The following is a 57,416-nucleotide window of genomic DNA, read 5'->3' as shown; positions in this document are numbered from 1 at the left end:
GTACCGTCACAAAAAGCTTCGTCCCTGTCGAAAGAGGTTTACAACCCGAAGGCCGTCATCCCCCACGCGGCGTCGCTGCATCAGGCTTGCGCCCATTGTGCAATATTCCCCACTGCTGCCTCCCGTAGGAGTCTGGGCCGTATCTCAGTCCCAATGTGGCCGTCCACCCTCTCAGGCCGGCTACCCGTCGACGCCTTGGTAGGCCATTACCCCACCAACAAGCTGATAGGCCGCGGGCTCATCCTGCACCGAAAAAACTTTCCACCCCCCACACTAAAGGAGGGTCCTATCCGGTATTAGACCCAGTTTCCCAGGCTTATCCCGAAGTGCAGGGCAGATCACCCACGTGTTACTCACCCGTTCGCCACTCGAGTACCCCCAGCAAGCTGAAGGCCTTTCCGTTCGACTTGCATGTGTTAAGCACGCCGCCAGCGTTCGTCCTGAGCCAGGATCAAACTCTCCACAAAAAACTTCTGATAGAAGAAAAAGGCTGTGAAAAGCCCAAACCCAACCAAAAACAAACAACCGACGATTCAAAAATGATTCATCAATTGTCCGAAAAATCACGAACCACCACACCACCCACACCACAAACAGCAGTATGAGCGGATCAGCTGGTGATCCGGCCACCGGTGCCTGTCCCGACGGGGATTAGCAGACACCAGGTGACAAAAAACAGATGAGACCAATGCTGCATCCGCACCCGAAACAGTTCACCACACACAGTGTGGCGCGTTGTTTACAGTGGCACCCGTTCCAAGTGAACATCAGGTACCACCCGGCACGCACCACCCACAACCAGTATCAGACCGGCTACAGGGGGTTGACCAGCACAATCATCATCAAAAAACAAAAGTACATTGGCACACTATTGAGTTCTCACACAACATCCGTACGCTCTCTACGGCACCTTGCGGGCCGTTCGGAGCGACTTGTTTGAACTTACGCTATCCGGTTGAGCGTGTCAACTCGGGGCTGTGAAGTTCTTTGTTTCTTTGCTTTCTCGCAACCTCTCGGCTGCTCGTCGGCAACGTTGAATACTATAAGAAGAACTTCGGTGGAAAGACAAATCCGCCGGTCAGGACGTGTAAACGTCCTGAACGGCGGCGTCGAGAAGCGGTGTCTAGTGGTACGCGGCGATGAGCCCGTTGGGGCCCTCGATGACCTGCACCGGGGTGTTGAAGATGTCGGTGAGGATGTCATCGCGCATGATCTCGTACGGCGTACCGAACTCGACGATCGTGCCGGCCTTCACCGCACAGATGTAGTCGGCGTACTGGGAGGCGAAATTGATGTCGTGGAGCACCACGATGATGGTGCGCCCGAACTCCTTCGCGGCGGACCGCAGGTGCTTCATCATTTCGACGGAGTGGGCGATGTCGAGGTTGTTGAGCGGCTCGTCGAGAAGCACGTAGTCCGTCTCCTGGCACAGGACCATGGCCACGTACGCGCGCTGACGCTGACCGCCGGAGAGCTGGTCGAGGTAGCGGTCCTCCAGGTCGGTGAGATGGAGGAAGTCGATGTAGCGGGAGATGATGTCCTCATCCTCCGCGGTGAGCCGGCCACCCGAGTACGGGAAGCGACCGAAGCCGACGAGCTGGCGCACGGTGAGCTTGGTGATGAAGTGGTTCTCCTGCCGCAGGATGGACAGGATCTTCGCCAGGTCCTTCGACTTGGTGGTGGAGACGTCATACTGCGCCACCTTGATGTCCCCGGTGTCCATGCCGAGGAGGCGGCCGATCATGGTCAGCAGGGTCGACTTGCCCGCACCGTTCGGCCCGACCAGGGCGGTGATGCCGCCGGCCGGGATCTCGAGGTTCACCGGCCCGATGGCCACATCGCTGTTGTACTCCTTGCGGACGTTGGTCAGCGTAATCACAGTCGACCCTTTCTGAGGATGACGAAGAGGAACACGGAGCCACCGACGAGCTCGATGATGATGGAGACCACGCCCTGCGCGTAGAAGATGTGGTTCATGATGAAGTACGCGCCGGCGAGCACCAGGAAGCCGATGCCCGCTGCCATCGGGAACAGATAGCGGTGATCGTAGGTGTCGGCGAACTGGTAGGCAAGGGTGGCGACGAGGAATCCGAGGAAGGTCATCGGGCCGACCAGGGCGGTGGAGACCGCCATGAGCACGGAGATGAGCACCAGGGTGGAGATGGCCAGTGCCTTGTAGTTGAGGCCGAGGTTGGTGGCGGTGTCCCGGCCGAGGGCGATGATGTTGAGCTTGCGGGAGTTGAGGTAGAGCAGCACCGTGGCCACGATCACCAGCGGAATGGCGATCGGGTAATAGGCCGGGTCCGCGTTGTTCACCGACCCGAACAGCCGGGCGGTGAGGATGTCGAACTCGGAGGGGGTGAGCATGCGCTGCATGAACGTCGACACGGAGCCCAGTCCGCCACCGATGACGATGCCCACCAGCAGCATGGCGTGCATGTTGGCGTGCCGGCCGGTGAGCAGCCAGGAGTAGAGGATCAGCGACAGGCCCACCATGAGGGCGAGCTGCACCAGGAAGGTGGTCAGCGTCCGGGCGTTGATGAGACCCACGGCGCCGAAGAAGTAGACCGTGGAGGTGTGGATCGCCGTGTACAGCGATTCGAAACCCATGATCGACGGCGTGATGATGCGGTTGTTGGTCACCGTCTGGAAGGCGACGGTGGCCACCGCCTGGCAGACAGCGACGACGAGCATGGCGATGACGGCGTCGGCACGCCGCTCGGCGATGAGCCAGAAGGTCTCCGATCCGAAGGGCATGGGATTATCCCAGGCCAGCAGACCGAACGCGAAGAGCAGTCCGAAACCACCGACGAGGGCGAGGATGATCCAGTACTTCCGGGCGGCGGCCGCCGACTGGAACGCTCCGGAGCGGCGTTCGGCCGGCGGACGGGTCGCGTGATCCGGCCAGGTCTCCTCCACCCGCTCGAAACGGGCGGCGTCCTCGGACTCCTCCCGGAGGTAGTTCTCCACTCCCCCGGCAGTCGACTCGTCGACCATGTTCTCGACGTAACGGTTCTTATCCACGACGCTGCCTCACGATCAGGGTGACGAAGACGATGGCACCGATGATGCCCAGGATCACGGACACCGGAACCTCGAAGGGCGAGATGATGGTGCGGCCGATGAGGTCACAGACGGTGACGATCCCGATGCCGAGCAGGCCCACCCACGGCAGGTTCGAGCGCAGGTCGTCGCCCCGGAACATGGAGACGATGTTGGGGACGATGAGCCCGAGGAACGGCAGGTTACCCACCACGACGGTGACGATGCCGGTGGCGATGGCGATCAGGCCCGTGCCGATGAGCACCATCCGGTTGTAGTTGAGGCCGACATTGGTGGCCACCTCCTCACCCATGCCGGCGACGGTGAGCCGGTCGGCGAAGAGGAACACCGCGATGACGACGATGACGACGATCCACAGCGCCTCGTACTGGCCGCGGAAGATGTCGGTGAATGAGCCCGCGAACCAGACGCCCAGGCTCTGGAGCATGTCGGTCTGCAGGGCGAAGAAGGTGGAGATGGAGCTGACCACCGCGCCGAGCATGATGCCGATGATCGGCACGATGAGGCTCGAGCGCAGGGACACCCGACGCAGGAACATGAAGAAGACCATCGTGCCGATGAACGCGAAGATCACCGCACCGAACATCCGCTCCAGGATCGTCGCGGCCGGGATGAAGTACATGACGGCCAGCAGGCCCAAACCCGCCCACTCGGTGGTGCCGGTGGTGGTCGGTTCGACGAATCGGTTCTGGGTGAGCAGCTGCATGACCAGCCCGGACATCGCCATCGCGGCACCGGAGAGCACCAGGGCAACGGTCCGGGGGATGCGGGTGGTGGCGAACATCTCCCAGCCGTCGTCGGTGGAGAGGATGTCGTATTCACCCACGGACAACGATGCGGCGAGCAGGCCGAGGACCACCACGAGTCCGAGAAGCAGCTTCCAGTCGAAGAGCTTCTTGCGTGTCCGTGCGTCCCGGCGTGCCGCCGCAGTCGATGTCGTCATTGATTCCTTACCTTATTCCGGGCCTTGTGCGGGCCCGGGGTCTACCTAGTTCTTGGCCTCGAAGGCGTCGGCGAGATCGTTGAGGATCTCGGTGTAGGTGATGATGGATTCGTTGGTGTAGGTGTCCTCCGGTGCGTAGACGACCTTGCCGTCCCGGATGGCGGTGACGTTGCGCAGCGGGTCGGAGTTCTCGATGACCTCGGTGGCGGCGATGTACTCGTCGGTGCCGCGGGTGTTGGTGCCACCGTCACGGTCGAGGACGAGCAGCCAGTCCGGGTTGGCGTCGGCGATGGCCTCGACGGAGATGTCATCACCCTGGTGGTTGCTGGAGGCGTCGGTGACCTCGAGAGCCGGGGTCAGGCCGAGCAGGTCGAAGATCGGGCCGAAGGTGCGGCCGACGCTCGGGGCGATGTAGCCGATGGTGCCGCCGGAGACGTTGACGGCCATGACGTTCTGCTCGGGGTCGTAAGCGGCCTTGGCACGCTCGAGGGCCTCGTCGAAGTCGGCGACGAGCTGCTCGGCCTCGGACTCCTTGCCGAAGATCTTGCCCAGCTCGGTGACCTGGCGCTTGAGCTCGGCGTCGAGCGGCTCGCCCTCACGCGGCTCGAACTCGACGACGGCCGCCTCCGGAGCCAGCTTGACGATGTCGTCGTGGTGCTGTGCGAAGCGCTGACCGTTGACCACCAGGTCGGGCTGGGCCGCGGCGAGTGCCTCGAGGTTCGGCTCGCGGTGCGTGCCCAGATCGATGATGCCCTCGTCGTTCTTGTAGTTCTCGACGGTGAAGGGGACGAGCTGCTTCGGCGCGGCCACCAGCTCGACACCCCAGCTGTCGAGGATCTCGAAGGAGCGGTTGTCGGTGGCGACGACCTTCTCCACGGGGAGGGTGATCTCCTGGGTGCCGTAGTTGTCCTCGACGGTGATCGTCGATTCCGCGGCGGCGGCGTTGCTGGCGGAGGCGTCGGTCGAGGTGTCGTCAGTGGAGCTGCAGGCGGTGAGCAGCAGGCCGGCGGCGGCGACGGCGGCAACGAGGGAGTGGCGGATCTTGGCCATGATGTCCTTTACGGTCGGAACGGAAACTGGCGCCCTGCAAGTTAGGTTAGGGCACCCTAAGACGGAATTATACAAGCCTACCCTTAGTGAGCCAAGCCTATCTTCGGGAAAATCATCCCCTACCACCCCCGCCGCCCCCAAACTGCGAGGTGACGGGCAGTGCCGGAACGCCCACTTCAGGATATTGCTTTGGCTCACCTTACTCAGGAAAGGGTGTCCAATGACACATATTTAGCGGGCCTGACATTCCCCTCACCAGGACAATCCCGGGTGACCAGTGAAATCTCCCCGCATCCCCGAGACATCTCCAGGGGATACCCTCAATGCCCCACCGGCCCCCCCCCCTTTCCCACCCCCGGCACATTCCGAGACGCAGCACGACTCGACCCCGGATCGGCCAGGACATGAGCCCGGCCGTGCCGCATTCCCCGAGCGGCCCACCAGCCCCACCGGCCACCCCACCGGCCAACTCCAGCCCGGCCCGCCCAACACAACGGCCCCGCCCTCCGCGATGGAGGACGGGGCCGGAACGAACGCCCGGAACCGGGTTACTTGTTCTTACCCTGGGCCATCAGCGCGAGACCGATGGCGAGCATGAAGACGTCCTTGGACAGGGACAGGCCCTCCTGGGAGGGGCGGATGCCGTCAGCCTCGGTGTTCTCCGGGTTGCGGAAGTACATGGTGAGCAGGCCACCGGAGAAGGCGGCCAGGCCCGCGCCGGCGAGCTTGCTGGACACGAAGGGGGCCAGCAGGGATGCGCCGATGGCGGTCTCCGCGTAGCCGAGATAGGTGCCGAACTTGTCGGCCGGCAGCTTCGCGGCGGCCGGGATGCCGGAGGCGGCGGCCTGCTGGACGCCGGCGGAGTACTCGGCGGGCATGCCGATCTTGCCGATGCCGGAGTTGGCGATGAAGGCGCCCGGGACGGCACGGAGGATAGCGGTGGACAGCTTGGACATGTGTTTCTCCTCAGAAAGTTGTTGACGTGTACCCATCTACGGGGACCACCGTACTCCCCTCCCCGGAAATCCGCCACCCGTCCCTACATCCAGCATCAACAGCGCCCACCAGTACCCATAACGGAAGCCCTCACAGGGACCACCGACAAATGTTATTCAATGCATATCCCAAGTAGCCACGGTCAGGCATGGAACCGTTTAACGTCGGCATTAACGCCCGAATCGTTGGGGCTACCTGTCCCCGTCGGAAGGAAACGGAATTGGCCACCATCACTCTTGACCATCTGGACAAGCTCTATCCCAATGGCTATCACGCCATCACGGACGTCAACCTGGACATCGAGGACGGGGAGTTCGTCATCCTCGTCGGACCGTCCGGTTGCGGCAAGTCCACCCTCCTCAACATGATCGCCGGACTGGAGGACATCACCGGCGGAGAAATGCGGATCGACGGGAAGGTGGTCAATGACCTGTCCGCCCGGGACCGCGACATCGCCATGGTCTTCCAGTCCTACGCGCTGTACCCGCACATGACGGTGCGGGAGAACATCGCGTTTCCCCTCAAGCTCGCTCATCTGCCGAAGTCGGAGGTCAACGAGAAGATCGCCGAGGTCTCCGCCTCGCTCGGACTGGACGAGTACCTGGACCGGAAGCCTGCCCAGCTCTCGGGCGGCCAGCGACAGCGGGTGGCCATGGGACGCGCCATCGTCCGGCGCCCCAAGGTCTTCCTCATGGATGAGCCGCTGTCCAACCTCGACGCGAAGCTGCGGGTGCAGATGCGCGGCGAGATAGCCCGACTGCAGAAGGATCTCGGCGTCACCACCGTCTACGTCACCCACGACCAGACCGAGGCCATGACTCTCGGCGATCGGGTGGTGGTCATGCGCAAGGGGGTCATCCAGCAGGCCGGCAGCCCCGATGAGCTCTACCGCAACCCGCGGAACCTCTTCGTCGCCGGGTTCATCGGCTCCCCGTCGATGAACTTCGTCCCGGGTCGTCTCATTGACCGGACCACGGTGGCCACCGGTTTCGGCGACATCCGCCTGCCGGAGGAGCTGGCCGCACTGGCGACCCGGGCGACGGGTGAGTCCGTCATCCTGGGCATCCGTCCGGAAGACTTCGACGACGCCTACCTCGTCGACCCGGCCGTCGCCGACCGGGGAACCACCATCGAGGTGACCCTCGACATGGTCGAGTCGACGGGTGCGGACCGCTTCATCCACTTCCGGGCCCCGGAGCGCCACGCCCCGGCCGACCATCTGCGGGAGGCGGCGCAGGACGCCGGGGTCGACGATCTCGGTGGTGAGCTGGTCGCCCGGGTGACCAACGCCAGCCAGGTTCGCCCTGGCATGCAGATGAACCTGTGGTTCGATCCCCGCTCCCTGCACCTGTTCGACGGGGAGAGCGGCGACTCGCTGCGGCAGGAGACGGTGTCATGACGCCCGGATTCGACCGCCGCTCCTTCCTCAAACTCGCCGGGCTCACGGCGGTGACCTCCGGTCTCGCCGCCTGCGGTTCCGCCGGTTCCGGGGCGTCCGGGGCTGCCCCGCTGCTCGGCGGCACCCGTCCGTTGACCATCTGGGCCAGCCAGTACGAGGTTCCCGGCCTGGAGAAGGTGGCGGAGCGGTTCTCGGCGGACACGGGGGTGGACATCCGTGTGATCCAGCGCAACTACAACGGGCAGATGCTCTCGGACTTCCTCACCCAGGTGCCCACCGGCGAGGGACCGGACCTCATCGTCGCCCCGCATGACGTGCTGGGACAGGTGGTCAACAACGGTGCCGTCTCGCCCCTGGACCTCATCAACCCGGAGGAGACGTTCGTCGACATCGCCCTGCAGGCCGTCACCTACGACGGCCGCTACTACGGCGTGCCGTTCATCATCGAGAACGTCGCCCTGCTCCGCAACAACGAGATGACCCGGCACACGCCGACCGATTTCGATGACCTCCTGCGGGAGGGGCACCGGCTGATGGACGAGGGCGTCGCACAGTACCCCTTCACCACCAGCCAGTCGGAGGCCTCGGGCGACCCGTACCACCTCTACCCCATCCAGTCCTCCTTCGGCGCCGAGGTCTTCGAGCGCGACGCCGACGGCGCGTACACCGCGGAACTGGGCATGGGTGGTGAGGAGGGCCGCGCCTTCGCCACCTACCTCGCCGAGCTGGGACGCAACCGGGACCTCATCATCACCATGACCCCGGACATCTCCAAGCAGGCGTTCATCGACGGTGAATCCCCGTACTTCATCGCCGGGCCATGGAACCTGCCGGACATCCAGGCGGCCGGGATGGACATCGAGGTGCTCTCGGTGCCCTCCGCCGGTGGCCAGCCCGCCGTCCCCTTCGTGGGCGTGTCCTCGTTCATGGTCAACGCCAACTCCGCGTCGCCGCTGGCGGCCCGGGACCTGGCACTGAACTACCTGTCCGAACGTGACGTCCAGCTGGAGCTGTTCGCCAACAACCAACGCCCACCCGCCAACACGGAGGCCCTGGCCGGCATGGGGGATCCCGTGCTCGCCGAATACGCCCGCATCGCCCAGGAGGACGGCGCCCCCATGCCGTCCATCCCCGCGATGGGTGCGGTGTGGAACTTCTGGGGCAGCACCCAGAACGGCATCGTCACCGGTGCCGGCGACCCGACCACCCTGTGGGACACCATGATCACCAACATTGAGAGGGCGATCGACGCATGACCGGCGCACTCGATACCCGAACCAGCACCCCCGGCCGGCGCCGCAGCGGCGGTGGCCTGTGGATCAAACTGCTGCTCATGGCGGCAGTCAACGCCTTCGGCTTCTACGGCATCGCCGCCTCCTGGCTGTCGGAGCAGTGGGGAATCCTCGCGTTCCTCGTCGTCGCGCTCATCGCGGCGGACGTCGTCTACTTCTGGGGCGACAAGCGGATGCTGCCGTGGAAGTACCTCTTCCCCGCGGCCGTGATGCTGCTCATCTTCCAGGTGTTCGTGGTCATCTACACCGCGGGCATCGCGTTCACCAACTACGGCGACGGCCACAACTCCTCGAAGGAGGACGCCATCGCCGCCCTCGAGCTCAAGTACGACGAGCCCGTGCCCGGCGCGCCGTCCTGGCCGGTGAGCGTCATCGACGACGGCGACGAACTCGGCCTGGCCGTGGTCACCGACGACGGTGTCCTCGCCGCCCGCAACGGCGAGGACCTCGCCCCCGTGAGCACCGGGGACACCGAGGTGACCGACGGCCGGGTCACCGCGCTCGAAGGCTGGGAGGTCCTCGACCGGCAGGAGGCGATGCAGCGACAGGAGGATGTCCTGGACATCCGTGTCGGCTCCGGCACGGCGGACGGTGACGTGCTGCGGACGAATGACGCGCGGACGTCGACAAGCTATGTCTCCACCATGTCCTACGACGAGGAGAAGGACGCCTTCGTCGCGCAGGACGGTACCGAGTACCGCCCGAACGACACCGGCTCCTTCCAGTCGGACGCCGGCGAGGAACTCATCCCCGGGTGGCGCGTCAACGTCGGCCTGTCCAACTTCACCCAGGTGTTCTCCGACTCGACGTACGCGGGGCCCTTCCTGTCGGTGACGGCGTGGACCTTCGCGTTCGCGTTCCTGTCGGTGGCGCTGACCTTCTTCGCGGGTCTGCTCATGGCCCTGCTGTTCAATGACCCGAACATGCGGCTGCGCGGCTTCTACCGTGCGCTGGTGATCATGCCCTACGCGTTCCCGGCGTTCCTGTCCATCCTCATCTGGGCGGGTCTGCTCAACACGGACTTCGGCTTCTTCAACCAGGTGCTCTTCGGCGGGGCGGACATCAACTGGCTCGGTGATCCCTGGCTGGCACGGCTGTCCACGCTCATTGTCAACCTGTGGCTGGGCTTCCCGTACATGTTCCTCGTGACCACCGGCGCCCTGCAGTCCATCCCGGACGACGTGTACAAGGCCGCGAAGATCGACGGCGCGGGTGCCTGGACCACGTTCCGGAAGATCACCCTCCCGCTGCTCATGATCGCCGTGGGCCCGCTGCTCGTGGCCAGCTTCGCCATGAACTTCAACAACTTCAACGTCATCTACCTGCTCACCGGCGGTGGGCCACGTGACCTCGACTCGCCCACCGGCGTCGGCGCCACCGACATCCTCATCAGCTTCGTGTACAAGATCGCGTTCGCCTCGGGTGAGAACCAGTACGGCGTGGCCTCCGCGATCTCCCTGATGATCTTCATCATGGTGGCCATCGTCTCCGCCGTCACGCTCATCCGCTCCAACTCGCTGAAGGAGATCGACTGATGTCCACCCCCACCAGCGCACCACAGACACCGGGGACGTCACGGGCCTCCGCCGATGACTTCCAACGCAACCGACGCTCCCCGTGGCTGCAGTTCCGCCGCGGCGGCTGGCGGCACATCGTCGCCTGGCTCATCATCATCTACGCCCTGTTCCCCATCCTCTACGTCGTCTCGGCGTCCCTGTCCTCCGAGGGCACTCTGACGGGGTCGAACCAGCTCTTCCAGTCCATCGGGCCGGAGAACTACCAGAACCTGCTCACCGACGAGCAGCACCCGTACATGAAGTGGTTCATCAACTCGATGGTCGTGTCCTCGGTCACGGCGATCGGCACGGTGCTCATGGGCGCGGCCGCCGCCTACGCCTTCTCCCGCTACCGTTTCAAGGCGCGCCGCCCGGGCCTCATCGCCCTGCTCATCATCCAGATGTTCCCGCAGCTGCTGGCCTTCGTGGCCATCTTCCTGCTGCTGTTCTCCATCAAGTCGGTGTACCCGTGGCTGGGGCTGAACTCCCTGCCGGGCCTCATCCTCATCTACCTCGGCGGTTCGCTCGGGTCGAACACGTTCCTCATGTTCGGCTTCTTCAACACCGTCCCCACGGAGATCGACAAGGCCGCCTACATCGACGGCGCCACCCATTCCCAGGTGTACTGGCGGATCATCCTCCCGCTGATCACCCCGTCCCTGGTGGTGGTGGGCATGCTCGCTTTCGTGGCCAGCTTCTCCGACTTCCTCATGGCGCAGATCGTGCTCCAGGACCCGGACAAGTGGACCCTGGCCGTCGGCCTGTACCAGTTCGTGGCCGTCCAATTCGGCGAGAACTGGGGCGTGTTCACCGCCGGCGCGGTCATCGCCGCCGCCCCCGTGGTGCTGCTGTTCATCGTGCTGCAGCGCTACATCGTCTCCGGCATCTCCGGAGCGGTCAAGGGCTGACCTTCCGCGAAATCGACGACGGGCCCCACCTTCTGCCAGGTGGGGGCCCGTTGTGCTTTTCGACGCCGTGCCTACCGCACGTCGCGCGCCACCTCGCCGGTGGTGGCTCCGATGTCCTCGAGGACATGATCGGAGTATTCCGGGAAGATCAGCCGGTAGGTGGCACCGGCGATAGCGGCGCCGAGCAGCGGGGCCAGGAAAAGCCCAGACCAAAACCAGCTAGGGCGTGTCTGACAAAGCCCGGGCCCAAGCGATAGCAGCGTGGATGAGGACAGCGGCACGGTAGAGGATTCAGCCCGCGGTCGATTGGTCGAGTACGTAGATGGTGGTGCCGCCCGCGTCGCGGTAGGTCGCCATGAACCCGTCGGGGATCTCTGCGGGTGCTTGCAGGACTTCGAGCGCCGCCGGTCGGGCGTCATGGAACGTCTGCACGTTGTCCACCACGAGCATCGGCCCTGCGACTGCGGTCGGATCGTTCGAGTCGAGCATGATCTGCACTTCGCTTCCGGGAAGAGTGATGGCGGCGGTGCTGTCGCCTTCGCGCCAGACCTCCTCGAATCCGAGATCGCGATAAGTCGCGAGCGTGGCGTCAAGGTCGGTGGTCGGCAAGAAGAGGAGTTCGAGCTTCATGGGTCCATCACTTTCGAGTCGTAGCGGCTTTTCCTCAGAGCATAATGGCATTATGTGGTTATGCGCGAGTGGATTCCGATCTCAACTTCGCCGAAGGGGCGTCTGGCGCTCGCGGCGGTCAATGAGTTCGGCGCACGCCCCTTTGGCGATGTGACGGTCGGTGAGCTCGCCGCCGCGGCCGACGTGACCACCGGAGCGATCTACCATCACTTCGGCAGCAAGCTCGGCCTGTACGCCTTCGTTCGGCGCGACGTCGAACGAAGGCTGATCGACCGCATGGAAGGCGCTGCCGAGTTCGCGAGGCAGCACGCGGTGCGTGCCGCGCTGCAGGTCGGGTTCGATTTCGCAACCGGGCAAGGATTCCTACACCTGCTCGCCCAGCCGCCTCTCGGCGCTGAAGACGATCTGCTGGTGGAAATGCTCCACCAGCTCCTTGCGCCGCGCAAGGAGCCGGTGGGTCAGGTGCTCGCGGCTGGCTGGCGCGCGGCATTGCTCGCGGTGGCTGGTGGCGTATCCGTGAACGACGCCAGGGATGCGCTGTCGGCGCTGAACTACTAGGGCGCGGCTGACCGAGGGTGCGTCTGCGGACTGAGAGCCTTGAACACGTGTCACGGTTTCAGTCGCTCTCGGATGCTCAATGGTCGTTGATCGAGCCGATGTTGCCGAAGCCGACGGGCAGTCCAGGGCGGAGATTCTCGGATGCAAGGTCGATGGTCGAGGGCATCATCTACCGGCATCGGTGCGGGATCGCGTGGCGAGACTTGCCCGAGGTATTCGGGCCGTGGCAGACGGTGTGGACCTGGCATCACCGCGTCGCTGCGGAGGGAGTCTGGGACACGATCGTGTCCGCGCTGATCGCGCAGGCCGATGCTGAGGGCCTGGTCGATTGGTCGGTATCGGTGGATTCGACAATCGCTCGCGCGCATCAGCACGCGACGAACACCACCCGTCTCACGGGGCTGGATCGAATTACACAATTCCGGCCGTCGAGCCGCCTGATCACGGCATCGGCCGCTCACGAGGAGGCCTGTCCAGGAAGATCCATCAGCTCGTCGATGGCAACGGGCTGCCGCTGGTGACGCTGATCACTCCGGGGCAGGCCGGCGACTCGCCGATGCTGCTTCCCCTGCTCGAGCAGCTACGCGTGAAGCGTGATAATGGCCGGCCAAGCACCCGGCCGGACGCAATTCGCGGCGGTAGAGCATACTCGTCACGCGCGATCCGCTCGCACCTGCGCGGACGCGGCATCAAGGCCGTGATCCCGGAACCGCGCGACCAGCAGGGGCACCGCAGGAGGCGCGGCTCACACGGCGGCAGGCCCGTCGGACTCGACGTCACCGATTGTAGAAACCGCAACGTGATCGAGCGCCGCTTCTGCCATACCAAGCAACGGCGCGGCCTCGCCACCCGCTACGACAAACACGCGATCGTCTACCGCGCCGCCGTCCTCATCCATGCCGCCGTCGCCTGGGCTCGGGCTTTGTCAGACACACCCTAGCAGCATAAGGAAAATCCCCCGACCTGAATCAACAGGTCGGGGGAAAGAGTGGAGCTGCCGGGGCTACACCTATACTCAGCATAACACCATGTAAAAGGGGCCTTCTTGGCCAGTATGACCAACACGTGCCAATAGAATGCCAACCGACCCCGAGTGACCTGGCACTTCCCGCCGGAACGGAACGGTGAAGCTGGTATGTGCGCGCCGGGACAGCCAGCGCGATGAAGCACACGCCGGGATGCGCTCCCTATCTAGCACCGTTAATACCTCCCCTGCCCCAGGGCAGGCCTGACTCGTAGCATTTCCCTCCCCGGGAGATCGCTACGGGCCCCTGCTATGCCCTGTTGCGGGTCAGGTCAGCATATCGGGCGAACAGGATATCTAAGCGCTCCTGGTCATCGCGCAGGAAGTCCGGCGCGCCGAAGGCTTTGTCTATCGCCCTGTCGAGGGAGTAGTGGGCGCGCAGTAGTTCCGGCTCCATGACGAGATGGTTGTAATGGTCAGCAAGGGAGCGTTTGGGGTGACGCATGCGGGCTTCAAGTATAGCTATGAAACCATCCTTGATCGCTTCGCGGTGGTCGTCAGTGAGTGCGGGAACTGGGAATGTATACCAGGTGAGGGTGGAGCCGAATCGAAGGTCGGACTTGATACGTCCGCCGACGGTTTTCTGCCAGGTCATAAACATGGACGAGGACATGAGGCCGAACTGTAGGCCGTCTTCGTCCGGGAGGATGAAGTTGGCGTTGCTAGCAATGGCGTCTGGATACAGACGTTGAACCGGATAGAACCGGCGGTTCTCGCTCACGTGAATTGGGATGCAGAGGTAAGGCACTTTCTGCGCTGCTCGCTGGCGAAATAGGTGAGGGTAGTCGGCGAATTCGCGGGTACTAGCAGCTTTGGACTTGGCTCGGAAGTCGCGGACCGCTTCGACTCGTGTCTTGAGAATGGCAGAGCGGTTGAGGTCAGTGGGGTCCATTCCATCGAGCCAGAGGCAGAACCGTAGTTCGCCATGGAGTAGTTCGCGGGCTCCCACATATTGGCGCAGGTACTTCGCGGCAACGGGGTCCGCCATGACCTCGTTGTACTCATCGGTTTCGACGATGAGGTTGCCGCCGTCGGTCGGCTTAGAACCGTAGAAAGCCGTACGGACCTCTGGGGAGAGGGGCGTGCTGGCTTTGGTGACGAGAATGTTGGGGCCGTCAACAAGGTAGGCGTTGATGCGCCCGGCAACTCGTTGCTCGACTGCTTCGCCCTTTACGTGGGGGTAGCCCCAGAGGCGTGGGCATGTGGCCGCGTCCCTCGTAAATCCGACGATTACGCAGTGCACAGCGGCTTGGCCGGGCGCTTGAGAGTCCCAAGAAAAGGTGCGGTGCGCGAATTTGATGTGCCATCCGGCGGCGAAGATGGGGCCGAAGAGTCGTGGAACCTGGTCGCCCTGGACGATGGAGTTGGTGGTTACGTAGGCGAATTGCCCGGCGCGATCGTGGTAGTAGGCGATGGCCTTGGCATGCCAGCCGGTGACGTAGTCCATGCGAGAGAGCTGGGCGCCTGCTCCCCAGGCGAGTTGGAGATCGTTGAGTTGCTCCTTTTCCTTGGCGTCGCCGCGAAAGGGCGGGTTGCCGAAGATGAAAGTCTGGCCCTTGGGGAGGGGCAGGGCGTCGCGCCAGTCGAAACGGAGGGCGTTGCCGTGGTGAATGTGGGCGGTGATGGTGATGGGCAGCCGTTCTGGGGCTTCGCCAATGGCCTTGGCGAGCTTCTGGTTGGCCTGGTGGTCCACGAGGAACATGGATGTCTCGGCAATCTTGGCCGGCCACCACCCGATTTCGAAACCGTGGAACTGGTCGATGGACAGCTTCTGTTCCGCCTCTATGAACAGTGTCATGGCACCACCGCCGGTCGTCTTAAAGCGTTTTCGTTTCTCGACGATCAAGGCTGTTTCGATCTCGCGTAGGCGAGCGTAGGCGAGATTGAGGAAGTTGCCGGAACCGCAAGCCGGGTCGCAATAGATGTTCGCGGCCATCTCGTCCATGAGGGCGTCGAAGTCCTTGAGGCGGCTGGACTTGTTGCGGATCAGCCTGTCGGCGCGCCCCTGATATTCGTCGAGGAATAGCGGGCCGATGGTTTTGAGGATGTTGGACTCTGAGGTGTAGTGCTCGCCGGCGGCACGGCGGGCTTCCTTGGACTTCACGAGCTGGAACATGGCGCCGAAGACGGAGACGCTGATGCTGGTCCACTGGAAGCGGCAGGCATCAAGAAGGGCCTCACGCGTGTCCGTGGTGAAGTACTCCATGCCGATGTTGTCGGCAAAAACAGCGCCGTTCACGTACGGGAAGCGAGCTATCAGGTCGGGCAGGTACTTGGGTCTTCGGCTGACTGGGGTATTGAGGTGCTCGAAGAGCTGGCCGAGCTGCGCTCCGAGGCTAGCGGCGGTGGTTTCCTGATCGACCCACCGGTAGAACAGGTCCACCTCCCAGAGGCCAGCGTCATCGCCATAAAGAAGGAAGAGCAACCGGGTCATCAACATCGAGGCCGTCGCCTCACGCTCGTCCTCATCCTCGGGGTTGGTTGGTGCGTCTGGGTCGCCTCCGACAGGTTCGTCAGCGTCATCTCCCAGAATCGCGACGTAGAGTTCCGCCATGAGCTGGGCGGCCTTGATGGAGGCAGCTTCTTCTTCCTGGCGAGTCAGAGTGTCGCCGCCGATCAGGAAGACAAGGTCGTCGTAGTGATTGGCGATGTCGGTGATGGAGAAGACCACCGGGTCATCATCGATGTCGAGCTTCTTGATGGACAGCGTGTCGAAATTAGTGAGGATCGCGTACCGGGGGAACTCCGTCTGCTTGATGGTGCCACCGGAGAGGTAGTCGTCGACCTGGGCAGCTGCGGCATTCAGGTCCATGCCGAGAGACTTGGCTTCACCGATGGCAACACCGGGGAAGAAGAAGTCCATCCAACCGTGGTTGCCGGTGGTCGCGCGCTGTGCTTCGCGTTCGAAGAGGCGTTGACGGGCGGCGATGATGCCGAAGCAGTTGAGCAGATCCGCCCAGAACGACTGGGCGTACTTCTTCTCGGTAGCCGTTTCCCCACTCTGGTGCCACGCAGCGGTCTGTTCGGCCCAGTAGTGGCCGAAGGACTGCAGACGAGAGATAGTGGTGGATCGGTCGAGGAACTCTATCGAGGACATACGGGGCGCCGCTTTCAATCAGTTCGAGTATCTCCCCGATCATCTCACGGGTCTCCCGCCGCGCCGGGCAGTAAGGCAAGGCCCACGGTATCCCCCAGTCTCGCACGCATACGCGTGTGGACGCCCGTGGAACGTCCAGAGGCGCTACCTCGTGTTACCGGTTCGGCGAGGGCGGGCTTTGTTGGCCTGGCGTTTTAACTGCCTGTTGGTGAGGCGAGTTCCCTGCCATCCGCTCCCCCATCGTTGGCGGTTGTTAGTTCCTGTGAGGACGGCGTAGACGAGCTCTTCACCGAGCAACGCTCGATGGAACCAGTAACGTGAGGCGCGCGCTACGTGGTCCGGGAAGACACGGAGGACTCCGCGGCGGGCATGGTAGCGGACCATATTGACACTGCACCCGATGGCGTACGCGAATTCATCCGAGTCGAGCCACTCGCCGTCGGTGGAGGGTCCGGGTTCAGTGCGGGGGGTCGTGTCATAAGAGTTGGGGGTGCGTGCAGCCATTAGAACGCACCACCGTGGGAGTTGAGCTGAACGGGGACCGTGCTGGTCCGGAGGGACTTCGCGAACGACCCAATGGCTGCGATCCACTCCACGACCTCCGCGCGGAGGAAGAAAATAGTAAACCTGACGGCCTGCGTCCACTCGATGAACTCCACGCGCAGGAGATCGGCGAACCCGGCCCAGCCGGGTGGCGAGGGGTCGCAGGAGGGATCGAACTGCTTGCTCGGGGTCGGATTCGAGCGGTCGTGCTGCGGGGCATGGACTTGGGGAAGGATTTCGAGCGCGAGTGCCTTCCGGTCGACTTCGGTAGGTGTCTTTCCAGCGGCGGTGGGGACTGTGATCGTCCTGGCGCGGGAAGTGAGGTGATTCACGTAAAGGTCCTTTCAAGGACGTATAGGTCAAGGGTTAAGGACGGGCGCCGGTGCACCGATGCGGACGTAGAGGCCGATAGGAGGCGTTTATCGGGGCCTGTAAGGCCCGCGGGCCCCGTCCAGGTGGTTGCGGCCTTCAGGGGCGTGCTGAGGGGCCCTTTGGGCCCACGCAGGACGATGCCCCCGCGGTCCTCATCTGGATCGCGGGGGCATCAAGGTCGAGAAGTGGAAGAAGTCGTTAGTCGTCCAGCCGGAGGTGGTAAGCGTCAACGATGTTGTTGAGCGGATCACCGTTCGCTGGGTAAGCGTCGTCAGCTTCGACGGCCTTCACGGCGGCGGTAAAGTTTGCCAGCCAGTTGGAGCTGTGGCCGCGGTCGCCGAAGTGAGCTTCGAACTCGTCGAGCATCACGTCGAGATCTCCGTCCTTCGGGCCATGCTTACGCCAGACATTCTCAAGATGGCGGTGACCGGCCGAACTGCGGGCATAGTCTTCGAAGGCGTCATAGTTGCCCGCTAACGGGTCATTCTGAAGGAAATGAGCGACATGTTTTTCTATCAGGGGTTCGGTCGGGGATTCTTTCGGAGGTTCGGGGTAAGCATGCTTACCCCGTGGGGGAAGGATGCTTCCCCTTCGGGAGTAAGCATGCTTACCCCCTCCTGTGTGTCCGCCGCATCGGCGGCAACTTCCTCACCGCCGGATTTTGCAACAGGCGAGCGGGCTGGCAGATAAAGTCGGTAGCGCAATGACTGGGACCTGCCGGGGGGCTGCCGACTGGTGATGTAACCAAGCTCTCTGGCCTTGTTCATCGCCGTCTTCACAGTGGGGACCGATGTGTCGTTGACGGCAGCAAGCGTCGGCTGTGAAGGCCATGCCTCGCCGGTCTTCTGGTTGAGATAAAAGGCCAGCGCCAACACGACGAGCCGCCCTACCCCGGTTAGGCCGCTTTCGGCGTGGACCGCGCGCTGCCATGCCTCAATGTCACGCCGATACGCCGCCGGATCATTCCGATACATGACCCGAATCGGGACGCCGGACTGGGGCGTCATGCCAGGTCCACGAGCAGTTTCCACTGTATGTACGCTACCGGGTCGGCGATGTAGTCTTCGTAGCGGGCTCGGGCATAGTCGAGGACTGTAGGGTCGCCGAAGGTGAGCCCTCGGTATCGGGCCCATGCCTTTGCGGCATTGCATGCGCGACAGGTTCTGCGTCGGTTGCGGAAATGGCTGGGTTCAAGGTTGCCATAGCGCAAAGTGTGCCCCCGCGGGCAGTGGATGGACTGCTGCGCAGGGTGAGTATGGTGATCGAACTTATCCAGCTCATTTTCACTGTGCGTTCCCCAGGTCAGGTTGGGGAGGGCGTTGTTCGCCGGATCACCGTCGAGGTGTCGAGTCTCGTACCCCTCTGGGGCGGGACCGACGAATGCCGCGAGGACCAGGCGGTGTACCGGAGGATGGGCACCCCGCCCACCCCGGGATAGATGGACCGACAGATACCCGCCGGCATTGACCTGAGGGGTGAGTAGTCGACCCTGGAGCGTTCGGCGTACTCCCCGGGAGTCGACGATCCTGCGGTCAACACTGCGGACGTGACCCTGGTCACTGACCTCGTACGCCCCCTCATACCCGGGTACTGCAGACCATTGTTCTACGGAGTGACTTGAGGTAAAATGAATCGAATTCGTGGTGGCGGCGCGGTCTTCTTGGCGGGAGGCGCGCCGCTTTTCGTTGTGGTCCATCCTTATGCGACCCGGGCGTCCAGGCCGAAGAGGGCGTCGAGCTCCGCTTCGCTTACCCGGACAACTCTGCGGTTCAAACGATATAGGCGAATCTCCCCCGCCTTAGCGGCCCGTTCGAGGGTGCGCCGGCTGATGCTGTACATCTCGGCAGCGTCAGTGAGAGTGAGGAGTTTGCGGTTGGTGGCCTTGTTAGCCATAGGTGTGCTGATGTCCTTTCGTAGACATGCGAAGTAGCACCCTGGCCATCATGTAGAGGCGGGGCGCTGGCGAGTAGGGGTTGGGAGCCTTGGACCTGGGCCGCGCGGGATGGGGCCCGAAGTCTAGACATAGAAAAAGCCCCTGACCTGCGTCTAGCAGATCAAGGGCTCAAGCTCCTGTGGGCACATCTCTCCCACAATCGACATTGTGGCAGATGTCGTTGCGACTGTCAACCCCCTAGGCCGACATACTTCGACTCTCCCGGAGAATCAGTGCGCATCCATGGTGGCGGCCACCCGGCGCATCAGATCGGCCGGACGGCCCCCGCGGACCTTCATGTAGATCCCGACGACAGTTGAGATATCGCGTTGCCCGAGTACTTGGCCGATTTCGGCTGGCGTGGATCCTTGCTCGGCGAGCATCACGGTCAACCAGTTGCGACCATAGTGTGGGGTGATGTCGTCACGTACCCCGCCGCGCTCCCGGGCCCTGTTCCATATAGAGCGGAAGGACGTGTCCATGATGGGCTGGCCGGTACGTGTCGTCGAGATGAGGAAGTCTTCGCGGCGGGACCGAACGGCGCGGGCATCCTCATTGGGCTTCGCTTCGTCGTGGGCGCGGGCACGGGCCTGGACAACGGCGTGGCGGAGGAGATCGACGTATTGGGGCAGGGCTGGGACGTCGCGTTCGCCGGCGCTGGTCTTGGCGTCTTGGCGGACCATCTTGACGTGGCCATCGGTATCCTTGATGCGCTGAAAATTGCCGCGGACGCGAACGCATGCGCCGCCGTCCCCGTCGAAGATGACGTCCTGAATGCGGACGGCCAGGGCCTCACCCACACGAAGTCCATGAAACGCGCACAAGACTGCCACCACCTTGTGGGTGACCGGGACATTGTCGACGATCGCCTTCAGTTCCGAGGTCGTCGGCAGCTGCTTGTCGTAACTCTTGGACTTCTTGCTGGCGGCCTTGACAGCGACGGGGTTGATTTCGATGTAGCTGCGCTCGACGGCATCGGCCATCGCGGCCTTGAGGCGCACGTAGCCCTTCCGGTTTGTTTCAGGAGTGTCGGCGTGATCGACGCCCATCTGGTCCCACCACCGGTAGCAATCCATTGTGGTCAGCTGAGTGATGCGGATGTCGGCGATGCTGTAGGGCTTGATGCGGTTGTTGGTGGTGTTGCGATACGTCTGCACGGTGGAGGCGCGGATCTCGCCGGAGATCTGCTTCCTGTCGTGATAGAGGTCGACGTATTCAGCCACAGTGACGGCGTCCGCTTTAGAGCGGCGATCCTGTTCCTCGGGCGGCATCCAGTCGCCGCGGTCGATCATTCGCTCCTGTCCTTTGAGCCAGGCGATGGCCGCGTCCTGATCCTCGAAAGTGCCAGGTGCCCTGTAGGAGACGGCAGGGCTGTTCGGGGCCGGGGCGTGCGAGTAACGGGCCTGCACACGGCCTGAAGGAAGCGTGCGAAGACTGCCGAACCGTCGGCGGGTGCGTTGAGTATTCTTCGGTGCCATCGGCTGTTGTCCTTCGTGCCATTTTCATGCCACAGGAGTGGCATGTTATGTCGGTTTGAGTCGTCAACTCGATTTAAGCACATGGCACAAATATGCAGTACAGAAAGGAAAATCCCAGCTCCCCGAGTTGGGGAGCTGGGACCTTGGTGGAGCTGCCGGGAATTGAACCCGGGTCCTCCGTCACCTCGCCAGGGCTTCTCCGTGCGCAGTTCGCACATGATCTCTGCTCGGCCCTCCGGCTCGGACGAACACGTCCCGGATGATGGGCCCAGTCAGCGGTGTGGAGTCCCGTTCAGCCCCGCTGACGCGGCTGAACGGCAAGCCTCTTAGTCGATGCCAGGGTCCGGATCAGAGGCAAATCCGGTCTGACAGACACGCGGTCGCTGGTATTAGGCAGCGAGGGCGTAGTCGCGCTGAGAGTTCTCGGCGCTTTTAGGTTTGCTGCGACGCTTGCGGTGGTCCTCAGCCTGCACCGGCACGCTTCCCCTGGCTCAATGTACGAAGTCGAAACCAAATCAGCCCCGCATCCTGCGGCGGGAGTGTGCACTCTTCCGCAGGAGGGTTCACTTTACCTCCGTCTCCGGGGAGAATGCAAGACCTTACAGTCCACTGGGCCTGACGGAGATCTCCTGGACCACGGCGTCATCGGTCGCGTCGACGGCGAGGCGGACGGCGGCGGCGATGGACTCGGTGCGGACGTAGCGGGAGCCGTCGTAGTCGTGGTTGCCCATGTCGGCCTGCAGGGCGACCTGCATGTCGGTGTCCACGCGGCCGGGGTGGACGGAGGTGACGCGCAGGCGGCCCTGTTCCTCGGCGCGCAGGGCGTCGGTGAAGGCGCGGAGGGCGAACTTGGTGCCGGAGTAGATGGCGTTGTTGGCGCCGGAGTGGTGTCCGGTGCCGGAGTTGATGGCCACGACCGTGCCGTGAGCGGTCCGCAGGGCGGGCAGGAGCAGGCGGGTGAGTTCGGCGACGGCGAAGACGTTGAGGTCGAAGGCCTCCCGCCACTGCTGCGGGGTGGATTTCTCGACGGGCGTGTAGGGGGCGATGCCGGCGGAGTGGACGAGGACGTCGAGGGAGTCGAGGCCCGTGACTGCCTCAGCGAGCGCGGCCGGGTCGGTGAGGTCGACGACGAAGGGTTCGGCGTCGGGTAGCTCGTCGACGATCGCCTGCGCCCCGGCCTCGGTGGTGGCGCCGACGAGGACGTGGTGGTCGCGTCCGAGGTCGCGGGCGATGGCGGCGCCGATGCCGCGGCTGGCTCCGGTGATCAGTGCGGTTTCCACTTCTGCTCCTTCATCCATGCGGCGAGCACCACCGCGTGGTTGTGCTCGCGGTCGTGTGCGGCGTACATCAGGGTGACGTCCCCGAGCTCCAGGAGCGTGTCGACGTCCCCGTTCCCCGCCCCGTACGCCTCATCCAGCTCCGCGCGGTAGCGCCGGGTGAACTCGTCGAACTTCGCCGGGTCGTGGTCGAACCACCGACGCAGCTCCGGTGAAGGGGCGACGTCCTTGAGCCAGAGGTCGTGGTGGAGGTCCTTCTTGGCCACGCCTCTCGGCCACAGGCGGTCGACGAGGACGGCCGTGCCCTCTGACTCGGCTTCCCCGTGGAGCAGGTCGTGGACCTTGACGCAGCTGACCTTCATCAGGCGTGGATGCCCTTGACGCGGCGGCCCAGTTCGCGGACGACCTCGCGCTCCTCGGTGCGGCGCTTGATGTCCTGGCGCTTGTCGTAGTCCTGCTTGCCCTGTGCCAGGCCCAGCTCCAGTTTGACGCGGCCGTCCTTGAGGTAGAGCTGCAGCGGGATGAGGGTGCGGTTGCCGTCGCGGACCTTGCCCATGAGGGAGTCGATCTCCCGGCGGTGCAGCAGCAGTTTGCGGGTGCGCTTCGGCGAGTGGTTGGTCCATGAACCCATGGAGTATTCGGGGATGTGGAGGTTGCGCAGCCACACCTCGCCCTCGTCGACGGTGGCGAAGGAATCGGCGATGGACACCTTGCCCTCGCGCAGTGACTTGATCTCGGTGCCCAGGAGCACGACGCCGCACTCGTAGGTCTCGAGGATGGTGAAGTCGTGGCGGGCCCGCCGGTTGGTCGCCAGAACGCTGCGGTCCTGTGGTTTCTTCTTCTTGCCCATGATTTTTCCATGGTACAGACCCCGGCGCAGGCCCGGTCAAGCAAGGAAGATCACGAGGAGGACCACCGTGGCGACGATGACGACGCCCATCCGCAGCTGCCACACCCGCGCGGGTGAGTCGGTCAGCGACGACCCCAGGCGGGGCGTGGACATCACCGAGGTGGCGGGGGTGTCCAGGGCGAGCGCCGCGAAGGCGGGTCGTTCGACGATCTGGGGTGCGTAGTCGCGGGCTGCGACGTGGTAGCGGTCGCGGACCTCGGGGTGGCCGGTGAGGAACACCCGGGTCCGGGCGGGGTCGTCGGCGACGAGGCGGGCGAGGGTTCCGGCCTCGAAGGGCGTGCTGCGCAGGCGTCGACCGGTGAGCAGGTCCCGGTCGGCGTCGATGAGCAGGGCCCTGGTGGCCACCGAGGATTCGAGGACGTCGATGTCGCTGCGCATCTCCACGGTGTCGGCGTCGATGCCGGCGGCCGTGAGTTCGCCGATGTGGCGTCCGAGTTCCTGAACGGGGATGCCGGTGGGGTGGACCAGGACCACCCTGGTCGGCAGGTCTTCCGGGGCAGCGTTGAACGCGGAGGTCACGGCCCGGGCGATGGTGGGGAACATGCCGATGAGGTGGGTGCCCTCCCCCGCCAGGGAGACGGCCACACCGAACCCACCGGGGCCGGCGGACAGTCCCAGTTCCCACTCCATGGCGGACCCTAGAGCAGGACGGCGACGGCCACGACGACCGCGACAGCGATCAGAAGGATGAGCAGGATCGTCGAGGTCGACCGGGTGGCCGCGGGTGCGGTCGGGGTCGCTGTCGAGGCCGCGGCCTCCTCCGGCTGCTCCGCTCCCGGTTCCGGCGGGGAGATCAGGGACAGGTCGCTGGGGTGCTCCAGCGCCAGCAGGGCGATCTGCGGCCAGTCGAGGATGGTCGGGGTGAGGGAGTCGTACTCGGGATCGAGTTTCTCCCGCTCCTCAGGGTGCCCGGTGAGCACCACGGTGGTGGGGCTCTCGGCGGCGAGTTCGGTGGCGCGGGACGGTGCGGCAGGTTCGCGGCCGGAGGGGGTGACCATGATGTCCCGGTCGGCGTCGATAAGCAGGATGCGCGAGTCCGTGGCGGTGGTGAGGATCTCGTAGTCGGCGCGGACCTGGACCTGCTGGGCGGGGATGCCCGCGATGACCAGCTCGCCGAGGAACCACTTGAGGTCGTATTCGGTGATGCCCGCGGGGATGATCATCACGGCGCGGGACGGGGTACGGCTCCCGCCTTCGTCGGCGGCGAAGCGCACCGCGCGGGCGACATCGGGGAAGTAGCCAACGGTCCGGGGTGCGGCGTCGGGGGTGTCCACGGCGGCACCGACGCCGTTTGCGGTGGCGGTCAGCGCCAGGGTCCAGGTCATGGCTCTACTTTCTCACATAGCTGCGCAGCGCGATCTGCGCGGTCAGCCCGGAGAAGATGACGCCGACGATGGCGACGATCGGGGCGACCAGCCAGATGTCGTTGGTGGTCACCGGGGCGATGAGCTGCGAGTCGTAGAGGCCACGCAGAGCCTTGTCGATGACGAACTCCTTGCCCAGGAACAGCCCGGCCGTGGCCAGGACCGCGCCGATGAGGGTGGCGAAGATCGCCTCGAGCACGAACGGGGCCTGCGTGTACCAGCGGGACGCGCCGACCATGCGCATGATGGCCATCTCCTCCCGGCGGCTGAAGGCGGCGATCTGCACCATGTTGGCGATGAGGAAGATCGCGGCGATGGCCTGGACGGCGGCGACGAGGAAGGTGGCGTTGCGGACGGCGTCGAGGTTGTCGGTCGCCCCCCGCAGGTCATCGACCTGGTCGACGACGGTGTCCACCTGCGGCAGGTCACGCACCGGGTCGAGCGGGGCCTGGTCGAGCGGATCGCTCAGGCGCACATGGAGGGCGGCGGGCAGGGCGTCCGGGGAGGTCTCCGTCGCCAGCTGCGGATCGGTGTCCTGGAATACCTCGAGGAAACGCTCGTGGGACTGCTCGCGGGACCGGTAGATGACGGAATCCACCCCGTCGGCGCCCTCTACGAGGTTGCGGACCTCGAGGCAGGCCTCGGAGGAGCAGTCCGGGTCGTTCGCGGAGACCTCCTCGTCGAACTGGATCATCACCTCGACGCGGTCGAGGTAGATGTCCTTGGTGTCCTCGGTCATCTGGGTGACCAGGAAGCCGGTGGCCAACAGTGCCAGGGAGATGGCCGTGGTGATGACCAGGGCGATGGTCATGGTGATGTTGCGGCCCAGGCCGCGCAGCGCCTCGCGGAAGACGAATCCCAGTTTCATGTCTGTCCTTTACTCCTATCGCGATTCGCCGTAGACACCGTGGGTGTCGTCGCGGACGAGGGTGCCCAGGTGCAGTTCGATGACGCGGCGACGCATGTCGTCGACGGCGCGGGCGTTGTGGGTGGACATGACCACGGTGGTCCCGCCCCGGTTGATCTGGGACAGCAGGGTCATGATGCCGTCGGCGGTCTCCGGGTCGAGGTTGCCGGTCGGCTCATCGGCCAGGAGCAGCAGCGGCCGGTTGATCACCGCGCGGGCGACGGCGACGCGCTGCTGCTCACCACCCGAGAGCTCATTGGGCATGCGGTTGGCCTTCGCCGCCAGGCCGACCATCTCCAGCGCCTCGGGCACGGCCTTGTCGATCTGCTTGCGGCTCTTGCCGATCACCTCGAGCGCGAACGCCACGTTGTCGTGCACGTTGAGCTTCGGCAGCAACCGGAAGTCCTGGAACACGTAGCCGATCCGCTGGCGCAGCTGGTTGATCTGGCGGCCCTTGAGCTGGTTGACGTGGAAGTCCGCGAAGTGGATGTCACCGGAGGTGAGGTTCTCCTCGCGGACGAGCAGATTGAGGAACGTCGATTTACCCGAACCGGACGGGCCGATGAGGAACACGAACTCACCCTTGTCGATGCTCAGGGTGATGTTGTCCAGGGCTGGCCGCGTCGAGGTCCGGTAGAGCTTGGACACGGAATCGAAGGTGATCACGCCTTCACTGTAGCCAAACCGCTGGGCCAGGAGAAACGGATGTGGCTTACTGGGAGAGCTGGGATTTCGCTGAACGCGGTGCATCGGGATCGGGGGCTGGGTCGGGAACAGTGCCAGGCCGGGGACCGGGACCAGCACCGGCCCCACCGGGGACACCCTTTGAGGCCGACACACCCACGAATCACCCCGTTCAATGTGTGTCCACCTGTGAATGTCGTTAGTGTCGAGCCGTTATGACTGAATCGACGACGACATCCCCGCCGCCCGAGACAACCACAACCAGGCCCGACGAGCCCGACAAGAAGGACACCGGTCGATCTACCGGAGGATTCCTCGGGGCGATCGAGAAGATCGGCAACAAGCTCCCCGACCCGTTCTGGCTCTTCGTCATCCTCGCCGGCCTCGTGGCCGTCGCCAGCTGGATCGGCTCGATGATCGGGATGAGCGCCGAGCAGCCCGACTCCGGGGAGACCATCGAGGTCACCAGCCTGCTCACCCCGGAGGGGCTGCAGCGGATGATCACGGAGGCGGTGTCCAACTTCACCGACTTCCCGCCGCTGGGTGTCATCCTCACCGTCATGCTGGGTGTCGCCGTCGCCGAGTACTCCGGGCTGCTCTCCGCCCTGGTGCGGGCGATGGTGGCCAGGGTCGGCCCCCGCACCCTCACCTTCGCCGTCGCCCTGGCGGGTGTCACCGGTTCGGTCGCCTCCGACGCGGTCTACGTCATCCTCATCCCGCTCGGTGCCATGGCCTTCCACGCCGTGGGCCGCTCCCCCATCGTCGGCGCGATGGTCGCGTTCGCCGCCTCCTCCGCCGGCTTCAACGCCTCCCTCGTCCTCAACATCACCGACCTCCTCCTCGCGGGTATCTCCACCTCGGCCGCCCAGATCATCGACGCCGAGTACGTCGTCTCCCCGCTGGCCAACATCTTCTTCGTCATCGCCTCCGCGATCGTCCTGTCGCTGATCATCACCGTCGTCACCGAGCTGTTCGTGGACAAGAAGGCCCACCAGCTCGTCGACCACGACAAGATCAACTACGACGAGGTCAGCTTCGACAAGAACGCCGGCGCCGAGGGTGAGCAGGGCGGGTCCACCGCCGCTTCCGTCCTCCCCGACCCGGACGCCGACGGCGACGACGACAACTCAGACGACTCCACCGCCGATGCGCTCAAGCTCTCCCGCAAGGAGTCCCGCGCCCTCGCGCTGACGGGTGTGGCCCTGGTGGTCTACCTGGCGATCTTCTTCGCCCTGCTGTTCATCCCCGGTTCCCCGCTCGCCGGCCCGGAGGGCTCCGCCATGGAGAGTCCGCTGATCAGCTCGGTGGCCATCCCGATCGCCCTGGCGTTCTTCGTCCTCGGCCTGGTCTACGGTGTCTTCGCCGGCACGATCCGCTCCGCCTCCGATGTCCCGGACTTCATGGCCCGCGGCCTGAAGACGATGCTGCCGATGATCGTCCTGTTCTTCGCCGTCGCCCAGTTCCTCGCCTGGTTCGAGTGGTCGAACCTGGGTGTGTGGACCGCCATCAAGGGCTCCGAACTTCTCCAGGCGTGGGATCTGCCTCCGCTGGTGATGTTCGCCGGCCTGGTCCTCATGGTCGCGCTGCTCAACCTGCTCATCACCTCCGGTTCGGCGCAGTGGGCGCTCATGGCCCCGATCATCGTGCCGATGATGATGCTGGTGGGCACCTCCCCGGAGGTCTCCCAGATGCTCTTCCGCATCGGTGACTCCCCGACCAACATCATCACGCCGATGAGCCCTTACTTCGCCCTCGCGCTGACGTTCCTGCAGCGCTACTACAAGCCGGCCGGCGTGGGCACACTCATGTCCCTGGCCCTGCCGTTCGCCATCTCCATGCTGGTGGGCTGGTTCCTCTTCTTCGCCCTGTGGTACACCCTGGGCATCCCGATCGGCCCGGGCACCCCGATGGAGTACCCGGCCTAAGCCGCTTATCGACGCCGCCCCGTCCCCCACCCTGCAGGTGGGGAGACGGGGCGGAGTGCGTCGTGCCGGGCCCTGGGGCCCTGGGGTTATGCCTCGGCCTGCTGCTCGGCCATCCGCCAACGGATGCCGGCCTCGAGGAAGCCGTCGATCTCACCGTCGAGCACCTTCGTCGGGTCGTTGACCTCGAAGTTGGTCCGCAGGTCCTTGACCATCTGATACGGGTGCAGGACGTAGGAACGCATCTGGTTGCCCCAGGAGGCGTTGCCGCCGGCGCCGAGGGCGTCCATCTCGGCGCGCTCCTCCTGGCGCTTCTTCTCCAGCAGCTTCGCCTGGAGCACCCGCATGGCGGAGGCCTTGTTCTGGATCTGGGACTTCTCGTTCTGACACGTCACCACGATGCCGGTGGGGATGTGGGTCAGGCGGACCGCGGAGTCGGTGGTGTTGACCGACTGGCCGCCGGGGCCGGAGGAACGGTAGACGTCGACGCGGACGTCGTTGTCGGGGATCTCGATGGAGTCGGTCTGCTCCACCACCGGCAGGACCTCCACCTCGGCGAAGGAGGTCTGGCGGCGGCCCTGGTTGTCGAAGGGGCTGATCCGCACCAGGCGGTGCGCGCCCTGCTCGACGGACAGCGTGCCGTACATGTAGTCACCGTGGACGACGAAGGTCGCGGACTTGATGCCCGCCTCCTCCGCATAGGAGATGTCGTAGACGTCGACCTTGTGGTCGTTCTTCTCCGCCCAGCGGGTGTACATGCGCATGAGCATCTCGGCCCAGTCGGCGGCGTCGACACCACCGGCACCGGAGCGGATGTTGATCACGGCCTCACGCTGGTCGTAGTCGCCCGAGAGCATGGTGGTCACCTCGAGGGAGGCGATCTGCTCGCGCAGCTCCTCGAGTTCCTCGGTGGCCAGTTCCTCGCCGTCGCCCTCCTCCTCGGCGAGCTGGTACATGATCGGCAGGTCCGTCAGGCGCTGGCGCAGGTCGCTGATCTTGCGGAGCTTGCCCTGCACGGTGGACAGTTCCGAGGTCACCGTCTGGGCGTGGTCCGGGTTGTCCCACAGGGAGGGATCGGAGGCCTGCTGCTCCAGTTCACGGACCCGGGCGGACATCTCCTCGGGGTCCATCACCTTCTCGATGGTGGTGAGGGTGGTGTCCAGGGAGTCGAGCTCTGCAGAAATTTCCGGTCGCATAACCCTGCAGTCTACGTGGCCCGGCGACCGCCCCGGGCCACGAGCACTCCCCACCGGGGCCCGGCTGAGGCTGAAGCCCGGCCCGGCACAGGGCACAATGGACGCCATGACTCATCCCGCTGCCTCGCTGACCGACATGATCGCCGCCATCACCAAGACCTTCGCCGTCGCCCATGAACAGGATTCAGATGAGGCGCTCGCCCAGGCCCTGGTGTTCAACGCGGGGCGGCTGGCGTGGCGGATGCGGGAGCAGGGCCTGGAGACCGAGTTCAAGACCTCCGTGTCCGACGTGGTCACCGCCGCCGACCGGGCGGCGGAGGACTTCGTCGCCGGAGCCCTGGAGCTCCTGCGGCCCGAGGACGGCATCCTCGGTGAGGAAGGTGCGGCCCGCGAATCCGCCAGTGGCCGGACCTGGGTCGTCGACCCGGTCGACGGCACCTACAACTTCACCTCCGGCTCCGACTACTGGTGCTCCGCCCTCGCCCTGGTCGAGGGCGACCCGTCCGACCCTGACCGGCTCATCCTCGGGGCGGTGCACCGCCCGGCGATGGGTTACACGTGGTTCGGTGGGCCGGGGATCCCCACGACGCGGGACGGGGAGGGTGTCGCAAAGCTGGGGGAGAAACCCGCTGCCACGGTGAGCCTGGCCACCTACCTGCACCCCACCTCCATGGCGGAGCCGCTGCGCCGGAGGGTGTGGGTGCAGGCGGCAACCGAATTCGCCACCCTGCGCATGTTCGGCGCCGGCTCCGTCGACCTGGCGTCGGTGGCCGACGGCTCGGTGGGCGTGTGGATCCAGCACTCCGTCGCCGACTGGGACTGGCTGCCTGGCAGGGCACTCGTCGAGGGTGCCGGGGGTGTCGGCGTCAAGGTCGAGGCTGGCGGTGTGACGTGGTGCGTGGCCGGCAACCGGCTCGCCGTCGACGAGGCCTGCGCCGCGTTGACTCAGGCTGACTAGGATGACGGCATGAGTACGTACGCAGATGACCTGGCCTTCGCCCTCGAACTCGCGGATCTCGCCGACGCCCTGAATCTCGACCGTTTCGAGGCCGCCGACCTCACCGTCAATTCGAAGCCGGACATGTCCCCGGTCTCCGACGCGGACCTGGCCTGCGAGGAGCTGCTGCGCGCCAAGCTGGCGGAGGCCCGGCCCTCCGACGCCATCCTCGGCGAGGAGTTCGGCGGCGACGTCACGCACGAGGGTCGCCAGTGGATCATCGACCCCATCGACGGCACGAAGAACTTCGTCCGCGGCGTGCCCGTGTGGGCCACGCTCATCGCCCTGCTCGTCGACGGTGAACCGGTCGTCGGTGTCATCTCCGCACCGGCGCTGACCCGCCGCTGGTACGCCGCCGCCGGCTCCGGCGCGTGGCGCACCTTCAACGCCGGGTCACCGAAGAAGCTCGCGGTCTCCGGCGTCGCCGACCTGGCGGACGCGTCCGTGTCCTTCTCCTCCCTCGACGGCTGGACCGAACGTGGCCTCAAGGACAGCTTCTACGAGCTGTCCGACCGCACCTGGCGCCTGCGGGGCTTCGGTGACTTCTTCTCCTACTGCCTCGTCGCCGAGGGGGCGGTCGACATCGCCGCCGAGCCCGAGGTCTCCCTGTGGGACCTCGCTCCCCTGGCCGTCCTGGTCACCGAGGCCGGCGGCCGTTTCACCTCGCTGGCCGGTGAGGACGGCCCGCACGGCGGCGACGCCGTGGCCACCAACGGTCTGCTTCACGACGTCGCCCTGCAGATCCTCTCCTGATCCTGCACCACCGACAAACGTCCCCTGCGCCGTGCGGCGCAGGGGACGTTACTCGTTGTCGGTGGTGCGGTCAGTCGGCCAGGCGGAAGCCGGCGCCGACGCCACCGCGGGCATCCATGTCACGGACGACATTGTCCATGGAGGTGGAGACGGTCGGCATGAACGCGTACCCCTGGAGCGGGGTGCGGCAGGACAGGTCCTGGTTCGGCAGCACGCCACCGGAGATCATGCCGACCATGCGGTCGCCGTGGAGGACGGGCCCGCCGGAGTCACCGACCATGGCACAGGTCTGGGAGATCTGCAGCGCCTCATCGGCCGTCAGGGTCGGTCCGCAGGTGTTTCCGGTGGCCACGCCCTGCTTGCACAGCATGTCGCCCGGGGCGACGGGGCCGCCGACCTGGTTGACGGTCACGCCGTTGTAGGTGCGGGTGATCTCGGCGTTGGAGCCGAACTCGATGACCGAGTAGTCGTGCAGCTGGTTGGTGGCCACGACGGTGCCCGCCGGGCCGACCTGCCAGGAGTCGGCGGAGGCGACGATGTCGCCGGGCTGACCGCAGTGGCCGGCGGTCAGGCCGACCTTGCGGCCCTGCGAGTCGGTGCCCACGACACCGAGGGTGCACATCGCGCTGTCACCGACATAGACCGGGGTGCCGGGGCCGAACAGCGACTGGTCACGGTTCTGGGCCTCCATCGACTCCTCCGGGATACGCGGGGCATCGAACCAGGAGCCGGGCACGCGGTGGAGGATGAACTCCGCCTGCGGCTTACCGGCCATCACCTTGGCGACGGGATCCATGTGCCAGCGGTAGTTCGGGTCAAGGGGGACGACCTCCTCCTCGACGAAACGGTCCCGGATGTCCTGGGTGATCTCCACCTGATCGTTGTAGCGGGCACCGGCACCGGCGGCCGCGGCGGCCGCCTGGTCGACGGCGTCGGTCACCGCAGCATCCACGGGCGGGGCCTGGAAACCCACGGCGGCCAGGTCACTGCGCGCCTGATCGACGACCTCGGCGGACGACAGCTGCCCGGCCGGCTGCCCCGGCTCGGTCGGGTGCTGCGGGTTGATCAGCTCGGTGATCTGGGTGCGGACCTGCTCGACCTGGTCGGTGACCGTGGTGACCACTGCAGCCAGCTCCGGCGGGAGGGCGAAGGACGCGGCGGGAGCAGCCGGTTCGGTGGCGGTCGCCTCGACGGCGAGGGCGGTGGGCGCCGCGAGCGTCACCGCGCCGGTCAGGGCCGTAGCCATCAGAAGGTATCGGACGCGGTTGTGCCGTCGCATATGTGGGGTGTCGCTTTCTCACTGCCGGATGATTCAGTCGCCATCATGTCATGTGGGAAGCGTTGTCGAGTGGCAAACCGGGCGACTTATCCAAAAGGTTATGCGCTTGTCAGGAACCCCTCATGAGGCGGTGGCGAGCCACCTCATTCCGGGGGCGACGGCGTGTGTCTCTCGGCCGAGGCGATGCCCAGCCAGGTGTGGCGGTTGCGCCACCAGCACCACCCGAGCTTCGGCGCGCCCCGGTGCTCCGCTCCGTCCCGGCCGGTGCCGGAGCTGATCCACAGGGCGGGCGTCCGGGAGTCGAAGGTGGGGTCGCCCGCCGCGCTCAGCTTCTTCACCTTCCGGGAGGCGACCGTCATGAAGCAGGCGTTCGGTTCGATGACCTCCGGGTGGGTCAGGGCCCAGCTCAGGCCCTCATGCAGGGTCAACGGCCGCCGGGACCCGCCCTCCCACTGGGCGAGGGCCTCCTCGGGGGAGACGTTGCGCAGATCATCGCCGCGACAGGCGCCGTGGACGAGGTAGAGCGGGGCGTCGACAAGCTCCACTCCCACCGGGAGGAACTGATCGACGTCGACCATGTCCGCCACCACGAAGCCGGACTTCTCGCCCCGGGTGAGCAGCGGGGCGAGGGCGGAGGCGGCGAACCACCCCGGGTGGAGACCGGCGAGGGCGTGCGCGGCGGTGTCGGGCAGCCCCGCAGCGGCCGCCCGCACCTGCGCCTCCCGCTCCCCCGCCAGGGTGAACACCCCGAGACGGTCGAGCTCGGCCAGCTGATCGGCGATACTGCGAGTGGGCCTCAAGTCGCCGCCTCCAGCTCCGCGATCCGGGCCTGCAGCCGGGCGATGTCCGCCCGGTAGAGATCGATGCGCTCATCGACGGCCGCCCGGTCCCAGCGGGGGCGGATGTGGGAGGTGCAGTTGACGTCGACGTCGGTGACGGCCACGACCACGACCCGCTCGATGCGACTCCGGATCTCCGAGTCCCCGAGATCACGGACAGCGGTGATGAGGTCCGCATCCTCGCTCGTGTGCGCGGTGCCGAAGACCTTGAGCCGTCGGCGGGTGGGGAAATCGACGAAGAACAGACAGACCCGGCCGTCGTGGTCCAGGTTGCCGGTGGTCACGTACTGCTGGTTGCCGGGGAAGTCCGGGAAGGCGAGGGTCCGCTCGTCGATGACGTGGATGAATCCGGGCGGGCCGCCCCGGTGCTGGACATACGGCCAGCCCGACTCCGTGACGGTGGACAGGAAGAACAGGTCGCTGGAGCGGATGAGAGCCCGGTCGCGGGGGTCGAAACGGAAGGGCTCATCCCCTGGCGGGGTGATCCGCAGGTGGGCGCCGACCTGCTCCTGGCGGGCCCGCACGCGCGGGCCGAACGCGATGTCGGCGTAGGTGGTGCGTGTACCGGTCATGTCCACCATCGTAGGCAGCTCTGCCTCGAGCCGACCGCGAGCACAACGAAGCCCCCTGGACATTGTCCAGGGGGCTGTCGGAATTGGTAGCGGGGGCAGGATTCGAACCTACGACCTCTGGGTTATGAGCCCAGCGAGCTACCGAGCTGCTCCACCCCGCGTCGGGTGATATTCATTTTCACCTCGCCGTTCCTCGCTGTTACCAGCTTGTCTCGGCGACATTGGAAACTATACCCAGACCCGGGGATTAACCCAAATCCCCAGGCCATCACCCTTTTCTACTCGGCTGCGGGGGCATCCTCACCGGTGAGGTTGCGGTAGTCCTCCACGGCACGGTCCAGCTCGTCGAGGGCACGACCGTACTCCTCGAAGGAACCGTCCTGGGCGGTCTCCAGGCCACGGAGTGCCTCGTTGATGCGCTCGATGGCCTCGCCCTCGGTGCCGGCACCGGCGGCCGGCTGCGACGGGGTCGTGGTCTCCTCGGCGTCGGTGTCGGTCTCGGCCTCCGGGGTCTCCGGGGTGGCCGGGGAACCCTCGGCGTCGACGACCTCGATGTCCTGGGCGGCCCGCGGGTCGATGCCCACCTGGGACAGTGCCTCGGAGATGGTCGGGGCGTAGCCGACGCGCCCCTTGTAGGAGACGAGCACGCGCAGCAGCTTCGGGAACGCGGACTCCTGGTCCTTGCGCTGCGAGTAGATCGGCTCGGCGTAGAGGATCTCGCCGCCGCCGACCGGGAGGGTCAGCAGGTTGCCGTTGTGCAGCTCGTTGGTGCCCTCCCACAGGGTGCGGTCACGCGCGACCTGGTCGGAGGACATGAGGGCGTCCTGCGCCTGCTTCGGGCCCTGCGTCTGGGTGTTGGTGGGCAGGACGCGGACCGTGATGCGGCCGTAGGTCTCCGGGTCGGAGCTGACGGACATGTGGGACGCGAGGAACTGCCGGTTGAGGCCACGGAACGGGGTGATCAGCTGGAAGCTGGCCTCCTGGGTCTCCGGGTCCGACGCCATGACATAGTACGGCGGCTGGTTGAGTTCCTGGCGCCCCTCCGGTGCGGTGGGGTCCTCCGGCACGGACCAGAAGGCGTCGTTGGTGAAGAAGACGCCCGGATCCTCGACGTGGTAGCGGGCGAGCAGATCACGCTGGACCTTGAACAGATCCTCGGGGTAGCGCAGGTGCTCGCGCAGCTCGTCGGAGATCTCGCTCTCCGGGTTGACGGTGTCCGGGAAGATGGACTGCCACACCTTGAGGACGGGGTCCTCGGTGTCGAACTCGTAGAGCTCCACGGTGCCGTCGTAGGCGTCGACGGTGGCCTTGACGGAGTTGCGGATGTAGCCGACGTTGTCGGTGATCAGACGCTGGGTCGTACCGTCGGGGTTGAGGGCGTCGGCGGTGGTCTCCGTCAGCGAGGTCTGCTCGGTGTAGGGCAGGGCACGCAGGGTGGTGTAGCCGTCGACGATCCACTTGATGCGGCCGTCGATGACCGCCGGGTAGGTCTTGGAGTCGGTGGTCAGCCAGGGGGCGACCTTCTCCACACGCTCGCGGGGGTCACGGTCGAAGAGGATCTTCGAGTTACCGCCGACGCGGTCGGAGAGAATCATGTTCATCTCCTGGTAGCGCAGGGCGAAGGCGGCACGGTTGACCATGTTGCCGATGTCGACGCCACCGGAGCCGTCGTAGGTGAAGCTGGTGTTGTCGGTGTCGTACTCGACGTCCTCACCGCCGTTCTTGCCGACGATGGCGTAGTCCGCGCCGTCCGTGGCGGAGGCGATGACCGGGCCGAAGTAGATGCGCGGCTGGTCGACCTTGATGCCCAGTTCCTCGGCGTCCTCGGTCTCCGCGGCGATGGCGTTGGTCTGCAGGTCGGAGACGGTGAACACTGGGAAGCCACCGCGGGTGGAGCCGGCGTCCCGGGCCGCCTCATCGACGGTGTTGGCCTGGGCGGCGATGAAGCCGTTGCCGTGGGTGTACACGGTGTGGCGGTTGATCCAGTCCTGCTGGTTCTCCCGCAGGGCGTTGGGGTCGAGCTCGCGGGCGGAGACGATGAAGTCACGCAGCTCACCGTCGACCTCGTAGCGGTCGACCGCGAGGGTCTCGGGGAAGCCGTAGAAGTTACGCAGCTGCTGCATCTGGGTGAACGTCGGTGACAGGATCTCCGGGTCCAGCAGGCGGATGTTGGAGATGGTGGCCTCGTCGGCGGCGACGGCGTCGTCACTGGCGCCGCCGGCACCCCAGTTGTCCAGGTAGGTGACCTGCTCGTCGGTCAGGCCGTAGGCCTGCCGGGTGGCCTCGATGTTGCGGGAGATGTACTCCGATTCCTTGGCGGCGCGGTTCGGCTGGACGGAGAAGCGCTCCATGAGCTGCGGCCACGCGAAGCCGAGGACGAAGGAGGACAGCAGCATGAGCACCACGGCCAGGGCCGGGATGCGCAGGTCCTTGAGCACGACGGCGGAGAAGAACGCCACGGCGACGAACAGCGCGATGATCATGAGGATGATCTTGGCGGGCAGCATCGCGTTGATGTCGGTGAAGCTGCCGCCGGTGAAGGTCTCCTGGCGGGAGTAGAGCAGGTCGTAGCGGTCGAGCCAGTAGGTGGCCACCTGCAGCAGCATCCACAGTCCGGCGGTGATCGCCAGCTGGGCGCGGGCCGGCTGGGCGATGTAGCCCTTGGTGCCCATGGCCTGGTTGCCGATCTTGATGCTGCCGAGCAGGTAGTGGCCGACCAGGGCGATGAGGAAGGCGACGACCAGCAGCATGGACAGGGTCTCCACCGCGAGGCGGACGGCCGGCAGCTGGAAGGCGTAAAAGCCGAGGTCGAGGCCGAACTGGGGGTCCTCGGTGCCGAAGGACTCGGAGTTGACGGCCATCATCACGGTGCGCCAGGTGCCCTGGCCGATGAATCCGGCGAACAGGCCGACGACGAAGGGGATGCCGATGAGCAGGGCGCGGACCGACTTGTCCAGGGCCTCCCGGTACTGGTGGACCGGGGAGTTGAGGTCCATGTGCTCGAGACTGTCGGGGCGGTTGCGCCAGGTGAAGTACCCGGCGAGCCACACGATGAAGCCCGCGAGCAGGGCGAAGACGATGAACAGGATGATGCGGACGATGATCACCTTGGTGAACACCCCGCGGAAGTCAACTTCCCCGAACCACAACCAGTCCGTGTAGAAGCCCACGACAAGTGGGGCCGCGATGAACAGGACGGCGACGATGCCGATGATCCAGCTCAGTACGCGTGGTGGCCGATTGACGGATGGCGAGGGTTGCGAGAGGCCGGTGGCCAAGTCCTGCTCCTAATTATCAAGTGTTCAGTTTGTGCCGGTGTACTGTCCTAGCCTAGAGAAACGAACCCCCGCGTGACCAATAAGGAATGTCGATGAGTGCACCCGAATCCTCCTCCCCGGCGCTGAACGCCGCCATGCTCGAGGCCGTCGACTTCGTCCACGCGGAGGGCTGGGACGCCCCGCCGAGTCTGTTCGCGCTCGTCCCCACCCGCCTGCTCGCCGATCAGCTGGCCCACCCGGACGAGGCCTCCCCGCTGACCCTCGTCGTCCAGGATCTGCCGGAACACATCCTCCCCGGCTCGGACGAGCTGGGCGACTACCTCGCCCGACTCGCCTGGCCCGCGGAGGTCGAGGGGGTCATTCTCGCGCAGGAGATCAACTTCCGCGACGTCTCGCGTGACGACGCCGCCGCGTGTCCCGCCCGCCTGTTCTCCGGCGTCCTCCGCGCGGAGGACGTGGAGCTCACTCTCCTGCAGCTGCGCCCCACCGAGGAGGAGCTGGCCGAGGCCGGCCCCTTCGGCGAGGACCGCATCGACTTGCGAGGCGGACCCGGGGTTGCCCCGGGTGTGCTCGCGGCTCTGCGCTACGGACTTGAGCAGGACCCGGAGAACCTCGACTAGACTGATCGGGACTCAGTTGAACCGGTCCCCTTAGGAGTACCTCCCCCGTGCACCACTCCCCCGCCGCCCGCCTGTCCGCCGTCGCCGCCACGGTGCTGCTCAGCTGTGGACTGGCCGCGTGCACCACCGACGGGGACGGCGGTGAGGGAGACGGCACCGCCACGGAGACCACCGCGACCACCACGACGGAAACCACCGCGGTCTCGGAGACCTCCTCGGCGGAGGAGACGCCGGCCACCAGCAGTGCGGAATCGGCGGAGGAGACGTCGAGTGCGGCGGCGTCGTCAAGCCGCAACGGCATGCCCCGCGACGTCAACGACGCCTACGAGCTGTTCGGTTCGCTGGCGCCGATCTCGCTGTTCCGTGAGTTCGACTCGTGCAACCCCAGCGGGATCGACAAGGCCTACGAGTGCTCCGGCCGGGAGATTGGCCAGTTCCAGTTCTTCGACTCGATGGCCAAGGCCGCCTCGACGACGCAGCTGCTCACGGAGCTGCGCAGCTCGCGCGTCGTGGAGGACACCGGCAGCCGGGTCGTCGGCTGGTCCACCCTGGGCACCACCGCGGTGATCACCGTCGTGGACAATGACAAGGGCCTGGTCATGCAGCAGATGGTCTCCTCGGATCAGGTCGACCCGGAGCAGAAGATCACCGAGCTCGGCCTGGTGTCCGAATCGGCGGAATCCGCAGAGTCCTCGGAGGCGGCGGAACCCACCGAGCCCACCGGGGCCGACGGGAACTAGGAGCACTCCTCCACGTCACGTCCGGCGTCGAAGTCCGCCATGGCGGTGATGGCGTCGTCGAGGGTGGTCACTTTCGCGATGACCATGTCGCCGTGATCCCGGCTGATCGCCTCGGTGCAGTTGTCCGCCGGGGCGAGGAAGAGTTCGGTCCCCTTCTCCTCCGCGGCCCTGACCTTGTGGACGATGCCGCCGATCGGCCCGACCGTCCCGTCCTCCGAGATGGTGCCGGTGCCGGCGACGTGGCGGCCGCCGTTGAGCTCGCCCGGAGACAGCTTGTCGATCACCGCCAGCGAGAAGATCATGCCCGCACTCGGGCCGCCGACGTCCTGGAGGTTGTACTCCACGTCGATCCCGTCGGTGGGCTCCGAGGTCATGAGGATGCCGAGCATCGGCGCGCCCGGGTCCTGCGGATTCTCCCCCAGGGGGATGGTCTCCTCGACCTCGTCTCCGCCCCGACGCACGGTCAGCGTGATCTCCTCGCCCGGCGACTTCGCGCGGACCTGCTCCTGGACCTGCCCCGGCTGATCCACCGGTTGCCCGTCGACGGCGATGATGACGTCCTCGGCCTCGATGTGGTCGACGGCCGCGGAATCCTCGATCGTGTCCGCCACGACGATCTGCACCGGGCGACCGAGGTGATTCATCGCCGCCACCGTCGCGGCCGCCTCCGAGGAGGTGAAGGCCTGCTGGTTCGACTGCTCGATCTCCTTCTCCGACATGTCCGGCGGGAAGACCTGCTCGATGGGCACCAGGGTGTCGCCGGTGGTGAGCCAGCGCCCCATCGCCTGGGCCAGGGTCATGTTGGTGCGCACCGACACGGTGGTCATCTCGAGGGCGCCCGCGGTCTCATCGACGGGCTCACCGGAGATCTCGACGACCGGGACGTTGTCCTGCTCGCCGAGGGTGTTGAACATCGGCCCCGGCCCCTCCGCCGCGTACGGCACGGTCAGGGAGATGTCCGTGCCGGGGATGTGGTCCATGGTCGCCAGCGCCGACAGCGCGAGCACCGGGACCGCTCCCCACACGAGAGTTCTGAGACGGGGGCTGGTACGGGTCACGGGACATCAGGGTACCTGTGTTCGCTGTCAGCGTTGTCTCCGGCATGGCCGGGCCGGGAGGGTGGCCGGTAGATTGGGCACCATGAATACAGGCGGATTCGGATTTTCCTTCGGACCAGGCGACGACGATGACGATGACCGTCGCCGCGACCAGAACCCGTTCGGCGCGTTCGGTATGGGCGGGGCCGACGGCTCTGGCGGCTTAGGTGACATGCTCAACCAGTTCGGGCAGATGCTGTCCGGCATGGGGTCGACGATGAACTCCCCCGAGGGGTCCGGCCCCGTCAATTACGCCATGGCCGAACGCATCGCCCGCCAGCAGATCGGTCAGGTCACCCCGGTGCGCCAGCAGGACACCACTGCGGTGGAGGAGGCCGTGCGCCTGGCCGAGCTGTGGCTCGATGACGCCACGGAGCTGCCCACCTCCTCCGGGAAGGTCGTGGCGTGGAACGCGGAGACCTGGCTGACGGAGACGCTGCCCATGTGGAAGCGCATGGTCACGCCCGTCGCCCAGCACATGAACGAGGCGCAGCTGGAGTCCCTGCCCGAGGAGGCCCGGGAGATGATGGGACCGATGCTGCAGATGATGAATCAGATGTCGGGCATGAACTTCGGCATGCAGCTGGGCAACGCCCTGGGTGATCTGGCCAAGCAGGCGATCACCGGCTCCGATTTCGGTCTGCCGGTCGCGCCGACCGACGTCACGGCCCTGCTGCCGGAGAACATCTCCCGCGCCGCGAAGGATCTCGATGTCGCCGGCCAGGAGGTCATGGTCTACATCGCGGCCCGCGAGTCCGCACGCCAGCGCCTCTACCGCCACGTCCCGTGGCTGGTGGAGCGTCTCGTCTCCTCCGTCGAGGAGTACGCGGCCGGGCTGGTCATCGACACCTCCCACATCGAGGAGGCCACCCGCGAGCTCAACCTCGAGTCCGGTGACCCGGCCGCCATCCAGGACGCGATGCAGCGTCTGCAGGGCATGGACCTGTCCCCGCGGATCAGCTCCCGCAACGCCCAGGCCGTCTCCCGCCTGGAGACCCTGCTGGCGCTCGTCGAGGGCTGGGTCGAGCACGTGGTCACCGCCGCCATGGGCGAGCGCATCCCCTCCACTGCGGCGATGACGGAGGCGTGGCGACGTCGCCGTGCCACCGGCGGCTCCGCCGAGCAGGCGTTCGCCAAGATCGTGGGCATCGAGTTCAACGCCCCCAAGGTCGCCGAGGCTGCCGAGCTGTGGCGCCGCGTCGACGTCGCGGTGGGCCAGGAGCGCCGCGACAAGGTGTGGGAGCACCCTGACCTCATGCCCACCGCCGAGCACCTGGACAACTCCGCCGACTACATCGACGGCCTCCTCGATGAGGGCACCGACGACACCTTCGACGAGGAGTTCGCCAAGCTCGAGGAGATGCTCCGCGGCGAGGCGGAGAAGGGTGGGAACCCGGACGGCCCCGACACCCCGGATTCCCCCGAGGACCCCGAGGATCCCGAGGGCCCGGCGAAGAACTAACCCAGGCGCTGCAGCGCCTCCAGGTACCCCTTGGCCCGTTCGGCCTTGGGTGCCCGGTCGGCCCAGTCCCAGAAGTCTGGCCCGTGCCCGGGGATGAACGTGTGGGTCAGCTCGTGGACGATCACGGCGTCGAGGACGTAGCCGGGGACGTTCTTCAGGCGGTCGGTGATCCGGATGTCCCCGGTCGCCGTGGTGCAGGACCCCCATCGGTTGTGCTGGTTGCTCACCCACCGGATGGAGCCGAGGCGGGCACGCCCGTCAAGGACGGAGGCGTTGAGCACCCGCGCCCGTTCCTCCAGTGATTCGTCGGAGATCCTGGTGGAGGCCGACTTCTTCTGCAGTTTGGTGACGATGCTGGCCACCGCCGCCTGCTCCTCCGCCGCGGTCATCCGGGCGGGGATACGGACCACGACCCGGCCGTCGACGAACCGCGCCTGCACCGTCCGGGTGCGGCGCGGCGAGCGGATCACCTCGATCTCGGGCAGCATGGAGGTCAAGTGTATCTGTGGGTGACACCGAGGGGGTTTTCACCATGGGGGATGTTGACGCGCTGCGTCTGGCCACGGGGGCGCATGTGTTCCTGCGGGGCCGGGACGCGGTGCAGTTCGGCCTGGATGCGACGCGGGCGGGGATCGTGGAGACCACGCATGCGCCGATGCTGGTCGCGGGGCTGCTCAGTGCCCGTCGGCCACGGACCCGGAGCGAGTTGCGGACGTTGCTGCACGAGGCGGGTCTGGGTCGGGAGGCTGCCGCCAGCCTGCTCGATGATCTCGAGGTCTACCGGATTCTCGTGCCGGTGGCCGAGTACCAGGTGGTCCTGCTGGGTCGGGGGCGGTTGGCGGAGGCCACCTCGGCGCTGCTGCGGGGGTCGGGGGTGACGGTGCGACAGCCGGTCAAGGGCGAGTCGGAGTTCGTCTACCTGGCGGAGGCGGACATTGACCGGGACCCGCCGGTGCCGGTGATCGTGGCGGACCGCCTGGCGCACTCGAAGGCGATGGCACCGATGCTCACCCGTTTCGCCCGCACCTGGGTGCCGGGGGCGATCGTCGATCAGCGTGGGATGGTCGGGCCGGTGCGGATGGACGGGCGTGGCCCGTGCCCGTTGTGCGCTGATCTGCACCGGACGGATGTGGACGGGTTCTGGCACCGGGTGGTCACCCAGATGCCGGGTGGGCCCTCGCAGCCGGATCCGGTGGTGGTGGCGGCGACGGCGGCGCGGCTGGCGGCGTGGGCGCTGGCGTTGTGCGGGGCGCCGGCACCGCCCGGGCGTCCGCCGGTGATCCCGGCACCGGGGCAGGTGGTCACGGTGGACCCGTACGGCGGGGATGAGTCCGACACGTGGGGGACGCACCGGCGCTGCCCGTTGTGCTTCTGAGCACTCCCGGACGCCGGTCAGCGGAAGCTGTCGAGCACGGCGAGCAGCTGTGGGCCGTAGCGTTCGACCTTGACGGGGCCGATGCCGGGGACGTCGAGAAGTTCAGGTTCGTCGCGGGGCAGTGCCTCGGCGACGGCCATGAGGGTGGCGTCGGAGAAGATGATGTAGGCGGGGACGTTGGCTTCGGCGGCGATCTCGGAGCGCCAGGCACGCAGGGTCTCGAAGACCTCCTCGTCGGCCCCGGACGGGCAGTCCTCGTGCCGGCCGAGCACCTTCTCGGAGGGGGTGCCCAGCGGTCGGCCGCACACGCGGCAACGCTTGGGGCGCACGGTGCGGGCGGGGACCTTCTCGATCTCGAGCTCGGGCACGATGCCGTCGAGGAAACGGGAGCGGCTGCGGGACTTGCGGCCGCCCTCCTGGCGGGCGAGCGCCCAGGACAGGTGGAGGTGTTCGCGGGCGCGGGTGATGCCGACGTAGAACAGGCGGCGTTCCTCCTCCACCTGGTGGTCGCCGGCCTTGATGGCGTGGCTGATAGGCAGGGTGTTCTCCACCAGGCCGACGAGGAAGACGGCGTCCCATTCCAGGCCCTTGGCGGCGTGGAGGCTGGCGAGTGTCACACCCTCAACGGTGGGCGGGTGCTTGGCCTCGGCGCGTTGACGCAGGGCGACGAGCACGCCGGTCATGTCGAGGTCCGGCGTGGCGCGGACGAGTTCCTCGACGAGGTCGACGAGGGCCGAGAGGGACTGCCAGCGTTCACGGGCCTGGGCGCCCTCGGGTTCGGTGGGGGTCAGGCCGAGCGGGGCGAGTGCCGCGCGGGTGATGCGGACCGGGTCATCCGGCAGGTCGGTGCGTTGGGCGACGCGGACGAGTTCGCTGATCGCCTGGCGGACCTCGGGGCGGGTGAAGAAGCCGTCGCCGCCGCGGACCTGGTAGACGATGCCGGCGTCGGCGAGTGCCTGCTCGAAGACCTGGGACTGGGCGTTGATGCGGTAGAGCACGGCGATCTCGCTGGCGGGCACACCCTGGTTGAGCAGGGTGAGGATCTTCCCGGCGACCTCGCGGGCCTCGGTGGGTTCGTCATCGTAGGCGTTGAACGTCGGCTGCGGGCCGGGCGGACGCATGCCCTGCAGTTCCAGGCGGGTGCCGGCCACCCGGCCGGTGGCCCTGCCGATGACGGTGTTGGCCAGGTCCGTCACCTGCGGGGTGGAGCGGTAGTCGCGCTGGAGTTTGACCACGGTGGCGTTGTCGTAGGTCCGGGAGAAGTCCAGCAGGTAGTCGGGGGTCGCCCCGGTGAAGGAGTAGATGGTCTGGTTGGCGTCGCCGACGACGGTGAGGTCGTCGCGGTCACCGAGCCAGGCGCGCAGGACGCGCTGCTGGAGGGGGTGACGTCCTGGTACTCGTCGACGACGAAGGTGCGGTACTGCTCGCGGAACTCCTCGGACACGCCGGGGGCGTTCTCCAGGGCGCCGGCGACGTGGAGGAGCAGGTCGTCGAAGTCGAGGAGCATGCCGTCCTCGGTGGTCTTGCCGGCCTCGTAGCGTCGGTAGACCTCGGCGACCTTCTCCGGCGGCACGGGCGGGGTGCGGCTCGAGCCGGCCATGTGCTCGACGTACTGGTCCGGGGAGATGAGGGTGGCCTTGGACCACTCGATCTCGCCGAGCAGGTCGCGGACGTTCTCCTTGGAGGATTCGACGCCGACGGAGCGGGCGGCCCGGCCGACGAGGGGGAACTTGTTGTCCAGCAGGCGCCACGGCAGGTCACCGGCGACCTGGGGCCAGAAGTAGGCGAGCTGGCGGCGGGCGGCGGCGTGGAAGGTGCGGGCCTGCACTCCCCCGATGCCCATGAGCCCGAGACGGTGGCGCATCTCGCCGGCGGCCCGGGAGGTGAAGGTCACGGCCAGGACGCGGTTGGGGCTGACGAAGCCGGCGTCGATGAGGTGGGCGATCCGGTAGGTGATGGTGCGGGTCTTGCCCGTGCCGGCGCCGGCGAGGATGCACACCGGGCCGCGGGGGGCGGAGGCGGCGACGCGCTGGTCGTCGTCGAGGTCGTTGAGATCAATCACTTACGCGTTCCTCCATGCCGTGATCATCGCATGCGCGATCGACCCTTCCCCGGCCAGGGGCAGGTGTGTGAGGTCGTCGCGGGTGGCCCAGCGGATCTCCGCGAGCTCGCCGTCGGTGCCCGCGACCGCGTCGATGTCGGAGGTCACGGCGGTGAAGCCGACCATGATGGAGCCGCTGACGGCCCAGGGCTGGCTGCCCCAGTAGGTCACCTCGGTGATGCGCCGGCCGGTCTCCTCGAAGGCCTCGCGGGCGACTGCCTCCTCGAGGGTCTCGCCTGGGTCGACGTAGCCGGCGATCAGGGAGAAGTAGGGACGGTCCACCCCTCGGCCGAGCAGGATCGCCTCGGTGTCCGCCCGGCGGATCAGCCCGATGACGGCCGGGTCGACCCGGGGGTAGAGCTCGCGTCCGGAGGCGCCGGCCGCCCGGATGCCGTCATCGTCGTAGGCCAGGGTCGAGCCGTCCGCGGGGTCGAACAGGTGCCGGTCGCGGTGGCGCAGCAGGGCGACGGCGCGGGAGATGTCGCGGTCACCGGCGAAGGCGCGGGCCGGGCGCACGCCCGTGCCGAGCCCCGCCACCGAGGGGACGCGCACCGCCCAGTGTCCACCGCCGAGGTGGACGTGCGGGGCGGCGGGAGCGGGCGACGTCGACACGCGGACGGGAATGCCGGCAGCGTCGACCGGGACGGCGCCGGCGGGGTCGACGGGGAGGAAATCCGTCACGGACGCTTCACGTCCTCCCCGGTCACGCGGCGGATGTAGAGCAGGCGGTCGCCCGGCTCGACGGTCTCGGCCTCGGGCGAGTCGATGCGGTAGAGCTCACCGGAGCGGACGAGGCCGAGGACGATGTCTGCGAGGTGCCGCGGGTTGGCACCCACCTCGTCCTCGGCGATGGGGCGCTCGGCGACGGAGAAACCCTCGTCGGGGCTGAGCAGGTCCTCCATCATCTCCACGACGGTGGGGGTGACGGTGGCCAGGCCGAGGAGGCGGCCGGCGGTCTCGGAGGAGATGACCACCGAATCGGCGCCGGACTGCTCGAGCAGGTGCTGGTTCTCGGATTCGCGGACGCTGGCGACGATCATCGCCGACGGCGCGATCTCGCGGACCGACAGGGTGATGAGCACCGCGGTGTCGTCCGAGTTGGGGGCGACGACGACGGCGCGCGCCCGGCCGACGCCGGCGATCTTGAGCACCTCCGCCTTCGTGCCGTTGCCGTAGACGGTGACCAGGCCCTGGTTCTCGGCCCGCGCCAGCGACGCCTTGTCCGTGTCCACGACGACGATGTGGTTGGCGGGGACGCCGTCGGCGAGCAGCGCCGAGACCGCCGAGCGGCCCTTGGTGCCGTAGCCGATGACGATGGTGTGGTTACGCACGTTCTTCCTCCAGCGCTGGATCTGCAACGATTTCCGGGAATTCTCCGTCAGCACCGACAGCGTCGTGCCGACGAGCAGGATGACGAAGGCGATCCGGATCGGGGTGATGATGATGATGTTGATCAGCCGCGCCGACTGCGTCACCGGCGTGATGTCGCCGTAGCCGGTCGTGGACAGGGACACGGCGGAATAGTAGAAGGCGTCGATGAACGTGAGGTCCTCGGTGTAGCCGTCCTTGTCGAAGTACACGATCGCCGCCACGAAGAACAGCAGCACCAGGGCGTAGAGCATCCGCCGCCCGATGAGGGCCCACGGGCTGGCCTGCACCGACCCGGGGATGTTGATGATCCCCAGCAACGCGTGATCCGGCAGCTTGCTCAGCTCGGTGTCACCGCGGAACCGGTCACGGATCCGATCACGCATGGCACGCTCCTTCCCAGGGCCTGTGGTGGGCTCGTTCTGACTCCGATAACCCTAGTCCCATCGGCACCGTCACCGGGACGTCAGCGGGAGGTGGCGGACGTCAGCAGGGCCGCCAGCTCCGCCCGGTCCGGCAGGTCCCGCGGCTCCAGGGTCTCGCCGGTGGCCACGTAGTGGAACGCCGCCCGCACGGGTGCGTCCGTGCCGATGATCCGCGACCACGCCTCCCGGTACACCGCGAGCTGGATGATCGCGGCCTTCCGGTCCGCCCCCGTCGGCGTCCGGCCGGTCTTCCAGTCGACGACCAGCCACCCGTCGGGGTTGTCCGGGTCGCGGAACACCGCATCCATCCGTCCCCGGACCACCGCATCCCCGATGGTCACCTCGAAGGGCTGCTCGACCCGTTCCGGGGTGCGGTCCGCCCACTCACTGTCGGTGAACCGGGACTTGAGCAGCTCCAGCTCGGCGGTGTCGATCATCTCCTCGTCGATGCCGGGCAGCTGGTCCTCGTCGAGCAGGGAACTCGCCCCGAAGCGGTCCTCCAGCCACTGGTGGAACGCGGTGCCGCGCTTGGCGTAGGTGTTCGGTTTGAACGGCACGGGCCGGCGCTGGCGCCGCGCGAACTGCACCGGGTCCGCCTTGAGCGCCACCAGGTCGGAGGCGGTCAGCTCACCCGGCAGTTCCACCTCGACGACCGGCGCCTGCAGCGCCTCGTGTTCCTCGATGAGCGCGGTGGCCTCCCGCTCCCAGATCTCGAAGGTCTCGCCCTGCGCCACAGGCGTCGGCTCCGCCATCGCGGCCCGCACGAGGTCCGCCCCGCTCAGGGCGGACACGCCGGGGTGCAGGTGCGGGAACGTCGCCTCGGGTACCTGCTCCTGCTTGTCGACGTCCCCGTCCCCGTCGTCGGCGGAATCCTCACCGGAGGTCTCCCACGCGACGACGGCGTCGGGGGCCAGGTCACGGAGTCGCTCGAGGTGCTCGTAGGGCCCACCCTTGGCGGTCATCGTCGACCCGGTGACGGTGAGGACCCGCTCGGTGCGGGTGACGGCCACGTAGAACAGGCGGGTGGCCTCCTCCTTCTCCGCGTCGCGCCGTTCCCTGATGTACTCCTTGGCCAGGTCCTCGAACTCCTTGCGGTCGTCGGCGGCCAGGGCGCCGAAGTCGGGGTCGGGCACGCGGGTCTCGTTGGTCAGGAACGTGGACACCGTGGCCCTGTAGGTGGCGTCGTCGGCGTGGAGCACGCTCACCACGTCCCACTCCAGGCCCTTGGCCTTGTGGGCGGTGAGGATCTGGACCCGGTCGCTACGGACGGTCACCTCGCCGGGCGCCAGCCCGCCCTCGTGCTCGGCGGCCAGTGCCAGGTAGTCGAGCAGCCCGGGCAGTGTCTCCCCGGAGTAGGCGGCGACGGTGTCCGCCAGGCGGTCGAGGTGGGCGGCCCCGGCGTCATCGCCCCGGGCGAGGACCTCGGTGCGCACACCGAAGGTGTTCTCGATGTCGGCGAACAGGTCCGGCAGGGACTTCGGCAGGCTGAGCGTGCGCAGCTGCCGCAGGCGGGAGGCGAGCAGCTCGAGACGGCGCACGCCCTCCTCCGAGTAGCGGTCCCGCTCCCCCAGGTCGGCCACCGCGTCGGTGAGGCCGACGACCTGGTCGGCCGGGCCGGCGGTGAGTTCGGCGAGCTGGGACTCCAGCCGGGCGAGCGGTTCGGCCGGGTGGATGACCCGGGCGGGACGACCGGCGAGGTTCTTCGCCCGCCGGCCGAGTGCCACGAGGTCGGCCAGGCCGAGGCCGACGAGCGGCCCGGTGAGCACCCGCAGGGCGGCGGTGGTGTCCTGCGGCCGGATGAGCATGGTGGCCAGGGCGACGATGTCGGCGACCTCCGGCACGCTGAGCAGCCCGCCCTGGCCGACGATCTCGTAGGGGATGTCGCGTTCGGCCAGGGCCTCGGCGATGTCGGTGGCGTGCCGGTTCTTGCGGATGAGCACCGCGCCGGTGAACTTCCGCTGTTCCGCCTGTGCCCGATGAAACTCGGCGGCCATCCGGTCGGCGACGAAGGCGATCTCGTCCGCGGGGTCCCGCCAGAATCCTATGGTGACGTCGCCGGCCGGGGCGCCCGGCCGGGGTTCCAGCGGGGCGACGGCGCGGTCGGGCCCGGAGCCGAGCAGTTCGGTGGACACGGCGTTGGCCAGGGTGAGGATCTCCGGCGGGTTACGCCAGGAGGTGGTCAGTTCCCGCTTCGGGGCGGGCTGCCCGTTGACGGGGAAGTCCTCGACGAAGGCGCTGAGGTTCTCGGCGGTGGCGCCGCGCCAGCCGTAGATGGACTGCATGGGATCGCCGACGGCGGTGACGGTCAGGCCCTCCTCCTCGGCGCCGAACAGGCTGCGCAGCAGCACCCGCTGGGCGTGGGAGGTGTCCTGGTACTCGTCGAGCATGACCACCTTGTAGCGGCGTCGTTGGGCGGTGCCGACCTCCGGGTGCTGCTCGGCCAGGCGGGCGGCGACGGACATCTGCTCGTTGAAGGTGACCACGTCCCGGCGCGCCAGTTCGGCCCGCAGGGTCTCGACGAGGGGGAGGTAGTCGAGGCGGACGCGTTGGCGGTCGATCCACTTCTGCACGTCATTGGTGTAGTTCTCCACCCGCTGTCTCGGCCCCTTGGGCAGGTCCTCGAGGGTGGTCAGCAGGGCGTGGGTCTCGGAGGTTATCTCCTCCGGTGTGGTGACCTGGTTGTTCATCTCGTCGATGAAGGCGAGCAGGTTCTCGGTGACGGTGGCCACGGACTGGGTGGCGGTGAGGGTGCCCCGGTAGTCGGTGACCACCTGGTGGGCGATGGCGTAGAGCTCGGCGGCGGTGATGATGCGGGAGGCCGGTTCGACGGGGACGAGCAGCCCGTATTCGCGGATGAGCTGGCCGGCGAAGGAGTCGTAGGTGGCCACGGTGGGGGCGATGGTCTGCAGGGAGTCGGCGAGCCCGCCGGTGGGGTCGATGTCGCGCAGCTTCGGTATCCCGGCGAGGGTCTCCAGGCGGGTGCGGATGCGGCGGCCGAGTTCCTGGGCGGCCTTCCGGGTGAAGGTGAGGCCGAGGATCTCGTCGGGCTGGACCAGCTGGTTGGCCACGAGCCACACGACGCGGGCGGCCATCGTCTCGGTCTTGCCGGCGCCGGCGCCGGCGACGACGAGCAGCGGGCCGGGTCGGTCACCGATGATCTCCGCCTGCTGCGGGGTCGGGGCGTGCTCCTGCCCGAGGTACCTCGACAGCAGGACGGGGGATGTCTCAGGCATGGGTGGTGGACCTTCCTTCGGGCTGGAGGGGGCAGAGCGCGCGGACGGCGCAGCGTTCGCAGGTGTCGTTGAGGCGGGCGGTGAGCGTCGGGCTGGACAGTTCGGCGGCGAGGCCGGGCAGTCGGGCGGCGAACTCGGCGAGGGTCTCCGGGGGCAGGGCGGCCTGCTCGCGGGTGCTGACGGACTTGGTGGTCGTCCCGGGGAAGACGAGCACGCCGCCGCCGACGGACAACGGCTGCTCGCCCGGCGCGGGGGTGACCACCTTCCCGTCGCGCAGGGTGCCCCGGCCCAGGGCCAGCTGGTAGGCGGTGAGCTGGGCGTGGTCCTGCACGTCGGCCGCGGAGGTGGCGGTAGCGCCGGTCTTGAGGTCGACGACCCAGTGGTCGCCGGCCTCATCCACCTCGAGCCGGTCCATCCGGCCGCGGATGCGCACGCCCTCGGTGACCTCGACGTCGAGATCGAGTTCGACGCCGGCGGCGGTGAACGCGCTCCGGGAGCTGACCAGCCACTGGTGGGTGCGGTCGAGCAGGGTGGCGAACTTCTCCTGCTCCGCCTCGACCCGCCAGGCGGGGTCATTCTGGATCTGCGCCCATGCCGCCCGGGTGAGCTCGGCCGCCTTCTGCGTATCGACGCCGCGCCCCACCGCCTCCAGGTACGCGTGCGCGAGCGAGCCCCGCGTCAGCGCGGCGGGGGTCTCCTCGTCCTCGATGAGCTTCTGCAGCACCTCCCGCAGCGGGCAGGCCAGCAGCCCCTCGATCCGCGAGGGTGAGAGGGCGTCCGGTCCCTGCAGCGGCTGCATCGTCGACGGCGCGGTGGTGGTCCACCATTCGTCCGGGTCGGCGCCGGGCACCCCGGCGCGGGCGAGGCGGGCCAGTTGCCGGGCGGCCTGCTGGCGGTGGTCCTCCCGGGCCTGCGGGTCGGAGACGACGGTGCGTAGTTCCGCGAGGAACGCCGGGACCGACAGGAGCCGGACCTGGAGGGGATCGTAGGCGGCGGAGGAGTCTGTGAGGCTGGGGGCGAAGGTGGCCACCTCGATGCCGTGGGCGGTGGCGAACTCCTCGACGAAGCGGGAGGGTTCGGTCACCTCGTCGGCGTCGGGGGCGTGGACGGCGGAGACGAGCAGTCGGCCGGTGGCCCGGGTGGTGGCGACGTGGAAGAGGCGGCGCTCCTCCTTGAGGCGGTCGGCGGTGTGGGAGACGGGGACGTTGGGGTCCACGCCGGCGTCGAGAAGCTCGACGAGTTCCTCCTGGCCGAACAGGGAACCGGTCTCCCCCAGGGACGGCCACGCCCCCTCCTGGGCGCCGGCGACGATGACCAGGTCCCATTCGGCGCCGATGGCACCGTGGGCGGTGAGCAGGGTGACGGCGTCGGGGCGGGCGGCGCGGCGGTCGCGCACGCCGGTGGGCAGTTCCTGCTCGGTGATGTGGGTGAGGAAGCTGTGGATGCCGGCCGTGGGGCGGCGTTCGGCGTAGTCACCGGCGGCGTCGAACAGCGACATCATGGCGTCGAGGTCCCGGTCCGCCTGGGAGCCGGTGGCACCACCTCGCAGCGAGGCGGCGAGCAGGTGGTCGGACAGACCGGTGGCGGACCACACGGCCCAGAGGACCTCCTCGATGCTGGCGTCGTCGGCGAGCGCGCTGCGGCCGGCCTCGAGGACACCTCGGATGCGGGAGAGGATCGCCTTCTCCCGGTCGGTGAGCAGTTCGCCGAAGTCGGGCAGTGCGACGTCGGGGGCGAGCAGGCCCCGGAGGGTGTCCATGCCGCGGGTGCCCGGATCGTAGCGACGCAGGCCACGGATGAGGCGGCGCAGGGTGACGGGATCGGCGCCACCGACCGGGCCGAGGAGCAGTTCCTCCAGCTCCGAGGGGCTCAGCTCCTCGGTCAGGGCACGGATACCCAGGAGCAGGTTGGCCACGATTCGCTGCTCGGCGAGGACCACGTCGGTGGGATTGAGGTGCACGGGCACCCCGGCGGCGAGCAGGGCCCGGCGGATCGGGGCGATCTGGCCGACGGAGCGGACGATGACAGCCATGTCCGACCAGGCTGTTCCCTCAAGGAGGTGGGCGCGGCGGATCCGGTCGGCGATGAGCGCGTGCTGGGTGGTACGGGAATCCACCACCACCGCCTCGCGTTCCGGCTGCCGTCGGCTGGCCCCGAGGTCGAGGTCGTGGTCGGCGTCGAGCTGAGTGAGAAACGCCGGGGAGGCGCCGCGGAAGTGGAAAATCGACTGCTCCGGATCGCCGCCGACGACCGTCAGTTCGGTGCCGGGGATGAGCGCCCGGATCAGTTCCGCGGAGGTGGGGTCGAGGTGCTGGGCGTCGTCGACGATCAGCGTGTTCCACCGCCCCCGCACTCCCGCCGCCAGCGCCGCGGACACCAGTTCGGAGGCCGAGTAGCTGGTGTAGCTGGTGGCGGCGGACAGCGCCTGGGTCTGCTCGTACTCGCGGAGGAAGTCGCCGGCGGCGGACCACATCGGGCGGCCGTGCCGGCGGCCGAGCTCCTCGAGCATCTCCGGGGACTGGCCGCGTTCGGCGGCACGCAGCAGCAGGTCACGCAGCTGACGGGCGAAACCGACGAAGGTCAGCGCTGGGCGGATGTCCTCCGGCCAGGCACCCCGGTGGTCCTCGGCCTGGCCGGCGAGCAGTTCCCGGATGACGGCGTCCTGCTCGGCGCCGGTGATGAGGCGGACGGGGTCGTCCGCAGCGTCGCGAAGCAGGGCGAACGCCAGGGAATGCACCGAGCGCACCAGTGGCGCGTCGGAGACGAAGTCCGTGCCCGCCAACCGGTCGGTCAGCTCCCGGCGGATGATTGCGCCGGTCTCCTTCGAGGCGGCGACGACGAGGATCTCCGACGGGTCCACGCCCGCGGCGATGCGGCCGAGGACCGTGTCGATGAGCAGGCTGGTCACCCCGGACCCCGCACGCCCGGTCACCCGCCACGTCCCGCGGGCGGGCAGGGCGAACGGCCAGTCCCGGGCGGGCAGGTCACGGCCGCGGGGGACGAGGCGGACGAGCGGGGTGGGCGCTATCGGGGAGGCGGGTGAGGACGTACCGGGGCTCATGCCTCGAGTATGTCAGCCACCCTCGACACGAGCGCGTCCTCCACCCGCCGGATGTGGGCACGGGCGTTCGAGGAGGACTGCGGGTGGAGATCGTTGACGTGACGGCGGTAGGCCACCGCCCGCAGGAGCAGCTGGTCGATGTCGGGCAGGTGCCGGAATCGGTCGACGATCGCGTCATCCACCGCACCGGCGATGAGCCCGTCGACGATGACCAGCGCCGCGGTGTAACCGTGCGGCCGGGGCGCGGCGAAGGGGACGAGGTCCGTCACCGCCGGGGCCTGCGTGCCGTGGTAGACGGTGCAGGCCAGCAGGTCCGCGTGACCGACCTGGACAGGGCCGTCGATGTCCCGGTACTCCGGTGCGGTCTCCTCCCAGGCGCGCCGGTCGGCGAGGACGAAGGGGCCCTCCCCCTCCGGTTCGGGCGGGGTGGGTTGACCGGCCAACGCATCAGCCAGGCGCAGAGCCACACCGACGGTCTCGTCGACCCGGCGTGCCAGATCCCCCTGGATCCACTGGGAGGCCTTCCACCCGGCGACGACGAAGCGCCCGTCGGTGGAGCGGACGGGCCGGGCGATACGCACGCCGTCGACCTGGAGGGTGGTGCGCAGTTTGGCGGACCAGCCGGTGGCCACCCCGCCGCTGCGGGAGTACGCCACGGAGCCGACACGCCAGCCGTTGTCCCAGGCGTGGCCGGCGGGCTCGGGAATGCCCTCCTCCCCCTGGAAGGCGTCGATGACGTGGGCGGGGACCACCTGGCCGGGGCGGGTCACAGGACCGCCGGCCTCGGGTAGGGCCACGGATTGAACACGCAGGTCGCACCGTCGTCGGGGTAGGCGTCCTCGGTGCTGTAGCTGGCGAGTTCGGAGTTGTTGAGGCTCAGGGTCTGCTGCATCATGATCGGCGCGAGTTCGCCGTCGCCGCCGCAGGGCTCGTGGGCGGCGTAACCCAGGCCGTGGCCGACCTCGTGATTGACCAGGTACTGACGGTAGGACCCGACGTCACCGTTGAAGGGGGCGGCACCGCGGACCCAGCGGGACTCGTTGATGACGACATGGCTGATGTCGTTGTAGCGCACGTGGCAGCTGGTCTCCATCTCGAGGTTGCCGCCGCACATGTCCTGGGTGGTGTCCACGCTGGTGAGCTGGATGCGCATGTCGGGGTCGTCGTCGGGTGAGACGTGCTCGAAGCGGAACTTCGGGTCGTTGGTCCAGCCCTTGGGGTTGGCGAAGGTCGCGTCCACCATCGCGGCGAGGGCGTCATCGCCACCCGATCCGGCGGTGTCCACACCGTTCTCCACCTCGACGACGTAGCGGATGACCATGTCGTCGCCCTGCCCGACGGCGGCACCGGGCCTGCCCACGACCCGGTAGGTGCCGTCGCCGCTCTGGGCGTAGGCACCGCCCGGGGGCAGTTCGGTCGGGGCGACGGGCCGGTCCGGGTCGTCCGCCGGGTTGGGGCCGGAGTCCCGCGGGCCGTCCCTGCCATCGCTGTCCTCGTCGGTGTCGGTGTCCGACGCCGTCGTCTCCGCCCCGGGTACGTCACCGTTGGGTGCGGCGGGGGCGGAGAAGACGTCGATGAGCACCCACACGGTGATGACGACGAGTACCGGGATGGCGTAGGCACGCCACCCCAGTTCACGGGCGAGTCGAACGAGGACGCCCTCGCGGGAACGGTCGGTCATGTGCTCTGGTTAGACTCCGGCGAATCCGACGGAGCGGTGGGTGGAGGTGCCCACCTCGACGTAGGCGATCTGGGCGGAGCGGACGAGGTAGCGGCGGCCCTTGGAATCGGTGAGATCGAGCGTTCCGTCGTTGTTGTTGAGCGTGGCGGCGATCTGTGCGACCACCTGATCCTGCTCGGAATCGAGGTTGATGACCAGTTCGCGTGGGGATTCGGTAAAGCCGATCTTGATATCCATGGGCACCATCATAGACGTGACCCCGTAGTATCTAGTGTGTGTCTGCATCTACCTCGTCCCCGACGTTCGCCGAATTGGGTGTGGCCGCGGAGATCTGTGAGGCGCTGGCCGCCCACGGTATCACCCACACGTTCGCCATCCAGGAGCTGACGCTGCCGCTGGCGCTCGACGGCACCGACCTCATCGGGCAGGCCCGCACCGGCATGGGCAAGACCCTCGGCTTCGGTGTTCCCCTGCTGGACCGGGTCTTCGACTCCGCGGACGTGGAGGAGCTGGACGGCACGCCGCGCGCCCTGGTGATCACCCCCACCCGGGAGCTGGCGGTGCAGGTCGGTGAGGATCTGGAGCGGGCCGCGGCGAAGCTGCCGGTGCGGATGGCCACGATCTACGGTGGCCGCCCCTACGAGGAGCAGATCGAGGCGCTGGAGGCGGGCGTCGATGTGGTGGTGGGCACCCCGGGTCGTCTGCTGGACCTGTACAACCGGGGTGAGCTGCAGCTGGACCGCGTGGCCGTGCTCGTGCTCGACGAGGCCGACGAGATGCTCGACCTGGGTTTCCTGCCGGACATCGAGAAGATCCTCAGCGCGCTGACGCATGAGCACCAGACGATGCTGTTCTCGGCGACGATGCCGGGGCCGATCATCACCCTGGCCCGCAGCTTCCTCACGAAGCCGGTGCACATCCGCGCCGAGGAGGTCGGGGCGTCCCAGACCCATTCGACGACCGAGCAGGTCATCTTCCAGGCCCACCGCATGGACAAGGGGGCCGTGACCGCCCGCATCCTCCAGGCCCGTGGCCGGGGGAAGACGATCATCTTCGCCCGGACGAAGCGCACCGCCGCCGAGGTGGCGGAGCAGCTCGCCGAGCGCGGTTTCACCGTCGCGGCCGTGCACGGTGACATGGGTCAGCCGGCGCGCGAGAAGTCCCTCACCGCCTTCCGCCAGGGGACGGTGGAGATTCTCGTGGCCACCGACGTCGCCGCCCGGGGCATCGACATCGACGACGTCACCCACGTCATCAACTACCAGACCCCGGATGACCCGATGACCTACGTCCACCGCATCGGCCGGACGGGGCGTGCGGGCCATTCGGGCACCGCCGTCACCCTCGTCGGCTATGACGAGCTGCTCAAGTGGAAGGCGATCGACGACGAGCTCGGCCTCGACCTGCCCGAGCCGCCGCAGTGGTTCTCCACCTCCCCCGAGCTGCTCGAGGCCCTCGACATCCCCGAGGGCACGAGCGAGACCGTCGGCCCGCCGCGCAAGGTCCTCGGCGGCGGCGCACCCGCCCGGTCGCCGCGCCCGAACCGCCAGGGCCGTTCCCGCCGTCGATGAGCGCGCCGCTGCGCCGCACCCGCGGTGACCTGGTGGTCACCGCCGCGATCGCCGCCGTCAGCCTCGCCGCCGTCGCCGGCGTGTGGGCCACCGCGCCGATCCGTGACGCCGAGCTCACCCCCGCCGCGGAGCCGGTGGCGGCCGCTCCCCCGCTCACGTCCGTCCCGCCGTCCCTCTCCCCCGCATGGTCGCGTGTCGACGCCCCCGTCCCCGGCGTCCACCGCCCCGTCATCGTCGACGGGGTCATTCTCACCACCGCCGGGACCACCGTCACCGCCGTCGACCAGGCCGGGCAGACCCTGTGGACCTACGAGCGGGACCGGGAGATCTGTTCCCTCGGCGCCGCCTGGGGCGAGGCCGTGATCACCTACCGCGGCGAGGCCGGCTGCGGCGACGTCGTGTCCGTCGTCGCCCGCTCCGGCACCTACGACGACACCCGCAGCGCCATCGCCCCGGACGAGGTCGTGGCCCTGAGTTCCAACGACCGGGTGGGCACCGTCGGTGCTGAACGGGTCGAGCTGTGGCGCTCCGATCTGGTGCGCACCGTCGAGTACGGCCAGGTGGAGGGCCGCCAGGAACCGGGCCTGCAGCCGAACCCGGACTGTTCCATCTCCTCGGCCCTGACCCGCACGTCCCTGCTCGCCGTCACCGAGACCTGCCGCGAGGACCACGGCTCCTGGCTGCGGTTCCAGGAGGTGGATCCGGAGGAGTCCCGGAAGCCGGAGATCACCGGCGAGGTCCTGCTCGACGACGCCGGCGCCCGCCTGGTGGCCGTCGCCGAGGATGCCGCGGCGGTCTACCTGCCCGGTGACCGCCCGGAGCTGGTGTCCTTCCACGAGGACGGCACTGAGCTGCACCGCCGGCCGGTGGCCCCGGCACCGCTGGTCACGGACGCTGCCCTGTTCTCCCCGGTCACCGCCGACCTGCCGCACCACATGACCTGGTTCGACGGCGAGCGGCTCTACCTGCTGGGCCCGTCCGACCTGGCGGTGCGCCACGTGCTCGAGGATGCGGTGGGCACCGGTGTCGCGGTGGGTGACCAGCTGCTCGTCCCCACGGCGCAGGGCCTGGCGGTGGTCGACTGGGTCTCGGGCGAGACGACGTCGACGATCCCGGTGGACAGGGGGGACTACGACGGTGCGGTGACGCTCGGCGTGGCGGGAGGAACGATCGTCGAGAAGCGCGGCGACGAGCTTGTCGGCCTGACCTAGGCCGCGTAGTTCTCCGCGGTCCACTCCAGGGAACGGCGGTTGAACAGCATGACCAGCGCGGCGATCGCGGAGGCGCCCGCGACGGCGCCGGCCAGGGGCTGGCCGGCCTGGAACATGTAGAAGGACATGGGCAGGAGGATGAGCTCCCACATGGCGACGGGGCCACGGCCGAAGCGGTGGCCGCGCATGAGGGAGATGGCGCCGGCGATGACCACGGCGAAGACCAGGTAGAGGAAGATCGCCGTGCCGGTACCCACCCAGCCGATGGTGTCACCCTCGCTGACCAGGGAGGTCTCCTCCGCGCCGGTGAGGTCGCGGTAGACCAGGAACGTGGCGAACGCCAGCACGATGACCGACTGAACGATCGCGATGATGCACGCCCAGCGGATCGCGGCGGGCGGCTCGGGGCGGGCGTGGGCGGAGGATGCGGCGGTGGTCACGGCTCCTCAGTCTATCGGGGCGGGCCGGGATCCCGGCACCCCACCCTGCTCACATACTGTCTCAGGCTGTCTCAGGCTCAGCCCAGATGCCCCTCAGCAGGGACGATTCGGTCAGGGGGCCCGCCCAGGGACATCCGGATTTGACGTTTCCGCACGGCGGGTGCTTTCCCCTCGTTGACTGTTTTGGCTGGTCAACGTCTTTGTTGCGATG

Annotated in this window: 51 protein-coding genes, 1 tRNA gene, 1 rRNA gene, 1 other RNA gene and 1 pseudogene (1 of these 55 cut by a window edge); 16 read left to right on the top strand and 39 right to left on the bottom strand. The window is 67.3% G+C overall.

Annotated features, from left to right (window positions below):
• From QP029_RS07430 to QP029_RS07405, 6 genes are all read right to left on the bottom strand, one after another.
• Positions 1-467: ribosomal RNA gene (locus tag QP029_RS07430) — 16S ribosomal RNA — on the bottom strand; it reaches 1,058 nt to the left of the window's first position.
• A 656-nt stretch (positions 468-1,123) separates the two neighbouring features.
• Positions 1,124-1,879 carry an iron ABC transporter ATP-binding protein gene (locus QP029_RS07425; protein ID WP_284873727.1) on the bottom strand — a complete coding sequence of 252 codons (756 nt, stop codon included), beginning with the start codon at positions 1,877-1,879 and terminating at the stop codon, positions 1,124-1,126.
• Entirely contained in the window at positions 1,876-2,970 is a 1,095-nt protein-coding gene (locus QP029_RS07420) for an iron chelate uptake ABC transporter family permease subunit (RefSeq protein WP_432418725.1), read from the bottom strand. The genes QP029_RS07425 and QP029_RS07420 overlap by 4 nt, the downstream gene beginning before the upstream one ends.
• A 46-nt stretch (positions 2,971-3,016) precedes the next feature.
• On the bottom strand, positions 3,017-4,006 hold the full coding sequence (locus QP029_RS07415) for an ABC transporter permease (RefSeq protein WP_284873725.1): 990 nt from the start codon (positions 4,004-4,006) through the stop codon (positions 3,017-3,019).
• Between the two features lie 45 nt (positions 4,007-4,051).
• Positions 4,052-5,056: a siderophore ABC transporter substrate-binding protein gene (locus QP029_RS07410; RefSeq protein WP_284873724.1), complete on the bottom strand. Its 1,005-nt coding sequence runs from the start codon at positions 5,054-5,056 to the stop codon at positions 4,052-4,054.
• Between the two features lie 548 nt (positions 5,057-5,604).
• On the bottom strand, positions 5,605-6,012 hold the full coding sequence (locus tag QP029_RS07405; protein WP_284873723.1) for a hypothetical protein: 408 nt from the start codon (positions 6,010-6,012) through the stop codon (positions 5,605-5,607).
• 260 nt (positions 6,013-6,272) lie between these two features.
• Here QP029_RS07405 and QP029_RS07400 point away from each other — a divergent pair, with 260 nt between their 5' ends.
• The 4 genes from QP029_RS07400 to QP029_RS07385 are packed head-to-tail and all read left to right on the top strand — an operon-like array spanning position 6,273 to position 11,207.
• Positions 6,273-7,451: an ABC transporter ATP-binding protein gene (locus QP029_RS07400; protein WP_284873722.1), complete on the top strand. Its 1,179-nt coding sequence runs from the start codon at positions 6,273-6,275 to the stop codon at positions 7,449-7,451.
• On the top strand, positions 7,448-8,707 hold the full coding sequence (locus QP029_RS07395) for a sugar ABC transporter substrate-binding protein (protein WP_284873721.1): 1,260 nt from the start codon (positions 7,448-7,450) through the stop codon (positions 8,705-8,707). The genes QP029_RS07400 and QP029_RS07395 overlap by 4 nt, the downstream gene beginning before the upstream one ends.
• On the top strand, positions 8,704-10,278 hold the full coding sequence (locus tag QP029_RS07390) for an ABC transporter permease subunit (RefSeq protein WP_284873720.1): 1,575 nt from the start codon (positions 8,704-8,706) through the stop codon (positions 10,276-10,278). Before QP029_RS07395 ends, QP029_RS07390 begins: the two co-directional genes overlap by 4 nt.
• A complete protein-coding gene (locus QP029_RS07385) occupies positions 10,278-11,207 on the top strand; it encodes a sugar ABC transporter permease (RefSeq protein ID WP_284873719.1) in 930 nt (309 codons plus the stop codon). Before QP029_RS07390 ends, QP029_RS07385 begins: the two co-directional genes overlap by 1 nt.
• A gap of 291 nt (positions 11,208-11,498) precedes the next feature.
• Here the strand turns inward: QP029_RS07385 and QP029_RS07380 are convergent, their stop codons facing one another.
• Entirely contained in the window at positions 11,499-11,837 is a 339-nt protein-coding gene (locus QP029_RS07380) for a VOC family protein (RefSeq protein ID WP_068478672.1), read from the bottom strand.
• Positions 11,838-11,897: 60 nt separating this feature from the next.
• Between QP029_RS07380 and QP029_RS07375 the strand changes: the two genes are divergently transcribed.
• The 3 genes from QP029_RS07375 to QP029_RS07365 all read left to right on the top strand — a co-directional run bounded on the left by QP029_RS07375 (position 11,898) and on the right by QP029_RS07365 (position 13,335).
• On the top strand, positions 11,898-12,395 hold the full coding sequence (locus tag QP029_RS07375) for a TetR/AcrR family transcriptional regulator (RefSeq protein WP_284873718.1): 498 nt from the start codon (positions 11,898-11,900) through the stop codon (positions 12,393-12,395).
• A 98-nt stretch (positions 12,396-12,493) separates the two neighbouring features.
• Positions 12,494-12,916 (top strand): transposase, encoded by a 423-nt coding sequence (locus tag QP029_RS07370; protein ID WP_284876185.1) that lies wholly within the window; start codon positions 12,494-12,496, stop codon positions 12,914-12,916.
• Positions 12,814-13,335 carry an IS5 family transposase gene (locus QP029_RS07365; protein ID WP_284876184.1) on the top strand — a complete coding sequence of 174 codons (522 nt, stop codon included), beginning with the start codon at positions 12,814-12,816 and terminating at the stop codon, positions 13,333-13,335. The genes QP029_RS07370 and QP029_RS07365 overlap by 103 nt, the downstream gene beginning before the upstream one ends.
• A 334-nt stretch (positions 13,336-13,669) precedes the next feature.
• On the opposite strand, the gene QP029_RS07360 is transcribed toward QP029_RS07365, so the two are convergent.
• The 15 genes from QP029_RS07360 to ftsE form a co-directional block, all read right to left on the bottom strand.
• Positions 13,670-16,516, bottom strand: coding sequence for a class I SAM-dependent DNA methyltransferase (locus QP029_RS07360; RefSeq protein ID WP_284873717.1), 2,847 nt, complete (start codon positions 16,514-16,516; stop codon positions 13,670-13,672).
• 503 nt (positions 16,517-17,019) lie between these two features.
• Positions 17,020-17,391, bottom strand: a complete 372-nt coding sequence (locus tag QP029_RS07355) for a hypothetical protein (protein WP_284873716.1) — start codon at positions 17,389-17,391, stop codon at positions 17,020-17,022.
• 238 nt (positions 17,392-17,629) lie between these two features.
• Complete coding sequence (locus tag QP029_RS07350) at positions 17,630-17,800, bottom strand: hypothetical protein (protein WP_284873715.1); 171 nt, start codon at positions 17,798-17,800, stop codon at positions 17,630-17,632.
• A 146-nt stretch (positions 17,801-17,946) separates the two neighbouring features.
• Positions 17,947-18,438 (bottom strand): helix-turn-helix domain-containing protein, encoded by a 492-nt coding sequence (locus tag QP029_RS07345; RefSeq protein WP_284873714.1) that lies wholly within the window; start codon positions 18,436-18,438, stop codon positions 17,947-17,949.
• Positions 18,435-19,127, bottom strand: a complete 693-nt coding sequence (locus QP029_RS14290; RefSeq protein ID WP_432418660.1) for an NUMOD4 motif-containing HNH endonuclease — start codon at positions 19,125-19,127, stop codon at positions 18,435-18,437. Before QP029_RS14290 ends, QP029_RS07345 begins: the two co-directional genes overlap by 4 nt.
• Positions 19,128-19,129: 2 nt before the next feature.
• Positions 19,130-19,324: a helix-turn-helix transcriptional regulator gene (locus tag QP029_RS07340; protein WP_284873713.1), complete on the bottom strand. Its 195-nt coding sequence runs from the start codon at positions 19,322-19,324 to the stop codon at positions 19,130-19,132.
• Positions 19,325-19,594: 270 nt separating this feature from the next.
• Positions 19,595-20,842, bottom strand: coding sequence for a tyrosine-type recombinase/integrase (locus tag QP029_RS07335; protein ID WP_284873712.1), 1,248 nt, complete (start codon positions 20,840-20,842; stop codon positions 19,595-19,597).
• Between the two features lie 144 nt (positions 20,843-20,986).
• Positions 20,987-21,365: a transfer-messenger RNA gene (ssrA, locus tag QP029_RS07330) on the bottom strand.
• A gap of 76 nt (positions 21,366-21,441) precedes the next feature.
• On the bottom strand, positions 21,442-22,122 hold the full coding sequence (locus QP029_RS07325) for an SDR family oxidoreductase (protein WP_284873711.1): 681 nt from the start codon (positions 22,120-22,122) through the stop codon (positions 21,442-21,444).
• Positions 22,107-22,481 (bottom strand): DUF488 domain-containing protein, encoded by a 375-nt coding sequence (locus tag QP029_RS07320; protein WP_284873710.1) that lies wholly within the window; start codon positions 22,479-22,481, stop codon positions 22,107-22,109. The genes QP029_RS07325 and QP029_RS07320 overlap by 16 nt, the downstream gene beginning before the upstream one ends.
• Positions 22,481-22,969 (bottom strand): SsrA-binding protein SmpB, encoded by a 489-nt coding sequence (gene smpB / locus QP029_RS07315; RefSeq protein ID WP_284873709.1) that lies wholly within the window; start codon positions 22,967-22,969, stop codon positions 22,481-22,483. The genes QP029_RS07320 and smpB overlap by 1 nt, the downstream gene beginning before the upstream one ends.
• Before the next feature lie 36 nt (positions 22,970-23,005).
• Positions 23,006-23,659, bottom strand: coding sequence for a hypothetical protein (locus QP029_RS07310; protein ID WP_284873708.1), 654 nt, complete (start codon positions 23,657-23,659; stop codon positions 23,006-23,008).
• Between the two features lie 8 nt (positions 23,660-23,667).
• Positions 23,668-24,354 carry a hypothetical protein gene (locus QP029_RS07305; protein WP_284873707.1) on the bottom strand — a complete coding sequence of 229 codons (687 nt, stop codon included), beginning with the start codon at positions 24,352-24,354 and terminating at the stop codon, positions 23,668-23,670.
• A gap of 4 nt (positions 24,355-24,358) precedes the next feature.
• Positions 24,359-25,261 (bottom strand): permease-like cell division protein FtsX, encoded by a 903-nt coding sequence (gene ftsX, locus QP029_RS07300; RefSeq protein WP_284873706.1) that lies wholly within the window; start codon positions 25,259-25,261, stop codon positions 24,359-24,361.
• A gap of 15 nt (positions 25,262-25,276) precedes the next feature.
• Positions 25,277-25,966: a cell division ATP-binding protein FtsE gene (ftsE, locus tag QP029_RS07295; RefSeq protein WP_284873705.1), complete on the bottom strand. Its 690-nt coding sequence runs from the start codon at positions 25,964-25,966 to the stop codon at positions 25,277-25,279.
• A gap of 233 nt (positions 25,967-26,199) precedes the next feature.
• Here ftsE and QP029_RS07290 point away from each other — a divergent pair, with 233 nt between their 5' ends.
• Positions 26,200-27,909 (top strand): AbgT family transporter, encoded by a 1,710-nt coding sequence (locus QP029_RS07290; RefSeq protein ID WP_284873704.1) that lies wholly within the window; start codon positions 26,200-26,202, stop codon positions 27,907-27,909.
• Between the two features lie 86 nt (positions 27,910-27,995).
• On the opposite strand, the gene prfB is transcribed toward QP029_RS07290, so the two are convergent.
• Positions 27,996-29,102 carry a peptide chain release factor 2 gene (prfB, locus tag QP029_RS07285; protein WP_284873703.1) on the bottom strand — a complete coding sequence of 369 codons (1,107 nt, stop codon included), beginning with the start codon at positions 29,100-29,102 and terminating at the stop codon, positions 27,996-27,998.
• A gap of 106 nt (positions 29,103-29,208) precedes the next feature.
• Here prfB and QP029_RS07280 point away from each other — a divergent pair, with 106 nt between their 5' ends.
• Together QP029_RS07280 and hisN are read left to right on the top strand one after the other, a co-directional pair.
• Positions 29,209-30,060 carry an inositol monophosphatase family protein gene (locus tag QP029_RS07280; RefSeq protein ID WP_284873702.1) on the top strand — a complete coding sequence of 284 codons (852 nt, stop codon included), beginning with the start codon at positions 29,209-29,211 and terminating at the stop codon, positions 30,058-30,060.
• Positions 30,061-30,069: 9 nt separating this feature from the next.
• Positions 30,070-30,852: a histidinol-phosphatase gene (hisN, locus tag QP029_RS07275; protein WP_284873701.1), complete on the top strand. Its 783-nt coding sequence runs from the start codon at positions 30,070-30,072 to the stop codon at positions 30,850-30,852.
• A 70-nt stretch (positions 30,853-30,922) separates the two neighbouring features.
• On the opposite strand, the gene QP029_RS07270 is transcribed toward hisN, so the two are convergent.
• The 5 genes from QP029_RS07270 to QP029_RS07250 all read right to left on the bottom strand — a co-directional run bounded on the left by QP029_RS07270 (position 30,923) and on the right by QP029_RS07250 (position 36,820).
• Entirely contained in the window at positions 30,923-32,098 is a 1,176-nt protein-coding gene (locus QP029_RS07270; protein ID WP_284873700.1) for a S1 family peptidase, read from the bottom strand.
• Positions 32,099-32,274: 176 nt separating this feature from the next.
• Positions 32,275-32,931 carry a DUF5701 family protein gene (locus tag QP029_RS07265; protein WP_284873699.1) on the bottom strand — a complete coding sequence of 219 codons (657 nt, stop codon included), beginning with the start codon at positions 32,929-32,931 and terminating at the stop codon, positions 32,275-32,277.
• Complete coding sequence (locus tag QP029_RS07260) at positions 32,928-33,542, bottom strand: pyridoxamine 5'-phosphate oxidase family protein (RefSeq protein WP_284873698.1); 615 nt, start codon at positions 33,540-33,542, stop codon at positions 32,928-32,930. Before QP029_RS07260 ends, QP029_RS07265 begins: the two co-directional genes overlap by 4 nt.
• Positions 33,543-33,626: 84 nt before the next feature.
• A tRNA-Met gene (locus QP029_RS07255) sits at positions 33,627-33,703 on the bottom strand.
• A gap of 117 nt (positions 33,704-33,820) precedes the next feature.
• Positions 33,821-36,820 (bottom strand): UPF0182 family protein, encoded by a 3,000-nt coding sequence (locus QP029_RS07250; RefSeq protein ID WP_284873697.1) that lies wholly within the window; start codon positions 36,818-36,820, stop codon positions 33,821-33,823.
• 92 nt (positions 36,821-36,912) lie between these two features.
• Here QP029_RS07250 and QP029_RS07245 point away from each other — a divergent pair, with 92 nt between their 5' ends.
• Both QP029_RS07245 and QP029_RS07240 read left to right on the top strand, forming a co-directional pair.
• Complete coding sequence (locus QP029_RS07245) at positions 36,913-37,440, top strand: PPA1309 family protein (RefSeq protein WP_284873696.1); 528 nt, start codon at positions 36,913-36,915, stop codon at positions 37,438-37,440.
• A 47-nt stretch (positions 37,441-37,487) separates the two neighbouring features.
• Entirely contained in the window at positions 37,488-38,180 is a 693-nt protein-coding gene (locus tag QP029_RS07240) for a hypothetical protein (protein ID WP_284873695.1), read from the top strand.
• Here the strand turns inward: QP029_RS07240 and QP029_RS07235 are convergent.
• A complete protein-coding gene (locus QP029_RS07235; RefSeq protein WP_284873694.1) occupies positions 38,177-39,238 on the bottom strand; it encodes a YlbL family protein in 1,062 nt (353 codons plus the stop codon). The two genes, QP029_RS07240 and QP029_RS07235, sit on opposite strands and share 4 nt — an antisense overlap.
• An 82-nt stretch (positions 39,239-39,320) precedes the next feature.
• Here QP029_RS07235 and QP029_RS07230 point away from each other — a divergent pair, with 82 nt between their 5' ends.
• Positions 39,321-40,739, top strand: a complete 1,419-nt coding sequence (locus tag QP029_RS07230) for a zinc-dependent metalloprotease (protein ID WP_284873693.1) — start codon at positions 39,321-39,323, stop codon at positions 40,737-40,739.
• On the opposite strand, the gene QP029_RS07225 is transcribed toward QP029_RS07230, so the two are convergent.
• Positions 40,736-41,224 carry a M48 family metallopeptidase gene (locus QP029_RS07225; protein ID WP_284876183.1) on the bottom strand — a complete coding sequence of 163 codons (489 nt, stop codon included), beginning with the start codon at positions 41,222-41,224 and terminating at the stop codon, positions 40,736-40,738. The genes QP029_RS07230 and QP029_RS07225 overlap by 4 nt on opposite strands.
• A gap of 47 nt (positions 41,225-41,271) precedes the next feature.
• Between QP029_RS07225 and QP029_RS07220 the strand changes: the two genes are divergently transcribed.
• Positions 41,272-42,114 (top strand): hypothetical protein, encoded by an 843-nt coding sequence (locus tag QP029_RS07220; protein ID WP_284873692.1) that lies wholly within the window; start codon positions 41,272-41,274, stop codon positions 42,112-42,114.
• 17 nt (positions 42,115-42,131) lie between these two features.
• Here the strand turns inward: QP029_RS07220 and QP029_RS07215 are convergent.
• The 8 genes and pseudogenes from QP029_RS07215 to QP029_RS07180 all read right to left on the bottom strand — a co-directional run bounded on the left by QP029_RS07215 (position 42,132) and on the right by QP029_RS07180 (position 54,220).
• Positions 42,132-44,176, bottom strand: a pseudogene (locus tag QP029_RS07215) (ATP-dependent DNA helicase UvrD2).
• Positions 44,177-44,896 (bottom strand): NAD(+) diphosphatase, encoded by a 720-nt coding sequence (locus QP029_RS07210; protein WP_284873691.1) that lies wholly within the window; start codon positions 44,894-44,896, stop codon positions 44,177-44,179.
• Complete coding sequence (locus tag QP029_RS07205; protein WP_284876106.1) at positions 44,893-45,969, bottom strand: potassium channel family protein; 1,077 nt, start codon at positions 45,967-45,969, stop codon at positions 44,893-44,895. The genes QP029_RS07210 and QP029_RS07205 overlap by 4 nt, the downstream gene beginning before the upstream one ends.
• Positions 45,970-46,049: 80 nt before the next feature.
• A complete protein-coding gene (locus tag QP029_RS07200; protein ID WP_284876105.1) occupies positions 46,050-49,241 on the bottom strand; it encodes an ATP-dependent helicase in 3,192 nt (1,063 codons plus the stop codon).
• A complete protein-coding gene (locus QP029_RS07195; RefSeq protein ID WP_284876104.1) occupies positions 49,234-52,302 on the bottom strand; it encodes an ATP-dependent helicase in 3,069 nt (1,022 codons plus the stop codon). The genes QP029_RS07200 and QP029_RS07195 overlap by 8 nt, the downstream gene beginning before the upstream one ends.
• A complete protein-coding gene (locus QP029_RS07190; RefSeq protein ID WP_284876103.1) occupies positions 52,299-53,072 on the bottom strand; it encodes a TIGR02569 family protein in 774 nt (257 codons plus the stop codon). The genes QP029_RS07195 and QP029_RS07190 overlap by 4 nt, the downstream gene beginning before the upstream one ends.
• The gene (locus tag QP029_RS07185; protein WP_284876102.1) at positions 53,069-53,983 is read right to left on the bottom strand and encodes a DUF3152 domain-containing protein; all 915 of its coding nucleotides are present in this window, start codon (positions 53,981-53,983) and stop codon (positions 53,069-53,071) included. Before QP029_RS07185 ends, QP029_RS07190 begins: the two co-directional genes overlap by 4 nt.
• 9 nt (positions 53,984-53,992) lie before the next feature.
• Positions 53,993-54,220, bottom strand: a complete 228-nt coding sequence (locus QP029_RS07180; protein ID WP_284876101.1) for a DUF3107 domain-containing protein — start codon at positions 54,218-54,220, stop codon at positions 53,993-53,995.
• Positions 54,221-54,258: 38 nt separating this feature from the next.
• On the opposite strand from QP029_RS07180, the gene QP029_RS07175 reads away from it, so the two are divergent.
• Together QP029_RS07175 and QP029_RS07170 are read left to right on the top strand one after the other, a co-directional pair.
• The gene (locus QP029_RS07175; protein WP_284876100.1) at positions 54,259-55,554 is read left to right on the top strand and encodes a DEAD/DEAH box helicase; all 1,296 of its coding nucleotides are present in this window, start codon (positions 54,259-54,261) and stop codon (positions 55,552-55,554) included.
• Positions 55,551-56,765, top strand: a complete 1,215-nt coding sequence (locus QP029_RS07170) for an Rv3212 family protein (protein WP_284876099.1) — start codon at positions 55,551-55,553, stop codon at positions 56,763-56,765. The genes QP029_RS07175 and QP029_RS07170 overlap by 4 nt, the downstream gene beginning before the upstream one ends.
• Here QP029_RS07170 and QP029_RS07165 read toward each other — a convergent pair.
• A complete protein-coding gene (locus tag QP029_RS07165) occupies positions 56,762-57,205 on the bottom strand; it encodes a hypothetical protein (protein WP_284876098.1) in 444 nt (147 codons plus the stop codon). The genes QP029_RS07170 and QP029_RS07165 overlap by 4 nt on opposite strands.
• Positions 57,206-57,416 lie beyond the last annotated feature (211 nt).

Source organism: Corynebacterium suedekumii (genome assembly GCF_030252185.1).
Classification (GTDB): Bacteria; Actinomycetota; Actinomycetes; order Mycobacteriales; family Mycobacteriaceae; genus Corynebacterium; species Corynebacterium suedekumii.
The sequence above is the reverse complement of the archived record's forward strand: the minus strand, read 5'-3'. Positions and strand labels throughout refer to the sequence as shown.

Coding starts and splice junctions, on each gene's coding strand:
- ftsX (WP_284873706.1), bottom strand. CDS start 25,261: ATGAAACTGGGATTCGTCTTCCGCGAGGCGCTGCGCGGCCTGGGCCGC.
- QP029_RS07335 (WP_284873712.1), bottom strand. CDS start 20,842: ATGGCACCGAAGAATACTCAACGCACCCGCCGACGGTTCGGCAGTCTT.
- QP029_RS07305 (WP_284873707.1), bottom strand. CDS start 24,354: ATGACCTGGACCCTGGCGCTGACCGCCACCGCAAACGGCGTCGGTGCC.
- QP029_RS07395 (WP_284873721.1), top strand. CDS start 7,448: ATGACGCCCGGATTCGACCGCCGCTCCTTCCTCAAACTCGCCGGGCTC.
- QP029_RS07185 (WP_284876102.1), bottom strand. CDS start 53,983: ATGACCGACCGTTCCCGCGAGGGCGTCCTCGTTCGACTCGCCCGTGAA.
- QP029_RS07375 (WP_284873718.1), top strand. CDS start 11,898: ATGCGCGAGTGGATTCCGATCTCAACTTCGCCGAAGGGGCGTCTGGCG.
- QP029_RS07180 (WP_284876101.1), bottom strand. CDS start 54,220: ATGGATATCAAGATCGGCTTTACCGAATCCCCACGCGAACTGGTCATC.
- QP029_RS14290 (WP_432418660.1), bottom strand. CDS start 19,127: ATGGACCACAACGAAAAGCGGCGCGCCTCCCGCCAAGAAGACCGCGCC.
- QP029_RS07260 (WP_284873698.1), bottom strand. CDS start 33,542: ATGACCGGTACACGCACCACCTACGCCGACATCGCGTTCGGCCCGCGC.
- QP029_RS07220 (WP_284873692.1), top strand. CDS start 41,272: ATGGGGGATGTTGACGCGCTGCGTCTGGCCACGGGGGCGCATGTGTTC.
- QP029_RS07360 (WP_284873717.1), bottom strand. CDS start 16,516: ATGTCCTCGATAGAGTTCCTCGACCGATCCACCACTATCTCTCGTCTG.
- hisN (WP_284873701.1), top strand. CDS start 30,070: ATGAGTACGTACGCAGATGACCTGGCCTTCGCCCTCGAACTCGCGGAT.
- QP029_RS07390 (WP_284873720.1), top strand. CDS start 8,704: ATGACCGGCGCACTCGATACCCGAACCAGCACCCCCGGCCGGCGCCGC.
- QP029_RS07230 (WP_284873693.1), top strand. CDS start 39,321: ATGAATACAGGCGGATTCGGATTTTCCTTCGGACCAGGCGACGACGAT.
- QP029_RS07340 (WP_284873713.1), bottom strand. CDS start 19,324: ATGGCTAACAAGGCCACCAACCGCAAACTCCTCACTCTCACTGACGCT.
- smpB (WP_284873709.1), bottom strand. CDS start 22,969: ATGGGCAAGAAGAAGAAACCACAGGACCGCAGCGTTCTGGCGACCAAC.
- QP029_RS07290 (WP_284873704.1), top strand. CDS start 26,200: ATGACTGAATCGACGACGACATCCCCGCCGCCCGAGACAACCACAACC.
- QP029_RS07245 (WP_284873696.1), top strand. CDS start 36,913: ATGAGTGCACCCGAATCCTCCTCCCCGGCGCTGAACGCCGCCATGCTC.
- QP029_RS07380 (WP_068478672.1), bottom strand. CDS start 11,837: ATGAAGCTCGAACTCCTCTTCTTGCCGACCACCGACCTTGACGCCACG.
- QP029_RS07345 (WP_284873714.1), bottom strand. CDS start 18,438: ATGACGCCCCAGTCCGGCGTCCCGATTCGGGTCATGTATCGGAATGAT.
- QP029_RS07385 (WP_284873719.1), top strand. CDS start 10,278: ATGTCCACCCCCACCAGCGCACCACAGACACCGGGGACGTCACGGGCC.
- QP029_RS07170 (WP_284876099.1), top strand. CDS start 55,551: ATGAGCGCGCCGCTGCGCCGCACCCGCGGTGACCTGGTGGTCACCGCC.
- QP029_RS07205 (WP_284876106.1), bottom strand. CDS start 45,969: ATGCGTGATCGGATCCGTGACCGGTTCCGCGGTGACACCGAGCTGAGC.
- QP029_RS07280 (WP_284873702.1), top strand. CDS start 29,209: ATGACTCATCCCGCTGCCTCGCTGACCGACATGATCGCCGCCATCACC.
- QP029_RS07370 (WP_284876185.1), top strand. CDS start 12,494: ATGTTGCCGAAGCCGACGGGCAGTCCAGGGCGGAGATTCTCGGATGCA.
- QP029_RS07195 (WP_284876104.1), bottom strand. CDS start 52,302: ATGAGCCCCGGTACGTCCTCACCCGCCTCCCCGATAGCGCCCACCCCG.
- QP029_RS07270 (WP_284873700.1), bottom strand. CDS start 32,098: ATGGCTACGGCCCTGACCGGCGCGGTGACGCTCGCGGCGCCCACCGCC.
- QP029_RS07410 (WP_284873724.1), bottom strand. CDS start 5,056: ATGGCCAAGATCCGCCACTCCCTCGTTGCCGCCGTCGCCGCCGCCGGC.
- prfB (WP_284873703.1), bottom strand. CDS start 29,102: ATGCGACCGGAAATTTCTGCAGAGCTCGACTCCCTGGACACCACCCTC.
- QP029_RS07310 (WP_284873708.1), bottom strand. CDS start 23,659: ATGGAGTGGGAACTGGGACTGTCCGCCGGCCCCGGTGGGTTCGGTGTG.
- QP029_RS07405 (WP_284873723.1), bottom strand. CDS start 6,012: ATGTCCAAGCTGTCCACCGCTATCCTCCGTGCCGTCCCGGGCGCCTTC.
- QP029_RS07415 (WP_284873725.1), bottom strand. CDS start 4,006: ATGACGACATCGACTGCGGCGGCACGCCGGGACGCACGGACACGCAAG.
- QP029_RS07320 (WP_284873710.1), bottom strand. CDS start 22,481: ATGAAGGTCAGCTGCGTCAAGGTCCACGACCTGCTCCACGGGGAAGCC.
- QP029_RS07200 (WP_284876105.1), bottom strand. CDS start 49,241: ATGCCTGAGACATCCCCCGTCCTGCTGTCGAGGTACCTCGGGCAGGAG.